At 65.0% G+C, this 55,632-nt stretch carries 56 protein-coding genes (2 of these 56 running past the window's edge); 24 read left to right on the forward strand and 32 right to left on the reverse strand.

All coding sequences use genetic code 11. The annotated features are described in order from the left end of the window. The 3 genes from QCE64_RS20505 to QCE64_RS20515 all read left to right on the forward strand — a co-directional run. A protein-coding gene (locus tag QCE64_RS20505) for an MFS transporter (RefSeq protein WP_310005925.1) crosses the window boundary here: on the forward strand, positions 1-914 show its 3' portion. 649 nt of this gene lie to the left of the window's left edge; the window shows 914 of its 1,563 coding nt (coding positions 650-1,563); the start codon falls outside the window, past its left edge; it ends in the stop codon at positions 912-914. 77 nt (positions 915-991) lie between these two features. Then, positions 992-1,369: a potassium channel family protein gene (locus QCE64_RS20510; RefSeq protein WP_309932917.1), complete on the forward strand. Its 378-nt coding sequence runs from the start codon at positions 992-994 to the stop codon at positions 1,367-1,369. Positions 1,370-1,401: 32 nt separating this feature from the next. Then, a complete protein-coding gene (locus QCE64_RS20515; RefSeq protein WP_310005927.1) occupies positions 1,402-2,103 on the forward strand; it encodes an SDR family NAD(P)-dependent oxidoreductase in 702 nt (233 codons plus the stop codon). Positions 2,104-2,115: 12 nt separating this feature from the next. Here QCE64_RS20515 and QCE64_RS20520 read toward each other — a convergent pair whose 3' ends face one another. The 10 genes from QCE64_RS20520 to QCE64_RS20565 form a co-directional block, all read right to left on the reverse strand. Beyond that, positions 2,116-3,159 carry a sensor domain-containing diguanylate cyclase gene (locus QCE64_RS20520; RefSeq protein WP_309923012.1) on the reverse strand — a complete coding sequence of 348 codons (1,044 nt, stop codon included), beginning with the start codon at positions 3,157-3,159 and terminating at the stop codon, positions 2,116-2,118. Positions 3,160-3,394: 235 nt separating this feature from the next. Beyond that, positions 3,395-4,606, reverse strand: a complete 1,212-nt coding sequence (locus QCE64_RS20525; RefSeq protein ID WP_309923014.1) for a cyclopropane-fatty-acyl-phospholipid synthase family protein — start codon at positions 4,604-4,606, stop codon at positions 3,395-3,397. Further along, complete coding sequence (locus tag QCE64_RS20530) at positions 4,603-5,391, reverse strand: DUF1365 domain-containing protein (RefSeq protein WP_310005929.1); 789 nt, start codon at positions 5,389-5,391, stop codon at positions 4,603-4,605. The genes QCE64_RS20525 and QCE64_RS20530 overlap by 4 nt, the downstream gene beginning before the upstream one ends. After that, entirely contained in the window at positions 5,388-6,689 is a 1,302-nt protein-coding gene (locus QCE64_RS20535; protein ID WP_310005931.1) for an FAD-dependent oxidoreductase, read from the reverse strand. The genes QCE64_RS20530 and QCE64_RS20535 overlap by 4 nt, the downstream gene beginning before the upstream one ends. 72 nt (positions 6,690-6,761) lie before the next feature. After that, on the reverse strand, positions 6,762-7,358 hold the full coding sequence (locus QCE64_RS20540; protein WP_309923021.1) for a lipocalin family protein: 597 nt from the start codon (positions 7,356-7,358) through the stop codon (positions 6,762-6,764). After that, complete coding sequence (locus QCE64_RS20545) at positions 7,355-8,476, reverse strand: cyclopropane-fatty-acyl-phospholipid synthase family protein (protein ID WP_310005933.1); 1,122 nt, start codon at positions 8,474-8,476, stop codon at positions 7,355-7,357. Before QCE64_RS20545 ends, QCE64_RS20540 begins: the two co-directional genes overlap by 4 nt. Before the next feature lie 28 nt (positions 8,477-8,504). Then, a complete protein-coding gene (locus tag QCE64_RS20550) occupies positions 8,505-9,284 on the reverse strand; it encodes a DUF1295 domain-containing protein (RefSeq protein ID WP_310005934.1) in 780 nt (259 codons plus the stop codon). A 174-nt stretch (positions 9,285-9,458) separates the two neighbouring features. Next, on the reverse strand, positions 9,459-10,199 hold the full coding sequence (locus QCE64_RS20555) for an anti-sigma factor domain-containing protein (RefSeq protein WP_309923026.1): 741 nt from the start codon (positions 10,197-10,199) through the stop codon (positions 9,459-9,461). Next, positions 10,196-10,786 (reverse strand): sigma-70 family RNA polymerase sigma factor, encoded by a 591-nt coding sequence (locus QCE64_RS20560; protein ID WP_310005936.1) that lies wholly within the window; start codon positions 10,784-10,786, stop codon positions 10,196-10,198. The genes QCE64_RS20555 and QCE64_RS20560 overlap by 4 nt, the downstream gene beginning before the upstream one ends. A gap of 171 nt (positions 10,787-10,957) precedes the next feature. Beyond that, the gene (locus tag QCE64_RS20565; protein ID WP_309923029.1) at positions 10,958-11,401 is read right to left on the reverse strand and encodes an SET domain-containing protein; all 444 of its coding nucleotides are present in this window, start codon (positions 11,399-11,401) and stop codon (positions 10,958-10,960) included. Between the two features lie 92 nt (positions 11,402-11,493). Here QCE64_RS20565 and QCE64_RS20570 point away from each other — a divergent pair, with 92 nt between their 5' ends. After that, positions 11,494-11,697 (forward strand): hypothetical protein, encoded by a 204-nt coding sequence (locus QCE64_RS20570; protein WP_309923031.1) that lies wholly within the window; start codon positions 11,494-11,496, stop codon positions 11,695-11,697. A gap of 11 nt (positions 11,698-11,708) precedes the next feature. Here the strand turns inward: QCE64_RS20570 and QCE64_RS20575 are convergent, their stop codons facing one another. Both QCE64_RS20575 and QCE64_RS20580 read right to left on the reverse strand, forming a co-directional pair. Beyond that, positions 11,709-11,987, reverse strand: a complete 279-nt coding sequence (locus tag QCE64_RS20575; protein ID WP_310005938.1) for a hypothetical protein — start codon at positions 11,985-11,987, stop codon at positions 11,709-11,711. A 32-nt stretch (positions 11,988-12,019) separates the two neighbouring features. After that, complete coding sequence (locus tag QCE64_RS20580; protein ID WP_310005940.1) at positions 12,020-13,075, reverse strand: DMT family transporter; 1,056 nt, start codon at positions 13,073-13,075, stop codon at positions 12,020-12,022. A 143-nt stretch (positions 13,076-13,218) separates the two neighbouring features. Between QCE64_RS20580 and QCE64_RS20585 the strand changes: the two genes are divergently transcribed. Together QCE64_RS20585 and QCE64_RS20590 are read left to right on the forward strand one after the other, a co-directional pair. Further along, a complete protein-coding gene (locus tag QCE64_RS20585; protein ID WP_309932941.1) occupies positions 13,219-13,533 on the forward strand; it encodes a hypothetical protein in 315 nt (104 codons plus the stop codon). A gap of 108 nt (positions 13,534-13,641) precedes the next feature. Next, entirely contained in the window at positions 13,642-13,980 is a 339-nt protein-coding gene (locus tag QCE64_RS20590) for a cupin domain-containing protein (protein ID WP_310005942.1), read from the forward strand. Here the strand turns inward: QCE64_RS20590 and QCE64_RS20595 are convergent. After that, complete coding sequence (locus QCE64_RS20595) at positions 13,977-14,879, reverse strand: LysR family transcriptional regulator (protein WP_309923041.1); 903 nt, start codon at positions 14,877-14,879, stop codon at positions 13,977-13,979. The two genes, QCE64_RS20590 and QCE64_RS20595, sit on opposite strands and share 4 nt — an antisense overlap. Before the next feature lie 144 nt (positions 14,880-15,023). Between QCE64_RS20595 and QCE64_RS20600 the strand changes: the two genes are divergently transcribed. The 5 genes from QCE64_RS20600 (at position 15,024) to QCE64_RS20620 (ending at position 19,747) form a co-directional block, all read left to right on the forward strand. Continuing rightward, entirely contained in the window at positions 15,024-15,965 is a 942-nt protein-coding gene (locus QCE64_RS20600; RefSeq protein ID WP_310005944.1) for a hydroxymethylglutaryl-CoA lyase, read from the forward strand. Between the two features lie 7 nt (positions 15,966-15,972). Further along, positions 15,973-17,130 (forward strand): CaiB/BaiF CoA-transferase family protein, encoded by a 1,158-nt coding sequence (locus QCE64_RS20605; protein WP_309932943.1) that lies wholly within the window; start codon positions 15,973-15,975, stop codon positions 17,128-17,130. A 112-nt stretch (positions 17,131-17,242) separates the two neighbouring features. After that, positions 17,243-18,682, forward strand: coding sequence for an MFS transporter (locus tag QCE64_RS20610; RefSeq protein ID WP_310005946.1), 1,440 nt, complete (start codon positions 17,243-17,245; stop codon positions 18,680-18,682). Between the two features lie 285 nt (positions 18,683-18,967). After that, positions 18,968-19,357 carry a hypothetical protein gene (locus tag QCE64_RS20615; protein WP_309932947.1) on the forward strand — a complete coding sequence of 130 codons (390 nt, stop codon included), beginning with the start codon at positions 18,968-18,970 and terminating at the stop codon, positions 19,355-19,357. Positions 19,358-19,516: 159 nt separating this feature from the next. Next, positions 19,517-19,747, forward strand: a complete 231-nt coding sequence (locus tag QCE64_RS20620) for a hypothetical protein (RefSeq protein ID WP_310005948.1) — start codon at positions 19,517-19,519, stop codon at positions 19,745-19,747. A gap of 37 nt (positions 19,748-19,784) precedes the next feature. Here the strand turns inward: QCE64_RS20620 and QCE64_RS20625 are convergent, their stop codons facing one another. Continuing rightward, a complete protein-coding gene (locus QCE64_RS20625) occupies positions 19,785-20,096 on the reverse strand; it encodes a hypothetical protein (protein ID WP_309923053.1) in 312 nt (103 codons plus the stop codon). A gap of 869 nt (positions 20,097-20,965) precedes the next feature. Between QCE64_RS20625 and QCE64_RS20630 the strand changes: the two genes are divergently transcribed. After that, complete coding sequence (locus tag QCE64_RS20630) at positions 20,966-22,123, forward strand: porin (RefSeq protein ID WP_309932949.1); 1,158 nt, start codon at positions 20,966-20,968, stop codon at positions 22,121-22,123. 81 nt (positions 22,124-22,204) lie between these two features. On the opposite strand, the gene QCE64_RS20635 is transcribed toward QCE64_RS20630, so the two are convergent. Further along, positions 22,205-24,598 carry an ATP-binding protein gene (locus tag QCE64_RS20635; RefSeq protein WP_309932951.1) on the reverse strand — a complete coding sequence of 798 codons (2,394 nt, stop codon included), beginning with the start codon at positions 24,596-24,598 and terminating at the stop codon, positions 22,205-22,207. 298 nt (positions 24,599-24,896) lie between these two features. Between QCE64_RS20635 and QCE64_RS20640 the strand changes: the two genes are divergently transcribed. Continuing rightward, positions 24,897-26,684: a ShlB/FhaC/HecB family hemolysin secretion/activation protein gene (locus QCE64_RS20640; RefSeq protein WP_310005950.1), complete on the forward strand. Its 1,788-nt coding sequence runs from the start codon at positions 24,897-24,899 to the stop codon at positions 26,682-26,684. A gap of 20 nt (positions 26,685-26,704) precedes the next feature. Here QCE64_RS20640 and QCE64_RS20645 read toward each other — a convergent pair whose 3' ends face one another. The 4 genes from QCE64_RS20645 to QCE64_RS20660 all read right to left on the reverse strand — a co-directional run bounded on the left by QCE64_RS20645 (position 26,705) and on the right by QCE64_RS20660 (position 30,557). Next, positions 26,705-29,053 (reverse strand): filamentous hemagglutinin N-terminal domain-containing protein, encoded by a 2,349-nt coding sequence (locus tag QCE64_RS20645; protein WP_310005952.1) that lies wholly within the window; start codon positions 29,051-29,053, stop codon positions 26,705-26,707. A 277-nt stretch (positions 29,054-29,330) separates the two neighbouring features. Then, positions 29,331-29,699: a hypothetical protein gene (locus QCE64_RS20650; RefSeq protein ID WP_309923063.1), complete on the reverse strand. Its 369-nt coding sequence runs from the start codon at positions 29,697-29,699 to the stop codon at positions 29,331-29,333. Between the two features lie 95 nt (positions 29,700-29,794). Further along, the gene (locus QCE64_RS20655) at positions 29,795-30,139 is read right to left on the reverse strand and encodes an STY0301 family protein (RefSeq protein ID WP_310005954.1); all 345 of its coding nucleotides are present in this window, start codon (positions 30,137-30,139) and stop codon (positions 29,795-29,797) included. Continuing rightward, complete coding sequence (locus tag QCE64_RS20660) at positions 30,126-30,557, reverse strand: BPSL0067 family protein (RefSeq protein ID WP_309923067.1); 432 nt, start codon at positions 30,555-30,557, stop codon at positions 30,126-30,128. The genes QCE64_RS20655 and QCE64_RS20660 overlap by 14 nt, the downstream gene beginning before the upstream one ends. Positions 30,558-30,756: 199 nt before the next feature. On the opposite strand from QCE64_RS20660, the gene QCE64_RS20665 reads away from it, so the two are divergent. After that, positions 30,757-31,512, forward strand: coding sequence for a phosphatase PAP2 family protein (locus tag QCE64_RS20665; RefSeq protein ID WP_310005956.1), 756 nt, complete (start codon positions 30,757-30,759; stop codon positions 31,510-31,512). 1 nt (position 31,513) lies between these two features. Here the strand turns inward: QCE64_RS20665 and QCE64_RS20670 are convergent, their stop codons facing one another. Continuing rightward, entirely contained in the window at positions 31,514-32,593 is a 1,080-nt protein-coding gene (locus QCE64_RS20670) for a hypothetical protein (RefSeq protein WP_310005958.1), read from the reverse strand. 184 nt (positions 32,594-32,777) lie between these two features. Between QCE64_RS20670 and QCE64_RS20675 the strand changes: the two genes are divergently transcribed. Genes QCE64_RS20675 through QCE64_RS20700 form a run of 6 tightly spaced genes read left to right on the forward strand, consistent with a single transcriptional unit; the run spans position 32,778 to position 39,257 of the window. Next, the gene (locus tag QCE64_RS20675; RefSeq protein WP_310005960.1) at positions 32,778-34,088 is read left to right on the forward strand and encodes an MFS transporter; all 1,311 of its coding nucleotides are present in this window, start codon (positions 32,778-32,780) and stop codon (positions 34,086-34,088) included. Next, the gene (locus QCE64_RS20680; protein WP_309923074.1) at positions 34,085-35,323 is read left to right on the forward strand and encodes an FAD-dependent oxidoreductase; all 1,239 of its coding nucleotides are present in this window, start codon (positions 34,085-34,087) and stop codon (positions 35,321-35,323) included. The genes QCE64_RS20675 and QCE64_RS20680 overlap by 4 nt, the downstream gene beginning before the upstream one ends. Positions 35,324-35,350: 27 nt before the next feature. Beyond that, positions 35,351-36,253, forward strand: a complete 903-nt coding sequence (locus QCE64_RS20685) for a dihydrodipicolinate synthase family protein (protein ID WP_309818210.1) — start codon at positions 35,351-35,353, stop codon at positions 36,251-36,253. Then, complete coding sequence (locus tag QCE64_RS20690; protein WP_310005962.1) at positions 36,250-37,248, forward strand: 4-hydroxyproline epimerase; 999 nt, start codon at positions 36,250-36,252, stop codon at positions 37,246-37,248. The genes QCE64_RS20685 and QCE64_RS20690 overlap by 4 nt, the downstream gene beginning before the upstream one ends. 12 nt (positions 37,249-37,260) lie before the next feature. Then, entirely contained in the window at positions 37,261-38,496 is a 1,236-nt protein-coding gene (locus QCE64_RS20695; RefSeq protein WP_309923078.1) for an amidohydrolase family protein, read from the forward strand. Positions 38,497-38,546: 50 nt separating this feature from the next. Then, positions 38,547-39,257 (forward strand): GntR family transcriptional regulator, encoded by a 711-nt coding sequence (locus QCE64_RS20700; RefSeq protein WP_309923080.1) that lies wholly within the window; start codon positions 38,547-38,549, stop codon positions 39,255-39,257. On the opposite strand, the gene QCE64_RS20705 is transcribed toward QCE64_RS20700, so the two are convergent. The 5 genes from QCE64_RS20705 to glcC form a co-directional block, all read right to left on the reverse strand. Further along, a complete protein-coding gene (locus QCE64_RS20705; RefSeq protein ID WP_309923081.1) occupies positions 39,244-39,684 on the reverse strand; it encodes an aconitase X swivel domain-containing protein in 441 nt (146 codons plus the stop codon). The two genes, QCE64_RS20700 and QCE64_RS20705, sit on opposite strands and share 14 nt — an antisense overlap. Then, positions 39,671-40,924: an aconitase X catalytic domain-containing protein gene (locus QCE64_RS20710; RefSeq protein WP_310005964.1), complete on the reverse strand. Its 1,254-nt coding sequence runs from the start codon at positions 40,922-40,924 to the stop codon at positions 39,671-39,673. Before QCE64_RS20710 ends, QCE64_RS20705 begins: the two co-directional genes overlap by 14 nt. Positions 40,925-41,000: 76 nt before the next feature. Then, complete coding sequence (gene dld / locus QCE64_RS20715; RefSeq protein ID WP_310005966.1) at positions 41,001-42,731, reverse strand: D-lactate dehydrogenase; 1,731 nt, start codon at positions 42,729-42,731, stop codon at positions 41,001-41,003. Between the two features lie 7 nt (positions 42,732-42,738). Further along, positions 42,739-44,052: an MFS transporter gene (locus QCE64_RS20720; protein WP_310005968.1), complete on the reverse strand. Its 1,314-nt coding sequence runs from the start codon at positions 44,050-44,052 to the stop codon at positions 42,739-42,741. 214 nt (positions 44,053-44,266) lie between these two features. Further along, positions 44,267-45,034 (reverse strand): transcriptional regulator GlcC, encoded by a 768-nt coding sequence (glcC, locus tag QCE64_RS20725; RefSeq protein WP_310005970.1) that lies wholly within the window; start codon positions 45,032-45,034, stop codon positions 44,267-44,269. 237 nt (positions 45,035-45,271) lie between these two features. Here glcC and fae point away from each other — a divergent pair, with 237 nt between their 5' ends. Further along, complete coding sequence (fae, locus tag QCE64_RS20730) at positions 45,272-45,805, forward strand: formaldehyde-activating enzyme (protein ID WP_310005972.1); 534 nt, start codon at positions 45,272-45,274, stop codon at positions 45,803-45,805. 36 nt (positions 45,806-45,841) lie between these two features. Here the strand turns inward: fae and QCE64_RS20735 are convergent, their stop codons facing one another. Next, positions 45,842-46,432, reverse strand: coding sequence for a transcriptional regulator (locus tag QCE64_RS20735; RefSeq protein WP_310005974.1), 591 nt, complete (start codon positions 46,430-46,432; stop codon positions 45,842-45,844). Then, positions 46,380-46,805 (reverse strand): DUF6516 family protein, encoded by a 426-nt coding sequence (locus tag QCE64_RS20740; RefSeq protein WP_310007316.1) that lies wholly within the window; start codon positions 46,803-46,805, stop codon positions 46,380-46,382. Before QCE64_RS20740 ends, QCE64_RS20735 begins: the two co-directional genes overlap by 53 nt. 246 nt (positions 46,806-47,051) lie before the next feature. Here QCE64_RS20740 and katG point away from each other — a divergent pair, with 246 nt between their 5' ends. Both katG and QCE64_RS20750 read left to right on the forward strand, forming a co-directional pair. Beyond that, positions 47,052-49,319, forward strand: a complete 2,268-nt coding sequence (gene katG, locus QCE64_RS20745; protein WP_310005976.1) for a catalase/peroxidase HPI — start codon at positions 47,052-47,054, stop codon at positions 49,317-49,319. A gap of 150 nt (positions 49,320-49,469) precedes the next feature. Next, the gene (locus QCE64_RS20750) at positions 49,470-50,285 is read left to right on the forward strand and encodes an isocitrate lyase/phosphoenolpyruvate mutase family protein (protein WP_309932966.1); all 816 of its coding nucleotides are present in this window, start codon (positions 49,470-49,472) and stop codon (positions 50,283-50,285) included. On the opposite strand, the gene QCE64_RS20755 is transcribed toward QCE64_RS20750, so the two are convergent. From QCE64_RS20755 to QCE64_RS20775, 5 genes are read right to left on the reverse strand one after another with little or no spacing between them, the layout of a single operon-like run. Further along, entirely contained in the window at positions 50,266-50,742 is a 477-nt protein-coding gene (locus tag QCE64_RS20755; RefSeq protein WP_310005978.1) for an NUDIX domain-containing protein, read from the reverse strand. The genes QCE64_RS20750 and QCE64_RS20755 overlap by 20 nt on opposite strands. After that, positions 50,739-52,037, reverse strand: coding sequence for an adenylosuccinate synthetase (locus QCE64_RS20760; protein WP_310005980.1), 1,299 nt, complete (start codon positions 52,035-52,037; stop codon positions 50,739-50,741). The genes QCE64_RS20755 and QCE64_RS20760 overlap by 4 nt, the downstream gene beginning before the upstream one ends. Before the next feature lie 10 nt (positions 52,038-52,047). Next, positions 52,048-52,719 (reverse strand): HAD hydrolase-like protein, encoded by a 672-nt coding sequence (locus tag QCE64_RS20765; RefSeq protein WP_309923102.1) that lies wholly within the window; start codon positions 52,717-52,719, stop codon positions 52,048-52,050. After that, the gene (locus QCE64_RS20770; RefSeq protein WP_310005982.1) at positions 52,716-53,882 is read right to left on the reverse strand and encodes a hypothetical protein; all 1,167 of its coding nucleotides are present in this window, start codon (positions 53,880-53,882) and stop codon (positions 52,716-52,718) included. Before QCE64_RS20770 ends, QCE64_RS20765 begins: the two co-directional genes overlap by 4 nt. After that, on the reverse strand, positions 53,879-54,634 hold the full coding sequence (locus tag QCE64_RS20775; RefSeq protein WP_309932975.1) for a HisA/HisF-related TIM barrel protein: 756 nt from the start codon (positions 54,632-54,634) through the stop codon (positions 53,879-53,881). The genes QCE64_RS20770 and QCE64_RS20775 overlap by 4 nt, the downstream gene beginning before the upstream one ends. A 247-nt stretch (positions 54,635-54,881) precedes the next feature. On the opposite strand from QCE64_RS20775, the gene QCE64_RS20780 reads away from it, so the two are divergent. After that, positions 54,882-55,632 carry the 5' portion of a pyridoxal-dependent decarboxylase gene (locus QCE64_RS20780; RefSeq protein ID WP_310005983.1) on the forward strand. 596 nt of this gene lie beyond the right edge of the window, so only the first 751 of its 1,347 coding nucleotides appear in the window; the start codon lies at positions 54,882-54,884; the stop codon falls past the right edge of the window.

Genomic DNA, 55,632 nt, shown 5'->3' on the forward strand with positions numbered 1-55,632 from the left:
TCGACGCGCAAGCGGACGGCTGGGCCGACTGGCGCACCGAATCCCGCCTCGCCGCCTGCGCGGTGCTGTTCGTCCTCTTCGTCCGCGTGCAGCGCACCCGCGCTCACGCGATGATCGACCTGACGCTGTTCCGCCAGCCGCGCTTCGTCGCCGCCGTGCTCGCGATGGCGGGTTACGCCGCCTGCGCGCAGGTGATGATGACCTTCCTGCCGCTCTATCTGCAAAACGCGTTCGGGCTGCCGGCGGTGCGCGCGGGCATCGGCATGCTGCCGTTTGCGATTGCCATGGTGATCGGGCCGCACATCGGCGCGGCGCTCAGCCGGCGTGTGCCCTCGATGACGCTGCTGTCGCTCGGCCTCGCGACCATCGGCGCAGGCAACCTGCTGACAGCGCTGTTCGCCGGCCTGTCGAGTTATGCGCTGATCGCGGTCGGCATGATCGTGACCGGCCTCGGCGCGGGCGTGCTCAACGGCGATACCCAGAAGGCGATCATGGCGTGCGTGCCGCCGAACCGGACCGGCATGGCGTCGGGCATCAGCACGACGACGCGCTTTACCGCCATCGTCACCTCGGTGGGCGTGCTGGGCGCCGTGCTGGCGACGCGCACGCACGCCGCGCTCGATGCCCACGCGTTCGCGCTCGCCGATGCCCGCACCGTTCTCGACGACACGTTCCTCTCGCGTCTGCTGGCGGGCGATCTTGCGCACGCGGGCGCGAGCCTGGGCGGCACGGCCGGGGCCATGGTCGTGCATATTGCGCGCGAGAGTTTCGCGAGCGGGTTCTCCGCTGCGCTCGGCGTGGCCGGCGCCTGCGCGCTGATTGTTGCGGCAGCGGTGTGGTTGCTTGCCGGCATCACGCGAAGCGACACGCAAGCGAAAGCTGCCGGAGAGACTCAATCAGCTATGTCTGAATAAGCAGGCACGGGTCTTACGGACACATGCGGTCCACGAGTAGGATGGGAGCCTCGCGCGCATATCGTGCAGGTCTCCCCATGAACGGCATAACGAAACTTCTGAAGTCAGAGACGATCAATTCGCATCGCGTGACGATCGAATTCATGCGCGCGCTCTGGCATCTGCGTTCGCTGTTCACGACCTTCCTGCTGATCTTCGTCGCGCTTTGCGTCGCGATGCATTACCTCGGCGCACCCATCGATACCCTCACGCACCTGAAAACGTCGTTCGGGGAGACGGTGTATTTCTGCGGCGTGACGGCGTTGACCATCGGCTATGGCGACGTGGTCGCGACCACCGGTCTCGGACGCGCGCTGGCCGTGCTGATCGGCATGTTCGGCGTGCTTGTCATGGGCGTGATCACGGCGGCCGCGGTATTCTCCGTCCAGCGGGCGACGCAGCAAGCCCGCTCGTGACGTTTCATCACGTGTAACGGAGCGAACTCGCCATGGACAGCCTCGCAGGAAAGACGGTCGCCATCACGGGCGGCTTCGGCAGCCTCGGTCTCGCGACGGCGCGCGTGCTCGCCGGGCGCGGCGCGCGCATCGCGCTGATAGGCAAGAGCGCGAGCGCGCAACCGTTGCCGGCTGAACTCGCCGACGCATGCAGCATCACCGGCATCGACCTGGCGGATGCGCAGTCGGCACGCGAGGCCATCGAGCGCATCGTGCAGCAGACCGGCGCGCTGCATGCGCTCGTGAACGTGGCCGGCGCGTTCCGCTGGGAAACCGTCGCGGACGGCAGCGTCGACACCTGGCAAACCCTGTTCGATGTCAACGTGAAGACGGCGCTGAACGCGTCGAAGGCCGCGCTCGATGCCCTGAGCGCGCAGGAGCACGGGCGCATCGTCAATATCGGCGCGCTCGCGGCGCTGAAGGCGGGGGCGGGGATGGGCGCGTATGCGGCGTCGAAGGCGGCGCTGATCCGCCTGACCGAAGCGCTTTCGGAAGAACTCAAGGATCGCGGCATCACGGTGAATGCTTTGCTGCCGTCGATCATCGATACCGTGCCCAATCGCCGCGACATGCCCGACGCCGACTTCACGCGCTGGGTGAAGCCCGACGAACTCGGCGCGGTGATTGCGTTCCTGTTGTCGCTCGATGCGCAATGCATCACGGGCGCGGCGATTCCGGTAGCCGGGCGCGTTTGAAACCCGGCTTAATCAGCGCGACTGCGCCTTGAAGCCCTCGCCCTGCATGCCGGCGCGATCCACCGCCGCGATGCGATTGCGACCATTGTCCTTCGCCTGATACAGCTGCGCGTCGGTCAGATTGATGAACGTGGGCACGTCGATGCGTTCGCCCGGCAGCACCGTGCCAACGCCAAAGCTCGCCGTCACCTGCTGGTTGTGCGGCGAGCGCACGTGCGGGATGGCTGCGTCGGCGATCATCGTGCGGCAGCGCTCGGCGATGCGCATCGCGGTTTCGGCGTCGGTGTCCGCGAGAATCAGCGCGAACTCCTCGCCGCCGAAGCGTCCAAGAAAATGCTGCGGACCCGCCGCCTCGCCGAGCACGCGCGCGATGCGTTGCAGACACGCGTCGCCTTGCAGGTGGCCGTAATAATCGTTGTATGACTTGAAGAAGTCGATGTCGATCATCACCAGCGACAGCGGCTTGCCCGACGCCCCGGCCGCTTGCCATTCGCGCGCCATCACGTCGTCGAAGCGGCGGCGGTTGCCGACGCCCGTGAGACTGTCGCTGAACGAGAGACGCTCCAGTTCCGCCTGCATCTGCGCAAGCTTTTCCTCGGTGCGCTTGCGTTCGCTGATGTCGAACATGAAGCCGATCAGCGCTTCCACCTCGCCATTCTCCTTGCGCACGACATGCACGACGTCGCGCAGCCAGACATAGCCGCCGTCGCGAGTGAGCGCGCGGTAGTCGGCTTCGTGATCCGTGCCCGCCTGAGACTGCGCAACGCAGAAGTTGACGACGGCTTCACGGTCGTCCGGATGCATGCGCTCGGCCCAGTCGGTGACCGTCTTCCACGTCGACGGCGCCCAGCCGAGCAGCGTCTCGATTTGCGGGCCGATATAGGTGAACGCCATGGTCGCCCAGTCGATCTTCCAGGGAATCGCCTTGGTCGATTCCAGCAGCGTGCGGTACACCGCGTGATCGTCCTCGCCGAGCGCGTGTCCGGATGGCGCAAGGGAATCTTCGTGACGCAGGAAAGCGGCCTGGAGCGGGCCTTGGGAGGAATCGGAAGTCATCGTGTCGGTCGGCGTCGAAGCCGGTTATTTTTGTTCTGTGTCTTATCGGCACGGGCGGCGGCGTTCTGAAGTTTCCGCCATCGGCAGCCTCGCTTTCGGAATTTGCCAATGTGCATTTGGCGCGGGTCTGCTTATGCTACTTCACGTAGCTCACGCTACACAAAGGTGGTCTCGAGTTTGGGCCCCTGCTCACGCGGGGCCCGTTTTTTCTCTCGAGCAGACTCGCTGCGGCGTGTCACGTGCCGTGCGAGACCACGAAGTGCATGACGTCCGTGCGGGCTTCGTCGAAGCCCGCTTCGCAATAGGCAAGATAGAGGCGCCAGGTGCGCATGAACGCCTCGTCGAAGCCCAGCGCGCGCACCGCGTCCGCGCGCGCTTCGAACGCGCGGCGCCAGTGGCGCAACGTGCGCGCGTAGTCCGGGCCGAAGGAGAGTGTGGCGTGTGCGTGGAGTTTCGCGCGTCGCGCGGCGCGAACGAAGCGTTCCGGGCTGGGCAGCATGCCGCCGGGAAAGATGCTCTCGCGGATGAAATCGCTGGAGGCGCGGTACGCGGGAAAGTGCGCATCGCCAATGGTGATGGACTGCACCAGCGCCTGCGCGCCCGGTTTCAGGCAGCGTCGCAGCATGCGGAAGTAGGCCGGCCAATACGCTTCGCCCACGGCCTCGAACATCTCGATGGAGACAATCGCGTCATAGCGGCCGTGCAGGTCGCGGTAGTCGCGCAGTTCGAACTCGACGAGACCGGTCAGACCCTCGCGCTGGGTCTGTTCGAGCGCCCAGGCATGTTGCGCGGGCGAAATCGTTACGCCATGCACGTGAATGCCCTGGCGCGCTGCGTGCCGCGCGAAACCGCCCCAGCCGCAACCGCTTTCGAGCACCTGCATCCCGGCGCGCAAGCCGAGTGTCTCGATAATGCGCTGGTACTTCCGCTCCTGCGCCGATGCGAGGGAACGATGCGCGTCGCCTTCGAAGCAGGCGCTCGAATAGGTCATCGTCGGGTCGAGCCAGAGCGCGTAGAAGTCGTTGCCGAGATCGTAATGCGCGTGGATGTTGCGGCGGCTGCCGGCGCGCGTGTTCAGCCGCAGGCGGTGTCGCAGCGTGTTCCACCCTTGCGCCAGCACGCCGCCCACCACTGTGCGTTGCAGCGCCGCCTCGTTGCGGAGCGCGAGGCGCAGCACGGCGCACGGGTCCGGCGTGTCGAGCCAGCCATCGCGATACGCCTGCGCAAAGCCGATGTCGCCCGCGCGCAGGATCGCCCGGCAGGCGCGCCAGTCATGAATGTAGAGTCGCGCGGCAGGCTGCATCAACGGGTCGCCGAAGACGCACCGGTCGCCGTCCGGCGTCACGAGCACCAGATGGCCGACGCGAATGCGCCGCAGCAGACCCATAAAGCACCGTGCGGCGAACGGCATGGCCGTTTGCGCGGAGAATGACCGCAGCAAATTCATGATCGGACCTTGTTGTTGGATTCGTTCGTATGGTTTGGATCGGCTTGACTCGGCGGATGCCGGCCATGGAAAGGCACGCGCTTGAGCCAGAGCCTGAGCGCCTGCCAATGAATCCGCACGATGACCCCGGCGGCGAGCAACGGCTGACGCAACAGCGTGCGCCATGCCAGCGCGGCGGTGAGCGGCCGCGCATCGAGACCCAGTGCGGTCCGGATCAGCAGGCCGTCCGGGTCGCGGTAGTCGATGGCCAGCGAAAGATGCGCGCCGCGCCGGCGCACCCGGAACGTGTAGTCGCCGGTGACGTCGCAGAAGGGCGAGACATGCAGGGTCTTGCGGCACGTCAGCTCGGTGCCCGCCGTGATGACGGCATGATCCGGCGCGCTCAGCAGATAACCGCGACGCTCGCCGAAGGTATTGCGCACGTCGGCGTAGAGCGCGCGCAACGCGCCCGCCCGATCATGGCAGAACCAGAAGCTCACCGGATTGAAGCCACGGCCCAACACGCGCGGAATGGTCAGCAGCCGGATGACGCCATCGGCGGGAATGCCGGCCTCGGCCAGACGCGCGCGCATCCAGTGTTCGAGATTGCTGCCGTCGCGCGGACCATGGTCGCGTGTGAACAGCGCAAAGAGCCGCGTCCGGTCGATGCCGAACCAGCTGCTTTGCAGCGCGTCGAGCCCGGCGACGTCGCATTCCACGTAACACACCGGATAGTCAAAACGATGGTGCGCGGGGCGCAGCCGTTCGTGCATCACGCGGCCTGTCAGCAGGCGAGCCGTCGTCATGGCTGCGCCCAGGCCGGCGTCACGCCGAAGTCGCGGGCCACGCGCAACGCCGACTTCAGCCCATCTTCGTGGAAGCCATAGCCGGTCCAGGCGCCCGCATACCACGTGCGGCGCGTGCCTTGCAGCGTCGGGAGATGCGCTTGCGCGTCGATGGCCGCGAGGTCGAGCAGCGGATGTTCGTAGTCGTAGCAGCCGAGCATCGTGCCGGGCGCGGGTTCATCGACGGGATTGAGCGTGACGACCAACGGCGTCTTGAAAGGCAGCGGCTGCAGCTGGTTGAGCAGATAGCTGACGCAGACCGGCGCGGCGTGTTCGTCGGCGTCTTGCGCGCGTGCGCCGCCAAGATAATTCCACGCCGACCACACCCGGCGGCGGCGCGGCAGCAGCGCCGGATCCGTATGCAGCATCGCCACATTGCGTCGGTAACGCACTGCCCCGAGCAGCGCGCGTTCGGCGGCAGAGGCGTCGTCGAGCAGGCGCAGGCTCGTCGGCGCGTGCGTGGCGAGCACGACGGCATCGAAACGCTCCGGACCGCCTTCATCCGTCATCACCGCGACGCCCTCGTCATCGCGCCGCACGCCGCGCACCGGCGTGTTCGTCCGCACGTCGTCGAGCGTGGCCGCGATGCGGCGCACATAGTCGCGCGCGCCGCCCGCCACGGTTTTCCATGGCGGCCGGTCGTTGACCTGCAACAGCGCGTGATTGAGGCAAAACCGCAAAAAGGTGGCGGCGGGAAAGCGCAGGACGTCGCCGGCGGCGCTCGACCAGATGGCAGCGGCCATCGGCAACAGATAGCGGCGCTGGAACGGCGCGCCGTAACCGTGCTCGGCGAGCAGTTCGCCGACCGAGCAGCGGTTGGCGCTGGCGTGCTCCAGATGCCGCGGCGCGGACGCGTTGAAGCGCAGGATGTCGCGCAACATGCCGATGAACGACGGCGAGAACAGATTGCGTCGCTGCGCGAAGACGGTGTTCAGGTTCGTGCCGGCCCATTCGAAGCGTCCGCCATCGAGCGACACGGAAAACGACATCTCGGTGCGGTGCGCGGCGACCCCCAATTCGTCGAACAGCGCGATGAGATTCGGATAGGTGCGGTCGTTGAACACCAGAAAGCCCGTATCGACGGGATGCCGCTCGCCGTCGAGCGTCACGTCCACGGTATGCGAATGGCCGCCGAGATAGTCGGCGGATTCAAAGAGCGTCACACGATGCGCACGCGCCAGCAGGTACGCGCTCGCGAGACCGGCGATCCCCGCGCCGATCACCGCGATGCGCTGTCCTGCTTCTGTCGATGGCTTCATGCTGCGGGTCTCCTCGCGCGCAATGCTCTTGCGGAAGATACGCAGCAGCTTCGTGTCCGGATGCATCCGGCGCTAGTCGCGCTGGCCGGGGCTCTGAAACCCTGGCTGCCCGATCTGCTCGGGCGATTGCGGCACGCGCCGGAAGCGCGCGGTGTCGTAGCCCATCGAGTCGAGGCGGGCGAGCAGCGAACGGTAGACGTCGTCGCTCATGGTCGGCTCGCGGGAGAAGATCCAGCCGAGCTTCTTGTTCGGATAGCCGAGAATCGTGTAGCGATAGTCCGGGTCCACGTACAGCGTCATCTGCGTCACGTGCACCGGCCAGAACGGCTGCACGCTCCATTCGCCGCCGTTGCTGCCGGGCTTCACCGTGTCGACGAAATGGTGCGTCGTTTCCTTTTCCTCGAAGCCATTCTTTCGACCATGAAAGACGTCGTCGATCTTGCCGTCCGGCCGCAGCGACCACTCCACATGCGTGCCCACGTAATCGCGCTCGGCGAAGTAGGGAATGTTCGCGATGACGTACCAGCGCCCCATGTAGCGCGGCAAGTCGACAGGCACGGTGCGGAGCGGCTGATCCGCGCGCGGATTCGGATTCGGGGGACTGGAGCACGCGGCCACGGCCGCGACGACGCCCACTCCGATCAACGCCACAATGAGCGCACGCTTCATGATCTGACCTCCGCGACAGGTTTTTCGAGCAGATAGTGCGCGACGCCCCATTCGCCGCCGCGCGCGTAGCCGAACAGTTCCGCGACCGCCATGTAGAACATGCGCCAGCGCTGGAACCAGACGGCGGCGGCGTCGCCATAGGCGTCGCGCAGGATCGGCATGATGCGGGAACGGGCGGCGTCGAGGGCGGCGAGCCACTGGTTGGCGGTGCGCTCATAGTGCGTGCCGTCCAGCCACCATTGCTGCGTGACGCGCAGATCCTCGTCGAAATGCCGCAGCAGGGACGCGGACGGCATCGTGCCGCCGGTGAAGAAGTAGCGCGACATCCAGTCGCTGCCGTCGCGCGACGTGAAGTGATAGGCAAGCGTCCGATGCGCGAACAGATGGACGAACAGCAGCCCGTCGGCGTTGAGCCAGCCTGCTATCTTGGCGAGCAGGCGCCCGTAGTTCTTCATGTGCTCGAACATCTCGATCGACAGGATGCGGTCGAACGGTGCGTCCGCGCCGCGTGTGAAGTCGAATTCGAAATCGACGATATTGCCCGTCACCACCCGCAGGTTGCCGACGCCGCGCTCGCGCGCCCGCGCTTCGATGAACGCGCGCTGGCCGTGCGAGTTCGAGAGCGCCACCACTTGCGCGCGCGGATAGCGTTCGGCGATCCACAGCGCAAGCGCGCCCCAGCCGCAGCCGAGATCGAGAATGCGCTGGCCATCGGCGAGACGGGCGCGCTCCGCGTAGAGCTCGAGCATCGCCTGTTCGGCCTGCAGCAGCGTTTCATCGCCGCACGGATAGTAGCTGCACGAGTACTTCAGGCGCGCGCCGAGATGCGCCTCGAAGAAGGCGTCCGGCAACTCGTAGTGCTGTGCGTTGGCCGCCTGCGTTTCGATGGCGATCGGACTTGCGCGCAGTTCGCCCACGAAGCGCTCGAAGGCCTGCTCGCGCAGGGCGGCATCGTCGGCGTGCTCGTCGGCGAGACGGCGGCGCATCAGCGCGCGCATGCCGGCGCGCATCAGCACATCGGGAACCCAGCCACGCTCGCAGGCGCGGAGGATCCAGTTTTCATCCAGCGCCGGCATGGCGTTGGCAAGCGTGCGCGATTCCGGGACGGTGGAGGTCATCGTGTCGGGGTCTCCTTGTCAGGCTCTGTCAGGCGCGTTTCGGCGGCCACGGCACCAGCACGCTCGTGGTGCGCATGTAGTCGCGATAGCCGTCGCGCGTCGCGGCCAGGCGTGCTTCGAGAATCGGAATACCCGAAACCTTCAGCAGCAGCCACGCCATCAGCACAGGCGGAGCAAGCGTGACCCACGCCCACGGCAGCCCGATGGAAAGCGCCGTGTACGCCAGCCAGTGCACGCATTCGAAGAAGTAGTTCGGATGACGCGAGTAACGCCACAAGCCTTCCTGGCACACCTTGCCGCGATGGGCCGGATCGGCGGCGAAACGCTTTAGCTGCCTGTCGGCAACTGCTTCGCCCGTGACCGCGACGATCCAGATCGCGATGGCCGCGACGATGTTCCCCGCGCTCGCCGGCTCGACGGCATAGGCGGGCACGAAGAACGCGGCCGCGAGCAGCATCGAGATGACGGCCTGCAACTGGAAGAACCAGAACATGTTGCGTGCGGCGCGCTTGCCCCAGCGTTCGCGGAATGCGTGGTAGCGCGGGTCTTCAGGCTTGCCGTGATTGCGGCGCCACAGGTGCAGCGCGAGGCGGCCGCCCCACAGCAGGCCGCCCAAGGCGACGCACGCGCGATTGAGTGGCGCACCTGTTGCGCTCGCGGCGATGAACAGCGCGACGATGCCGAGCGTGGCGGCCCACACCGGATCGACCATGCCGGCGTTTTCGGTGCGGAGTTGCTGGAGCCATGCGGCCGCGAAGACCAGCACGAGTCCGGCGACCACGATGACGAGTGTGACGATGAAGGGCATGGGCGAATCCATATCGATGCTCTCATTGAGCAATACGGATGCCGCGCGTGTCTGGATGCGGTTCGCCGCCGGCGAACGAAAAGTCGACGTCTCCCGTGCAAGGGACTTTCGCAGTGACGCCGTGACGCGCGGCGGAGCGCGGCTGCGCTCACGCCCGCCCTGCAATAAAGCGCGTCAGGTTGTATGCATGGCGCCAGTGCCGAGCACCGGACCGGTCGGCGCGCCCGTGGGCGAACCGCCCGACGGTTCGTCGGACACGGCGAGCACGGCCTGCGCATTCAGCTGCGCCATGATCTCGGGCGGCAAGGACATGGTCGCGGGCTGGTCGGACGGAAACACGCCGAGCGGGATCGGCTTGGCGTTCGGCGGGATCAGCCACAGTTCCGTCGTGCGCCCCGCCGGCAGGGAGACGCGCGCAGCGGGTATCACGACCATGCGTGCGCGCCGCACGTCGACGGTTGCCGTCCAGTGCGGGACGCCGTCCTTGGGCGCGATCGACGCGACCATGTACTCGCTCGACGCGGCCGTGGTGGCTGGCGCCTGCGTCGTCTGGCGCGTCCAGTTGAAGTTCACGCCGAGCAGCACGAGCGCGGCGACGCTCGCGCCGATGGTCAGCCAGCGCCACAGGCTCAGGCTGTCCCACCAGCGTTGGCCGGGCGCCTGGGCAACGTCCGCTTGCGGCGACAGGAAGCCCAGGTCGCGGCGGATGCGCGTCCAGACGCGCGCGGGCGGCTCAATCGGGCCGATATCCTGCGCGAGCGGCGCGAGCCGTTGCTGCCATGCGTCGAGCAGGCGTTGCAGGGCGGCGTCGCGCGTCACGTCGGCTTCGAACGCCGCGCGCTCGTTCGCGTCCAGCACGCCGAGTGCGTACTCGGCGCAGCGCAGATCGTCGTCGTCGCGAAGGGGCGTGTTCATTGTTCGAGGCAGGTCTTGAGCTGCATCAGGCTGCGGCGGATCCAGCTCTTCATCGTGCCGAGCGGCACGGCGAGACGCTGCGCGAGTTCGCTATAGGTTGCGCCGGTGAAAAAGGCTTCACGGATCGCGCTTTTCTGTTGCGCTTCCAGCCGGTCCAGACAGAGTTCGAGGCGACGCCGTTCTTCGTTCCATTCCGCGGCGGCAGCGGGCGTGGGCGCTTCGTCGGCGAGTTCAGGGGTTTCATCGTCGCCGAGCAGTTCTTCGCGATGCTGACGCAGCCGGTCGATCGTGCGATTGCGTCCGAGCGTGATGAGCCACGTGATGGCGCTGCCGCGCGCGGGATCGAACGTGTCCGCGCGGCGCCAGGCGCTGGCATAGACGTCCTGCAGGATGTCTTCCGCTTCGGCGCGATCATGCACCATGCGCACGATGACGCCGAACACACGCGCCGACGTGTCCCGGTAGAGCGCGGCGAAAGCCTGCTCGTCGCCGCTGGCAACGCTCACGAGCAACCGGTTCGCGCGTTCGCGGCGCTCGCGGTCGGCATCGGCGGAAGGTTCGGTGCTGCCTGCAAAGGGGTCCGTCATGGGCAGAAAGGGCCGCGCTGCGCTCCAGGCTGGGTATGTCGCGCAATATAGCATTGCTGCCCGCCGTTCAGTCCCTGTCTCCATTTCGCTTTGCGCTCCGCCGCTCGCCTTCACTCCATACGGATGACGCGGCAAGCAGGATGCGCCGGAGCTTTCGCCGACGGCCGGAGACTAGCGTGGGCGCGACAGCATCGTGCCGCGGCAAGCGCTCGCGAGACAGCGGCACGCATAGAGTTGCTTGACGGCTGCGGTGCGGCGGCCATCGACGGTCAGACGATAGTCGATGAACAATTCCTGACCACGCTCGATTGGCGAGATGGCGCGGATGAACACGCGTTCGCCGTCCTGCTCCGCCTCGCAGTTCGGCGCGCAGCTGTGATTGAGCCAGCGCGCCGAGTTGCCGCCGCGTGCACCGTCGATCACGCTGCCGTCGTCGAGACCGAACAGGAATGTGTGGCCGTCCTCGGGGCTCGAGCGTGCATGCACGCGTTGCGCTTCCTTCCATGAAACACGCAGGCCTTTGTATTCGAGCAGCAGAGTGCCTGGCGACAGATCGGCGAGGGCGAAGACGCCCCGGCCATGAACGGGCGAAGTCCGGACAGTGATTCGGCGCATGGTGTGGCGGTTCGCGTTTGGGGACGATGAGTAATTGAGGGATGACGTTCGCGTCGTTATGATGTGGCCGTCATAAATCGCTGTCATCTGCCATGCCCGCAGTTTCCCTCCGCAAGAGCACAAAGCGCAAGCCGTCACGCGGCATGCTTGCGCGTTATCGGAACAGGATCGTCGAAGTGCTCGGGGAGGCACGCGGCCAGCGCGTGATGATACGGTCGATTCATGACGACGGCGTGGAGCGGCGCACGGCCGTCAAGTGGATCAACTTGATGCCGCTCGAAATGGAACTGTTCTGAAGCGTTCACCGCTAGCCGCGCAACAGGCCGCGCGCCTGTTCGAGCAATGCAGCCGCCGCGAGAAACTCCTTGCGGCCCGCGAGGGTGAGCGCGGCGGTCGCGGTGTCCTTGAAGAGCTCGTCGTTCGACACGGCGGGCGCCTTGGTGTCATTCACGCGCGCTTTCAGCAAGCGAAAATACGCCAGCGTTTCGAACGCTTCCGCGCGTTGCTCCGCGGGCGCGTCTGCCGCGATCAATTCCGCCGCGCCAGTCAATTGCGCGATGGCCTGTGCGTAGTCCGGGCGTTCCATCTGCGTCTCCTTGCTTCGTGGTGAATGGTGCGCTAGCCGTGTGCATGCCGGTGATGCACGTCCGGAAAATGTGCGTGCGTATGGGTGATCGGAAGATGCGCGTGCGGATGCGTATGCGGCTCGTCACCGTCGTAGGGAAAGTCGTGCTCGTGCCGATGATGCGCGTCGTGTGTGTGACGATGCGTGTGCGCGAGCGGCTCGTGCGTGTGTTCGTGCTCGTGACGTTCGCGCACGTGCAGCCAGACGCCGAACGCCATCAGCACGGCGGCGATCCAGAACAACGCGCCCGGCGCATGCGGCCAGATGGCCAGTGAGATCGCGACGCCGAACACCGGCGCAACGGAGAAGTACGCGCCCGTGCGCGCCGTGCCCAGGTGCCGCAGCGCGATCACGAACATCACGAGGCTCACGCCATAGCCGGCGAAACCGGTCGCCATGGCGGCGAACAGCGGCGCCGGCGCGGGCAGACGTGCGCCCAGCGCGAACGCGATGCAGAGATTCGTCACGCCCGCGACGAGCCCTTTCGCGCACGCGATGAGCGTGGCGTCCGCAGCCGAGATCTTGCGCGTCAGATTGTTGTCGATGGCCCAGCACGCGCACGCCAGCACGATCAGCAACGCGCCGCCCGGCAGGCCGCTGCCGCTCGTTGCATCCGGTTGCCAGGCGAGCACGACGCCGCCCGCGACGATCGCCGCCATGCCGAGGAACACTTGCCGGTCGACGTTCTCGCGGAACACGAGCCACGCGATGGCGGCGGTCAGCACGCCTTCGAGATTGAGCAACAGCGCGCTCGTCGAGGCGGGCGTGCTGGTGAGCCCGAGCATCAGCAGCGCGGGACCCGCGACGCCGCCCGCGACGATCGCTCCCGCGAGCCAGGGAAGCTCGCCGGCGCGCAATCCGTTCGAATGATTGGCCCCTGAACGCAACAGGATGACGCCGCTCAGGCCGATGCCGCTGCCCAGATAGAACAATCCCGCGACCATGAACGGCGGCACGCCGCCGAGCAGGATCTTGGCGACGGGCGTGGCGGCGCCGAAAAGCGCGGCGGCGCCGAGGGCGATCACGATGGCGGTGAAGCGGCTGGACATGGCGAGGCGGCCGGGGATTCGACAAAGGTTCAGTGTAGAACGCATCGTCGCGAGCGCGACTCCCTGCGCACGCTCATTTTTCTCTCATTCTCGCGGAGCAGACTCCCTTCATCGACAAACAAACAAGCAGTGAGGAGAGGACCATGAAAACGATCGGCGCAGAAAAAATGAAAATGCTCAAGAAAGTCATCCTCGCGGCCAAGCTGACCTTCGGCATCGCGACGGTGGCTTACGCGCATCCGTTCATCGGCGTGGGCATTCTCGGCGGGCCGGTGTTTCCGGTCGCGTCCAGCGCCCAGAGCGCGCCGCCGCTGCCCGTCTATCCCCGTGCGACGGATTCCGGCCCCGCGCCGCTGCCGCTCGATGCGCCTCCCGTCACGTATGCATCGCCGGTCATCGGCAACTTCGCGGCCATCATGGGCCATGCGAACAATGCCAACGTTCAGGGCGGTATCTGAAGCCGGCATGCGTGAATGAAGCTCACATACGCGTCAGAAACATTCGTTTGTGCCGCGTTGCGTGCGGCGTTAGGCTGAAGCGTTCCAGCTGATCGATTGCGTCCGCACATGACCGATTCCATCGACTACGCCGCCCTCGCCGATGCTGCCCGCGACGGCTACCTGAACCGCGTGATCGCGAACGTCAACGATCACGCCGTCCACCTGAGCGTGATGGACGCGCCTTACCGCTGGCATCTCCATCCGGATTCTGACGAGACGTTCATCGGCGTGGAGGGCACGCTGGTCATCGATTTCGAGGAAGGCGCGGTCGAGTTGCACGCCGGCGAGTTGCTGACGGTGCCGGCCGGCAAGATCCATTGCACGCGTCCCGGCGGCGCGCGCTCCGTCAATCTGACGGTCGAAAAGAAAGACGCCCAAACCGTGTTCTGCGAAGCGCCCGGCTAGCGCCGCGCCCGGGTTTCCAGATGTTCGACGAGACGTTGCGCCGCAGGCTGCAACGTGTCGAAATCCCTGAAGCAGATCACAAAGCGGCGCGCGGCGAAGTCGTCGGACAGCGGGACCGCCGCGATGCCGAGCGCCTCCCGGTAGGTGCCGGCCACTTCCATCGGCACGACGCTGATGCCCAGCCCGGCCGCGACGACGCGAAACGCCGCGTCGAAGCTCGACACGATCACGCGATACGACATCGACTTGCCCGCCTGCGCTGCTGCGCGCTGGAGCATCGTGTGAACGGCGGTGGCGGGCGGCAGGCCGACATGCTCGAACGCGAGCGATTCCTCGAAGCTGACCGAGCGCCGCCGCGCCAGCGGATGATCCGGCGGCACCGCGAGCGCCAGCCGGTCGTGCCGGTAGGTGCGGTGTTGCAGCCCGCGCAGATCGACGCTGTCCCAGCACACGCCCACCGACGCCACGCCTTCGCGCAACTGCCGCACGAGTTCGTGCGACAGCCGCTCTTCCACGTCCACCTTGATGTTCTGGTTGGCCGGCTCGCGCATGAACGACGCGATATCGTCGAGCAGCGCTTCCGCGATCGCCGATGCCGACGCGCAAATGCTCACGCGTCCGACCAGACCGCTGCCGAACGCGGCGACGTCGTTGGCGATGCGCTCCATGGTGAACAGCACGCTGCGCGCGTGTTCCAGCAGCGCGCCGCCGGCCGGCGTGGGTTCGACGCCGCGTCGCGAGCGCGTCAGCAGCGGCACGCCGAGCGCCGTCTCCAGCTGCGCGATGCGCTTGCTGATCGCCGACGGCTCGATATGCGCCTCCTGCGCCGCGCGCGCGATGTTCTGGTGTTCGCAGACCGTCACGAACAGGCGGAGGGTCTTCAGATCGATGTCGCGCATGGCGGGCGGAGGCTCCATTGAGGTTCCGGGCGTTCCGGAGACATTCCGAACCGGAAGCGTGGAGCTTCCAAATTACCGCTTTCTGGGCAATCGCGGAATGTCTAGAGTGGAACACATACAAAGAACACCTGGAGACGAAAGCTCATGTCCGCGTTCCCCCCACGCGCCGTGATCCGCGAAGTCGGTCTGCGCGACGGTCTGCAAAGCATCCCCACGATTCTGCCGACGGCGCACAAGATCGAATGGATCGCCGCCGCTCACGCGGCCGGCCAGCGCGAAATCGAAGTCGGCTCGTTCGTGCCGGCGCGCCTCCTGCCGCAACTCGCCGACACGGCCGAACTCGTCGCCTTCGCGAAGCGTCTGCCCGGACTGTTCGTGTCCGTGCTGGTGCCGAACCTGAAGGGCGCGGAACGCGCGCTCGACACACAGGCCGATCTCATGCTCGTGCCGCTTTCCGCCACCCACGCGCACAGCCTCGCGAACCTGCGCAGGACGCCGCACGAAGTGATCGACGAAGTGGCGCGGATGCGGGCGGCACGCGACGCGTCGGGAGCCAAGACGCTGATCGAGGGCGGTATCGGCACGGCGTTCGGCTGCACGCTTCAGGGCCGCGTCGATCCCGCCGAGGTGCTGCGCCTCATGCAGGCGCTGCTCGATGCGGGCGCGGATCGCGTGAGCATCGCCGATACCGTGGGTTATGCAGGTCCTGCCGCCGTAAGCCGGCTGTTCGAACAGGCGCGGCGCATCGCGGGCGAGCGCTTCTGGTGCGGCCATTTCCACGACACCCGCGGCCTCGCGCTCGCCAACGTCCATGCCGCGCTCGACACCGGCGTCGCGCGCTTCGACGCGACGCTCGCCGGCATCGGCGGCTGTCCGCATGCGCCGGGCGCGAGCGGCAACGCGGCGAGCGAGGACCTCGCGTTCATGCTCGCCGAAATGGGCATCGAGACCGGCATCGATCTTCCCGCCCTGCTGTCGCTGCGTGCGCAACTCGCGCACTGGCTCGAAGGCGAAACGCTGCACGGCGCGCTCGCACGCGCGGGCCTGCCTGTCACATTCGCACAACCCTCCGCAATCGAAGCCTGAGGACCTCATGACTCATTCAGCCCTGCCGCTCGACGGCATTCGCGTGATCGAATTCACGCACATGGTGATGGGACCGACCTGCGGCATGATCCTCGCGGATCTCGGCGCCGAGGTCATCAAGATCGAACCGCCCGGCGGCGACAAGACGCGCAACCTGCCGGGCCTCGGCGTGGGATTCTTTCGCTCGTTCAATCGCAACAAGAAGAGCGTCGTGCTCGACCTGCACACGGACGAGGGGCGCGAAGCCGCGCTGGAACTGATCGGCGGCTGCGACGTGCTGCTCGAAAACTTCCGTCCCGGACTGATGACGAAGCTCGGGCTCGACTACGACACGCTGTCGAAGTCGTACCCGAAGCTGATCTACGTGTCGCACAAAGGCTTTCTGCCAGGCCCGTACGAGAAGCGTCTCGCGCTCGACGAAGTCGTCCAGATGATGGGCGGACTCGCCTTCATGACCGGTCCGGCGGGCCGTCCGCTGCGCGCGGGAACGTCGGTGAACGACATCATGGGCGGCATGTTCGGCGCTATCGGCGTGCTGGCCGCGTTGCGCGAACGCGAACGCGACGGCCGCGGTCAGGAAGTGCAGAGCGCGCTGTTCGAGAACTGCGTGTTCCTGTCGGCGCAACACATGCAGCAATACGCGATGACCGGCGAAGCGCCGCCGCCGATGCCGTCGCGCGTGTCGGCCTGGAGTGTGTACGACGTGTTCACGCTCGCCGACAACGAGCAGTTGTTCATCGGCGCGGTGAGCGACAAGCAGTTCGTCACGCTGTGCGACGTGCTCGAACGGCCCGACCTCGCGCGCGACCCGGCGTTTGCCACCAACGCGATGCGCGTCGCGGTGCGCCCGGCGTTGCTCGCGCGGCTCGGCGAGATTCTCGCGTTGCATCGCGTGGACGAACTCGCGCCGAAGCTCGAAGCCGCCGGCATTCCGTATGCGCCCATCGTGCGTCCCGAGCAGCTGCTCGACGATCCGCATCTGAAAGCGAGCGGCGGCCTCGTGCCGATGCAGACCGACGACGGCGGCTCGACCGATGTCGTCCTGCTGCCGCTCACGATGGGCGGACGCCGGCCCGGCGTGCGGCAACCGCTTGCGGCGGTGGGCGAGCATACCGAAGAAGTGCTGGGACAGCTGACCAAAATGACGAAAACCGTTACGGCGTGATGCATCGCGACAGGCGCATATAACAAACCGCGCCGTCGCTTACAGAGTGGCATGGGTCCGTTGCCGGCCGCAACAACGAGGCAGTCACGGACGCACCAAGGAGACAAAGACAATGCAGCCCACCTTCAGCGCGGTCGCAGAGCCGCTCGCTTCTCCCGACATCCGCGTCGACATGACGCCCGGCGCGCAGATCTCCGCGCGCATGGACCGCCTGCCGATCACGCGGCATTTGTGGATGCTCGTGTTCCTCATCTCGCTCGGCGGCTTCTTCGAAATCTACGATCTCATCTTCACAGGCTATATCGCGCCGGGCATGGCGCGCAGCGGTCTGTTGCAGACCACCACGCATGCGTTCTTCGGCTTCACCGGCATCGCCGGATTCATCGCGGCGACCTTTGCGGGACTGTTCATCGGCACCTTCTGTTTCGGCTGGCTGCCCGACCGCTATGGACGCCGCAGCGTGTTCACGGTTTCGCTGCTGTGGTACTCGATCGGCTCCGCCATCATGGCGTTCCAGACCACGCCCGAAGGCGTGATCTTCTGGCGCTTCGTGACGGGCATCGGCGTAGGTGTGGAGATCATCACCATCGACAGTTACGTCACCGAACTCGTGCCGCAACACATGCGCGGCCGCGCGATGGCGTTCAACCAGACCGTGATGTTCGCCGCCGCGCCCGTCGCCGCGCTGCTCTCGTACTGGCTCGTGCCCGAGACCGTGTTCGGCCTCGATGGCTGGCGCATCGTGGTGCTGGCGGGATCGGTGGGCGCGGTCATCGTCTGGTTCATCCGGCGCGCGGTGCCGGAAAGCCCGCGCTGGCTCGCAATGCACGGGCGTACGGAAGCATGCGAACGCGTGGTCGGCAACATCGAGCGCGTCGTCGCGCGGCAATCAGGCGAGCCGTTGCCGCCGCCCGCGGCCTTCGTCGAACAGCCGTCGCATCGGCGTGCGGCGCTCGGCGAGCTGTTCAAGGCGCCGTATCGGGCGCGCCTCATCATGCTGATTGCCTTCAACTTCTGCCAGGCGATCGGCTATTACGGTTTCGCCAACTGGGTGCCGACGCTGCTCATCGGACAGGGCGTGACCGTCACGAAGAGTCTGCTGTATTCGTTCGTCATCGCCTTCGCATTGCCGCTCGGCCCGCTGCTCGCGATGTTTTATGCCGACCGCATTCAGCGCAAGTGGTTGATCGTCGGCGGGGCGCTCGTCGTGATCGCGAGCGGTCTGGCGTTCGGACAGATGAAGTCGCCGGTCGCGCTGATCGCACTCGGCGTGCTGATCTCGCTTGCGGGCCAGACCATCTCCGTGTGCTATCACGCCTACCAGACCGAGCTCTTTCCCACTGCCGTGCGCTGCCGGGCAAGCGGCATCGTGTATTCGGCGAGCCGCGCCGGCGCGATGATGTCGGGCTTCATCATCGCGTTCCTGTTGAAGGAGTCCGGCGTGCCGGGCGTGTTCGCCGGCATCACGGTGTGCATGCTGCTGGTGGCGCTGGCGATCGGCGTGTTCGGTCCGCGAACCAACGGCTTGCGGCTCGAAGAGCTGAATCACTGAACGCGCGTGCACACGCACTTTCAATATCTTTTCGATGCGCAGTGAGTTGAAAAGCTTTCCGCAACCCTGCGCAAGATTTCATTCGAACGCCGATGCAATCGGCTGGACACCAACGCTCACATCGAGGCGTCAAAGCGGGAACAACTTCTGCATCGTCTGCTCTAAGCGATGCGATGCGGTCAACCGACGCTCGCGCACTTCCTTCTTCTTCGCTTCCACGGCAAGGCCCATGCTGGTGCATCGATGCCTGAGGCCCGCCCAGTGGAGCATGCAAGTTCGAGCGCCATGAATACGCAACTCAGTGAGCAATGCAAGTCCCGCCTGTTCCGCATGAAGTTCGAACGTCCGGTCAAAAGCGTTGCGTTTGTCCTCGCGGACAGTCGTGAGGCGGCATGGCGTATCGGCAAGACGGTCATGGCGGTGGTGCATGGTGTCGGCATCCAGAATGTCGAACTGCACGGCATCCAGTCTTTCAGGGAGCTGGTGCGCACCGGAGTGAGTGAAGATCAGGATCTTCGCATCTTCGAACTCGCCACTTCAGGCGATCAGGTCGAACAGTGGTCGCACACGCCTTACTTCTTTACCGACGATGCTTCACTGCTCGGGAAATGGGCCGAACTGCGCGCCGACCTTGCGTCGGATGTCGCGCAAATGGTGCTTCGCCGCGCACGTTAGCTCTCGTTAGGCTTAAACCTCCACAGGCACACGCGATGCTTGCTGCAAGGGCAGGCGTCATGCACAGCGCAATTCGCTGCCGATCACGACGCTTCCTTGGGCGTGGTCCACAAGCGGCGGGGTGGCGCAATGATACGGTCATACAACCACAAGGGCTTCGTGCTCGAAGTCGCGGTGCAAGCGAACGGCCGGATCGTGCCTGTTCCGGTAACCGCGCATTATCTTGCCATTGTGACGATCAGTCGTTCGGGACGGCCCGTCACGGCGTTCTCGCCGCTGCGCGTCGAGAGCGAGCGCTTTCAGACCTTTGCTTCCGCGGAAGACGCACTGATGAGCGGGCACACCGCGGCGCGCGCCATGATCGACGAGTGGACTGAAGCTGCGGGCTAGGCGATTACGCAATCGCCCGAGCGGATGCTGATTGGCGTCAGGCGGCCACGCGCCGGTTCTGCTGACCTTCCTGGACGTCCGCGGCGGAGTCGAGCGCCGAATCGAGCAATGCCAGCTTGCGTTGCAGCGAGGCGACGCGCTGACTTTGCGACGGGACGAGATCGTACTCGGAATCGAGCTGTGCGACGCGCATGTCCCAGTAGCGGGAGGGAAGCCGGTCGGTCGAGGTATTGCGTTCGACGAAGTTCGCCAGGACCATCTCGAGATGCTGTAGCTCGCGCTCGGCGAACTGTGCCGGTCGACGCTGTCGGAATGCGGGGACGGAGACTGCGTTGATGCCTGTTTTCATGTAGAAGTTCCAGCCTGGTGCTCAGAGGCTACAATTTGAGCAAGGGATGTACCCCATTGACGTTTTGCGCGGCTTCGAGATGTTTCCAAATGAAAATGTCGGGTGAGCGATCTCGGGCATGCCGCCGTGGCAAGGGGCTGTCGGGCAGTTACAAATTGTCCGAGCAATTGCTCTAATCTTGGCCTTCAGTTAAGTTGCGGCGCTTGCACCTCCCGATACGGCTCCGCGCCATGCGGAAATTCTTCAATCGGAACGAGCGGAATTGAAATGCCTACCTGCGCCCGGCAATGTCGAGGCAGGAGGGTGTCCTGGACGGGCAAACTTGTGCTAATGCGACCGCCTGGGATTTTCACTGTTGCGATTATTTTTATAATGAGCCAGCATTATTTCTTCACCCGGAATGCGTCGGTCATTCAGGAAATCAAGAAATCGAAATCGAATGAATTGAATGAGAAAGGATATTGAAAATAAAAAAAGGAGCAGCCCCCTCTCGCGAAGCCGCTCCTTGCTGCAGTAAATGATCTCTCGGAGTTCTGCAGGCATGCGCCAGCTTATCAACGCTTGATGCCGGCTGGAAGTTCACCTGCCGCAATTAACTTCTCCTGGATGCGCAGCAATGGCGTCGTCCATGCGCAACAAGGGTGACGGGACGATTCAGGATCTGAAACGCGCGATGCCTTTTCTTGAAGAGCTTTGAAACTGATTCGCTGTCCATTATTAAAATCTGCAAAATATTATTGCGTCCACACTCTTGCCACATTCCGGCAACCGTCGAATAAAGTGAGTCCCAGTTTCACAAGGTCGAGTGGCCAGTAATTCAGCCGGCCAACCCCCGGAAAGCTTCCGCTTTAAAAGGACTTCGCACAATCATGAAAAGAACTCTCATCATCGCGGGTGTGCTGGGCGCATTCGCAGCGTCGGCGCAGGCGCAAAGCAGCGTCACCCTGTATGGCACGCTGGACGCGGGCCTCGTCTACGCGAACAACGAGCACGGACACAGCAACTGGGGAGAAGGCAGCGGCTCGCTTTCGGACACCTACTTCGGCCTCAAGGGCGTTGAGGATCTCGGCGGCGGCCTGCATGCGCTCTTCAAGTTGGAGAGCGGCTTCAACATCAACAACGGCCGCTACACCGAAAGCAACACGATGTTCAATCGCCAGGCCTATGTCGGCCTGCAACATGACCAGTTCGGTACGTTGACCTTGGGCCGCCAGTACGATTCAGTGGTCGATTACCTTGGGCCGTTTTCGGAGGCCGGCGCCGGCTTCGGCAACAACTTGAGCGCCCATCCGTTCGACAACGACAATCTCGACCATTCGTTCTCGATCAAGAACTCGGTGAAGTATCAAAGCGTCAACTACGCGGGCTTCAAGTTCGGCGGCCTGTATGGCTTCTCGAATGACGCGGGCCAGTTCTCGAACAACCGCGCGTGGAGTGCGGGCGCATCTTACGGCAACGGTCCGCTGAACGCCGCCGCCGCGTACCTGCAAGTGAACAACTCGCCCAACAATCTGAACGCGGCCGGCGCGGTGTCGGCAGGTCAGGGCAACAACGCCAACCTGACGGCGGAACTGCAGCGCACCTTCGGCGCCGCAGTGAACTACACCTACGGCCCAGCCACCGTCGGCTTCGTGTGGACCAACACGCACTTCGACAACCTGATCGCCGGGGCGCAGGGCGGCACGTCAGTCGCCATACCTGACGACGCGAACCTTCACCTGAACAACTTCGAGCTGAACGGCCGCTACATGCTGACGCCGGCGCTGAGCCTCAATGCCGCCTACACCTACACCGACGGCAAGGTGTCGGGCGCGCACGGCTCGGGCGATCCGAAGTGGCAAACCGTCTCGCTGCAAGCCGACTACATGCTGTCGAAGCGCACCGACGTCTATCTCGAAGGTGTGTACCAGCATGCTTCGGGTCAGCTCGGCGATGCCGGCGCGAACGTGGCGATGATCAACACGCTGTCGCCGTCGTCGACCGGCAACCAGGTTGCTGCAACGGTCGGCCTGCGCCACCGCTTCTAAGCGGAAACCTGGCGGTATCAAGCAAAAGCGGCCGCGCTCGAAAGATCGCGGCCGCTTTGTCATGCTGCGCTTGAAGGAAACCTATTCCTTCTTCGGCTCCGGGCCCCCGATGATCTGGCCGACGTCATACGCCGTACCGCCCGTGCCCGCCACGAGCCGCGCCAGCGCTGTAGCAGCCGTGTCGCGCCGCACGCCGCTCTCCGGCCGATACTGCTTCGGCAGCGCCAGATAGAAGGTGGCGCCGGCGTCGGGCGCGCCTTCCGCCCAGACCTTGCCGCCATGCCGCTCGATGATGCGCCGGACATTCGCGAGTCCGATGCCGGTGCCGTCGAAGGCATCGTTGACGTGCAGGCGCTGGAACACGCCGAACAGCTTGTCCACGTAGCGCATGTCGAAGCCGATGCCGTTGTCGCGCACGAAATACACGACATACCCGGCCAGTTCACCGCTGCCATCCTGTGCGCCGACATGAATCTCCGGCTGCGGACGCTGCGCGCTGAACTTCACCGCGTTGGACAGGACGTTCGTCAACGCCACATGCAGGAAGACATGGTCCGCTTCGATGGACGGCAACGCGTCCACCATCCAGCGCACGCGCGCGGACCATTGTTCGTCGATGTCGTTCTGGATCACGGTGTGGACGAGCGCGCGCACATCAACGGGATGCGGCCTCAATGCCGCGCGGCCCAGTTGCGCGAACGAGAGCAGGTCGTCGACCAGACGGCCGCCGAAACGCGCCGACGTCACCACGCGCTCCAGATAGCCGCGTCCGCGCTCGGAGAGCTTGTCGCCGTCGATCTGCTTGAGCAGGTCGGCGAAACTCACGATATGCCGCAGCGGCGCGCGCAGATCGTGCGAGACCGTGTAGGAGAACCCTTCCAGCTCGTGATTGGCGCGGCCGAGTTCGGTCGCGAGCTGGGCGATTTCCTCCGCGCGCCGCAACACGATGCCGAGCACCGCCGCGCGAAACTCGAGCGCGATCTCACGTTCAGCGGACCGCCACGGCAGCGAGCGGTTGCGCACCACGTCGGTCCATGTTTCGAAGCTCAGGCGCGGCGAGAGCGATTCGGCCAGCCCGGTGAGCTTGGCGCGCGGATCGCCGGCCCATTCGATGGTCTGTACCACTTCCTGGCGGAACCAGACGACGTAATTGCGATAGATCTTCGAGATCGACACCGCCAGGAAACCCGCGACGTCCGGCGAGCCGGCCAGCGCCGGACAGTCCTGCGATGCGTGGTCCGACATCACCACGTCCTCGCTCTGGTCATCGAGCCAGTCGACCAGCGCGGTCACCGCATGCTCGCCGGGCGTCACGCCGACCAGCGACGTGCGTCCTTCGAAGATCACCGCGGCCCCCGACGAGCGCGTGAAGCCGAGCAGGTCCGAAGGGTCGTTGACGAGCGCCTCGACGAAGCTGTCGGTATTCGCCATCGACGAAAGCAGCTTGGACAACATGCGCCGCAGTTCGAGCCGGTAGTGCGCCTCGTCCTGCGTCTCGCGCGCCTCGATCTGCAGCGATACGATCTGCGCGACGTGCTCGCACGCGGTGCGCACTTCGAAGGGCGGCAGACGCGGTGTCGCGTGGTGACAGGAGATCAGGCCCCAGAGCGTGTCGTTGACGAGGATCGACATCGACATCGAAGCCAGCGTGCCCATGTTGCGCATGTACTGCAGGTGAACCGGCGACACGCTGCGCAGCGATGCATACGTGAGATCGGTGGGCCGCTTTGTCTGCGGATGCAGCACGGGAACGAGCGGCGCGGCCTCGTAATTGGCGTTCGAGATCAGGCGGATGCGGTTCCTGCGATACAGCTCGCGCGCCTGCGCCGGAATGTCGGAGGCCGGGAAATGCTGGCGCAGATAGGACGGATAGCCGGGATCGACGGCTTCGGCCAGCACATTGCCGTGGCCTTCTTCGTCGAACTTGTAGACCAGCGTGCGACCGAAGCCGGTGATGCGCGAGATTTCCGTCGCGGCGAACTGGCACAGCTGTTCAACGGTGCGCATCGTCTGGACTTCGGTGACGAACGAGCGCACGAGCGGATAGATGGTCGAGAAGACATCGGCGGTGTCCTGTGCCGGCTCGGCTTCGACGAACAGCAGCCCGTCATGCCGATGCACGATGATCGCCATCGGACCGTGCGACGTCCAGCCATCGATCATCACGTTGCCTACGTGCAGGGCCATGCCGTCGCGCGACAGGTGTTTCAGGCTCGCGACCGCGCGCTCGCTGGCGGCCGGGCCGAGCACGTCGGACAGCGCGCGTCCCAGGCAGGCCTCGGGCGCGAGGTGCGCGAACGCGGCGACATTGCCGCTCACCTGCAGGATGTGGCCGTGCGCGTCCACGCTGAAGAACACGCCATGCGGCTGGATTCCACCAGGAATGTGGATCGGCTCGCGTGCGCAGTCGTCGACGGCGAGAGCGTCACGCGGGTCGGGGCGGGCCGTGCCGGCGGTGGAGGTTTTGTCCATCATCGTCCTGAATGCGGTCGGGCTTGTTGATCGCGCCGGTTGCGAAAAGCGGGATTCGGTTGGTCGGGCGGCATGCCGCGCACGGCATTTCGGCGTTTTCTACAGACGCTGCGATAATGCCGCGCGTCATTTCTACTCAATGGCCAACGAGTCTTCGAGCCATGACGCGGCAAGCGCAGGAATTGTTCCGCGAAGGGTGCGTTATGACCGCGTCATCGTACGATCGGACACATCTGCGGCGCAGACGCGGCTGATACCATGCGAAGCCCAATGACGATCGCCGGAGCGCGGCGCCGCATGCATGGCTCAGCTTGCCGGAAACCGCATCATACGGGGTTCGCGCCTTCTTGCCGCGACGTTGTCCACGACATTGCTGTGTATCGCGCCGATTCACGACGCCTGCGCGCAGTCCTGGCGCGACGTCGCGCCGCTTGCGCCGCCGTCTTCCGAGCGTCCGCGCGAGGCGCCCCGGCCGCCCCAGCCCGGCGACGACTCGCAGCGCGTCGCCATTCAGGATCTGCGTGGTCTGGCTTTCACGAGTGCGGACCCGGCGATGGCATCTGCTCCGCAGGCGGGCGCCGGCGGCGCGATCACGGCGGCGAATCTGCCGCTGCTGACGCCTGACTTTCTCGACCGCTTCTCCGACGACCTGCACCGGCCGCTCACCTTCGCGCGCCTCGCCGAGATTCGCCGCGCGGTGGTGGCGCGTTATCGCGAGGCGGGCCAGCCGCTCGTCGATGTGTACGTGCCCGAACAGGATGTGAGCGGCGGCGTCGTGAAGATCGTCGTGGCCGAATACCGGACGGGCCGCGTCGTGCCGAAGGGCAACCGCTGGTTTTCCGACGCGTTGCTCGAACGCGAGATGCCTCTGACGAGCGGCGCGCCGATTCGCGAGGCGGATGTCGCGTCCGGCCTTGCACTGCTCAATGCAAATCCTTACCGCCGTGTCGATGTGGTCTACGCGCCGGGCGCGGCGCTCAACACGACCGACGTCATCCTGCAAACCGAAGATCGCTTCCCGTTTCGGGTCTACGGCGGCTACAACAACGACGGCGTCCGCGCGCTGGGCCGCGACCGGCTTCTCGCGGGCTTCGACTACGGCAACCTGTTCGGCATCGACGCGCGCTTCAGCTATCAGATGACCGCGAGCAATGATCTTGTGAGCGGCAATCCCGATATCGAAGGGCGGCCGGATCGTGCGCGCTTCATCGCGCATGCGTTCAACTTCGTCGCGCCGCTGCATGACGGCGACCGCATCGAGTTGTTCGGCGTGTTTGCACAGAGCACGCCGCGCTTGCCGGACAGCTACGGGCAAACCGGCCTCAGCGCCCAGCTCAGCCTGCGCTACGACTGGCGCCTGCCGCCGCTCGATCACGCGGGCGCGTGGCAACAGCAGGTGCAGATCGGCTACGACTTCAAGCGCTCGAACAATGACCTGGAGTTCGGCGGCTTCCAGGTGTTCAACGCCAACACGCACATTCACCAGTTCGTGCTGGCCTACGATCTGTCGAACAGCGACGCGAGCGGCGACACGCATCTGAACGCCGCGCTGTACGCCAGCCCCGGTTACTTCGACGGCAGCAGCAACGACGTGGCCTACGACACCGCGCGCCTCGGCGCGAAGCCGCGCTACCAGTATGTGCAGTTGGCGGCATCGCGGGATCTGGCCATTGCGGCCACAGGGTTTTCGGTATCGGCGCGCGGACTGGCGCAGTGGACCGGGAGCACGCTGTTGCCGAGCGAAGAACTCGGCCTTGGAGGCGATGCCACCGTGCGCGGTTACGAACCCTACGCGGCGCAGGGCGACCGCGGCTGGAACGTGCAGACGGAACTGCGCGCGCCGGCGCTCACGGCGGGCATTGCGGCGGTGCAGCCCTTCGTGTTCTTCGATGCCGGGCACGTATGGAACCGCATCCCGGAGTTCGGCGAGGTCAACAATGCGTCGCTGGCGAGCGTCGGCGCCGGCATTCGCGTGCAGATGGGACGCTTCGTCAGCGTGCGCGGCACCTATGGTTTTCCGCTGCGCGCCGTGGTGCCCAACGGATCGAAGGCGCCCCTGGGCGAGATCTTCCTTGTGATCGGAAGCTAGGGACGCCTTCGTTCAACGCCTCAATGCGCCTGCTGCCACTGGAGTATCGGATGCGTGGCGCCGGCGGGCAACGCCCATACGCCGCCTGCCGGAATGTTCCAGTCCAGATAGTTCGACGCGTTGCTCATCTGCGCGGTGCTGAGCCCGTTGGAGTCGGGCGGCGCGGTGCCCGAGTTCGACGCGGCGGCGGTGGTGCGGATGGTGGTGTCGCGATTCCAGTAGACGTTGTTGTGGATGGCGCCCGTGTTGTAGCCCGCGATGCCGCCTTCCGGATCGCCCGGAGGCCCGCCGCCGCCCACCTGGCCGGTGGCGAAGGATTCGTTGATGACGCCGGTCGTGCCGTTGCTGTACACGAGTCCGCCGCCGCCGAAGCCGCCGACGCCGCCCGTCGCATACGACTGCGTGATGAGCCCCGAGTTGAACGCGACAAGTCCGCCGGTGTTGCCGTGCGTGCCGCCGCGCGTGAAGCCGGTCGCGTACGACTGCGCGATGGTGCCGTTGTTCACCCCGACGAGCCCGCCCGCCGCCGTCTGGTAGCCGACGTCCGCCGTGCTCGACGAGCGCGCGATGGTGCCGTTGTTGACGCCCGCGACGCCGCCCGCGCCGAAGCCGCCGAAGCCGTTCTGCGAGACGCTGCCGGTGGTGTTGACGTAGGTGACATAGCCGTTGTTCTGCCCGACCAGCAGGCCCAGCCCGCCTGACGTATTGCCGCCCGTGTTGCCGTTCGTGAGGTTCAGGTCGCGCACGACGCCCTTCGTGCCGATGACGCCGAACATGCCGAAGTAGTCGTTGTCGAGGTCGGCGGTGGTGGCGAGCTGGTCGATCGTGTGGCCGAAGCCATCGAACTGGCCGGTGAAGGGCGCGGTAGTGGTCTGGCCGATCGGCGTGAAGTAGTTGGGATACGCGGTTGCGCTCGCGTCGATGTCCTTGCCGAGCGCGTAGTTGCCCGCCAGGTCCTGCGAGACGTTCTTCAGGTCGGCGAGCGTGTTGACGAGCTTGTAGCCGGTCGCCTGCGTGACGAGGCCGCTGTATTGCGCCGCCGTCCAGCCGCTGTTCGTGAGCACGGTGCCCGGCGCGTAGCTGCCGTTCATGTCGTAGAGCGCGCTCACGATACCGCCGCTCTTCGACCAGTCGATGGTGCCGCCGTTCGTCACGCTGCCGCCGTTGTCGGCGCCGGCCGAATCGGCGCGCAGGGTGAGATTGCCGTTGCCGCTGTTGGCCAGCGTCGAACCGGCGCCGATCGACACGCTGTGCGCCGCGTTGAGCGTCAGCGAGCCGTTGCCGGTCCACTGGACCGAGCCGTTCACCGCGAGATCGCCGCTGCTGCTCTGGGCCACGACCGACGTGCCGTTGGCGAGACTGCGCGCGAGCGCGGTGCCGGTCGGCTGATCGACGGTGAGCGCGGGCGCGCCGAGCGTCCAGTTGCCCGCATGCACGTCCGCGCCCGCGACATCGAGCGCGTTGGCGTGCGTCTCCACGGAGCCGCCGCTGCCGTCCGCATTGGCTGCCGCGATCGAGCCGTTGGCGTGGACCGCGCCCTGATCGGCGACGAGCCAGACGTGGCCGTCGCGCGTCGCGGTGCCGGTCGCGCGGATCGCCGCGCTGTTGCCGGCGAGCGCGTAAACGTTGCCGTCGGCGGCTTGCAGGCTGGCTTGCGCCGCCTGGATCGCGCCGGCGTTCATCACGGAGCCGCCGCTGCCGGCCTGCACGAAGACCTGCTGGCCGCCCGACGCATCCTGCAGCAACACCTGGCTGCCGCTCGCGAGTTCGGCGGTGCCTTGCGGCGCGCTGATGGTCCCGGCGTTGATGACGGCCGTGCGCGACACGAGGAACACATCGCCGCCGCTCGAACCGATCTTGCCCAGGTTGATGACCATGCCGTTGCCGCCGCCCGCGAGCGTCAGCGGGCCGCCCTGCATGAACGCGGCGTCGCCGACATCCAGCGCGGAGGCGACGAAGCGCCCGCCCGTCGCGACCACGCCGCCGGGGCCGACAAGCACGCCTTGTGGATTGACGAGATAGACGCTGCCGCTCGCGCTCAGCTGGCCGAGCAGCACCGACGCGTCGCCGCCCGTCACGCGATTGAGCGTCGCGCCGCTGCCGTTGTTGAACGTGACCTGCCGGCCGCTGCCGATCGAAAAGCTGTTCCAGTCGATCACGCCGCGCGACGTCGTCTGATTGATGGTGAGCGACTGACCGCCGCCGCCGATCGAACCGCTGCCCGCGACGAACTGGCCGCCGCTTGGCAATGGCGGCGCGGCGTGCGCAACGGTGGCGTAAGCGAGGCTTGCGATCAGAGGCACGAGCGCGGCGAGCGGTCGCAGGCGCGTCGAGGATGGTGAAACAGGCGAATGAATGCAGCGGGGCATGGCGACCTCCGTTCAGTGTCCATTTGTTTTCGGTTGTTTTCGATCGGGTGGCCGCTGACGGTGGTGCCAATTCGCTTCGGGATCAATGAGGATCGCGAGGCGCGAACATCGACGTGCGAGCAGGCGCGCCGATGGTAGCAATGCGCTGCATGCCGCCAATGTGGGGTGCCGCACATTCTTCAGAGCGAAAAAAAAGTCGCTGCCGCAACCTTTGGCGCATCAAGACGCGCGCCCGACGCGGCATGAAATTTGATCGCCGTGCGCGGTCGCAAACGATTCAATGCGGCGGTTTGCCCTTGCTGGCCAGCGTGGCCCGGCACTCGTGATAGACGCGTTGAACCAGCGCGTTCTCGTAGTCGAGCTCCTCGCTGTCCAGAATGCGTTCGACGTCGCCGCGTGCGGTGTCGTTGTCCAGCAGGTTCGACAGACGGGAAGCGAGCGCCTGCGCCGTGACGGAGAGCCGTGCGGTTTCGATCCAGTCGGCGGCGCGATGATGCCGGTCGAGCCAGCGATGCGCCGCGCGCACCTGGAAGGAGGGATCGGGCCAGTCGCCGTCGAGATAGAACGCGCCGAGGAATCCACACGTGAGCCAGCACAGCAGATGCACCCGGTCATCGGGTCCGAGAGGATAGCGGACGTGGCTCATGAGGGCGGCGCGCGGCAGGCGATACGGGGTGCAATGACGATAGCACGCTGGCCGTGTATCGGGCGGACCGTCTCGCGCATGGGTGCGCGGGTGCGTCACTCGCAGTCGAGCTTCGTCAGGCCGGCGCCGTTAGTCTGGTAGCGGCACACGTCGACGCGCTCGGGAATGGCGATGTCGCGCGTGGCCTGATTGGCGTAGACGCATTGCAGGGTGAGCGCGCGGCCCTGGTCGTACACGTAGCCGATTTTCCAGCTGCCGCGACGAGCGTCGCCCTGGTCGGCGATGAGGGAAACCTGCTCGCTGGGCGCGCCGTCGAACAACTGGACGTAGCGTTCCTGGGTAGCGGGCAGCACCGGACAACTCAGCTGCGCCGCGCTGGCCGGACTCACGGCGGCGGCGCAGGCGCACATTGCCCAAAGCGCAGGCTTACTCGACGACATGAAACCTGTCCCCGTTGTTCACGTCCGATGCATGGCCCCAGCGCAAAACCCGTGGGCCAATTGGCTTGCGCGGATGCGCGTACTGGTCATACACGGTGACGCCCGCCGGCCCCTGGCTCGCATAAATGGCTGCATGCCCGTGAAAGTGACCGTGATGGTCGAAGGTGGCGATGACCGTTCCTTCGACGATATGTCCGTTCCCCTTCACCGGCGCTCCCTTTCGCCAGACGGACGTCTCCGGAAGCGAAGGGCAGACTTGCCTGACGTACGACACGCATCCGCCGCAGTAATGCGGCGGGCCTTCGAGTGCGGCGGGAAACGGATCCTGATACGGGCCGTTCGTGGAACCCGGCGCGCACACCCACATGCCTGAGGGCGCGTGGGCGGCGTTCTTGTAGTTTCGGCTGACGTAGCTCATGGGTCCGGACGGGATAGCGAAGGTTGAACGAGCCATGCTGCGGCAATGGCCTGTCGATTCGATCCAAGGCTATCAATGCCGGGCGCTTTTCAGAACGCGATTTGTCCGATTTAGTTACTCGACGCGCGAGGCTGGATGTCGCGTCGGCTAACATGACTCCGCTCAAGCAAACCTTCATCGTGCGAGGAACCGACACCCCATGGATTACCTGGCGCTCGCCCAACGCCACGCCCTGACGATCATCGTGTCGCTGCTGCTCGTCGTGCCAGCCGCGGCCTGGCTCGCATGGACGCATGCCGCGCGCCGGCCGCGCATGTCCGCGCCGGGCGTCGCCATCGCCGCGTTCTTGCCGGCGGCCTGCGGCGCGGCGGTCTTCATCGCCATCGCGACGCGTATCGCGCACGGCAGCGCGTTTGCATCGGCGGATCAGCGGGTGCTCGATGCCGTGCGGGACGGCGTGCCGGCGGCTGCCGCGCGCTGGTTCGGGCGCGTCACGCATCTCGGCGATCCCTGGCTTCTCACGCTGTTGTGCGCGTGCGCCTGTGTCGCGCTTCTGTCGGCGCGCCGCGCCGGGCTCGCGGTCTATCTCGCGGCCGCCACCGGCGTGGGCGCGCTGATCAATCACGCGCTCAAGTCGCTCATGGGCCGCGCCCGCCCGTCCGGCGCGCTCGTGCCTTTGCCCGAGAGCTTCGCGTTTCCGAGCGGGCATACGTTCGGCTCCATCGTTTGTTACGGCATGTGCGCGTACATGCTGATGCGCATCGCGCCGACCCGCTGGGACGCGCTCATCGTCGCGCTGGCGTGCCTGTTCGTGCTGATCATCGGGGTGAGCCGCATCGTGATCGGCGTGCATTTTCCGGGCGATGTGATCGGCGGCTTCGCGGCGGGCGGCGCGTGGCTGGCGTTGTGCATCGGCGTCGCGGAACTGGCGCGGCGTCGCATGCCGATTCCGTGATTCAGACGCGCAACGGGTGGCGCAACGCGACATCGAGATTCATGCGCGCCTGTCCGACCACGCGCGCCAACCCGGACCAGTAGTCGTCGATGAAGTGTCGCAGGAACGGGCTGGCGCTCGTCGCGGGCAGGTCGAAGCGCGTGCCGACGTCCTTCGGAAGACCGGCTTGCTTGTCCTGCATGCGGATCAGCGCGTCGCCATCGACGCGATATGAATAGATCTGTCTCGGCTGGGGCGCTCCGCCGTAGCGCGTCACCGTAGCCGGATGAAGGCCCGCGGAGCCGAACGTGAAGGCGGTCGCGCCGCTGGCTGTCGCCGCCGCCGCCGCGAGGCCGCCGCCCAGCGAATGGCCGGCCAGATAGAGATCGCCGGCGGCGCCATGCTGGCGGATCTCGTTGCCGATCTGCACCGCCCGCTCATATTGAGCCGATTTCATCGGCAGGTTGAATGCCTGCGCGAGGTTGGTGCTCCAGTCCCTGACGCTGGGGAGATCGGTGCGTTCGAACGCCAGCGTGGGCTTCAGGTCGTGACCGAAGATCGCCGGATCGGGTTCGAAGAGACGGGCGCCGAGTCCCGAGCCCGGCAGCTCGAGATCGTCCGGCGTCAGGCCGAAACGCGCGAGCTTCGTGGCATCGTCGGAAATGTCCTGCCAGCCGATGGGCGGCATCGAGCGGCGCGTGTGGTCATGCACTGCCTCAACCAGAAACGCCTCTTGCTGGGCAACCGTGTCGCGCGCGAGGTCCGCGGCGGACTGGCGAACTTCCGGCCTTTCGTCCGCTTCACCGCGATGAACCAGGTCCATCGTGTCGCTCCACTGCCGCGCCGCTTCCTGAGCCTGAGGTCCGGTCCAGCTTGTGATTCGCGCGCCTCCGCGCGGCAGCGTGTCCGAACTCGTCAACAGCGCGTCAGGCGGCGTCGAGTAGTCGGTGAAGCTGGTCTGGTCGAGATAGCCGCTGTATTCCCGGGCCATGTCCTGATCGACATTCGCAGGAAGCGCGGCGAGCGTTTCGTCGGCGGGCGACGCGGCGGGTAATTCATCTGCCGGTGAAAGCAGGCTGGCGGAAGATTCCGGGATCTGCATGACGACTCCATAAAGGCATACCAAGGCACTCTACGGAGCATCGGAACGGGTCATGCGGTAATCCCGCATTCGATCTCATCCGCTCATTTTGGATCCAAAATCCTTGATTCAGGAAAAAGATCGGCGCACAATCGCCCGGAACCGAATCGCCTTGTCCAGATGCTGCATCCTCTCCGGAGCTGTCATGACCGATCAAGCCCAAGCCGTTGCAAGCCCTTACGCCGCAAGCGAAAGTCCACGCATGTCCACGCAGACCAGCCGCGCAGTGACGGCGGCGGTGGTCGGCAATATCCTCGAATGGTTCGACTTCGGAACCTACGCGTTTCTCGCTACCGTGATCGCGAAAGTGATGTTCCCCACCGGCGACGACTTCGCCGCCATGCTCGGCACCTTCGGCGCGTTCGGCCTGGGCTTTGCCGCGCGGCCGCTCGGCGCGATCATCTTCGGCTGGCTCGGCGACAAAAAGGGCCGCAAGTGGACGCTGACCTTCGTCATGCCGCTGATGGCCGCCGCCACGCTGTTCATGGCCTTGCTGCCCACCTACGCGTCCATCGGCATCATGGCGCCGGTCCTGCTCGTGGCGGCGCGCATGCTGCAGGGCATTTCCGTCGGCGGCGAACTGGGCAATGCGGTGGCGTTCCTGGTGGAATGGGCGCCGCCGAAGAAGCGCGGTCTCTACGGCAGCTTCCAGCAATGCAGCACGCTCGGCGGCATGCTGCTCGGCTCCGGCGCGGCCGCGCTGGTGACCACGCTGCTCTCGCCGCAGGCCCTGCTCGACTGGGGCTGGCGCGTGCCGTTCATCATCGGGGCGATCGTGATCGGGCCGATCGGCTGGATCATCCGCAAGCGCAGCGAGGAGACGCCTGTCTATCAAAGCGCCAGCGACGACGCGCCCAAGGCCCCGGCCCGCGCCCCCGCGCTGCTCGGCTTGCAGGCGTGCGGCCTCGTGATCGTCTGGACGGTTTCGCTGTACGTGCTGCTCAACTATCTGCCGTCGTTCACGACGAAGTACGTCGGCATGAATGCTTCGACGGCGCTCTGGCTGAACACGGCGGGTCTGATCGTCATGACGGCGTCGATCCCGTTCTGGGGCGCGGCGTCCGACCGCTTCGGACGCAAGCCCATCTACGCGATCGGCTGCGTGGCGTTCCTCGTGCTGCCCTATCCGATCTTCCATCTGATGCTCGCCTACAAGTCGGCGGCTGTCGTCGGCGCGGTGCAGGTGGTGGGCGGCGTGATCATCGGCATCTTCTCGGGTGTCGGGCCGGCCGTGCTCTCCGAACTGTTCCCGACGAAGATCCGCACGACCTGGATGTCGATCGGCTACGGCATCGCCAACGCGGTATTCGGCGGCTTTGCCCCGATGATCTCGATTGCGCTCATCAAGGCCACCGGTTCGCCGCTGTCGCCCGCGTACTTCGTGATGCTGGCCGCGCTCCTTTCCACGCTCACCGTCATGACCATCCGCGAAACGGCGCACGCTCCCTTGCAATGAACGAAGAAACAAATGATGTCGTGGTAGTCGGCGCCGGTGTGATTGGCCTTGCGTGCGCGTGGGCGGCCCTGCGCGACGGCGCCCGCGTGACGCTCGTGGAGCGCGATTTCGAAGGCGACCGCGCGTCGCACGGCAACGCGGGCGGCATCGCGGTGAGCGAGAGCACGCCGATCGCCGTTCATGGCATGGTCTCGAAGGCGCTGAAGTGGCTGATGGACCCGCTCGGGCCGCTGGCCGTGGACTGGAAGCATCTGCCGAAGGCGCTGCCGTGGTTCATGGCGTTCCGGCGCGTCGCCGAGCCGGAGCGGTATCAGGCCGTGTCGCATGCGCTCGCGCTGCTGAACAACCGCGTCTACGACGACATCCTGCCGCTGTTCGACGACATCGGCGCCACGGGCATGCACTATCGCCGTGGCGCGCTGACCGTCTATGAAACCGATGAAGCCTTCAATGCCGATCAGGACGAATGGGCCTTCAAACGTGAACTGGGCGTGCGCTGGCATGCGCTGAACGCGCAGCAGGTACGCGAATGCGAGCCGGCGCTCGCGCCGGTCTTCAGACACGGCGTGTTCCTCGACGACTGGTCGCACATCGGCGATCCGCGCCGCATCGTCACGCTGCTGCGCGAACGCGTGCGGGCGCTCGGCGCGCGGTTCGTGACCGGCGTGGCGCGTGCTATCGAGGCGCCTGGCAGCGTCGCGCTCGATGATGGCACCCGCGTGAGCGGACGCCGCATCGTCGTGGCGGCGGGCGCGTGGTCGGCGGCGCTGGCGCGCTCCATCGGCGACCGGGTGCTGCTGGAAAGCGAGCGCGGCTACAACGCTACGCTGCCCCGGCACGGCATTGCGCTGAATCGCGAGGTGATCTTCGCGGAACGCAAGTTCGTCGCGACGCCGCTCGACGTCGGCATGCGCATCGGCGGCGCGGCGGAGTTCGCGGGCCTCGACGCGCCGCCGAACTACCGTCGCAGCGACGCGCTGCTCACGCTCGGCAAGCGTTTCCTGCCGGGCATCGACGATACCGGCGCGGCGCGATGGATGGGTCATCGTCCCGCGACGCCCGATTCGCTGCCGGTGATCGGCACGTCGCCGCGCGTGCCTTCGGTCGTCTACGCATTTGGCCACGGCCATCTCGGGCTGACGCAGTCGGCGACCACCGCCGCGCTCGTCGCCGACGTCCTGGCGGGCCGCACGCCGCGCGTGCCGCTCGCGCCTTATTCGATTGCCCGCTTCTGAGCATTCACATCCACTGGAGGAGCAAACATGCAAGTGAACTGGAAAGGTGTCTTCCCCGCTGTCACGACCAAGCTGAAGCAGGACGGCTCGCTGGATCAGGAGGCTATCGTCAGCGGGCTGAACCGGCTGATCGAGAGCGGTGTCGGCGGGGTGGTGATGATGGGCATGGTCGGCGAGAACGCCCAGCTCACGCCGGACGAAAAGCGCACGGTGCTGAAGATCGCGGTCGAAACGGTGAAAGGGCGCGTGCCGGTCATCTCGGGCCTCGCGGAACTGAACACGGCGAACGCCATGCAGTTCGCGAAGGATGCGGAAGCGATCGGCGTGCAGGGCCTCATGGTGTTTCCCGGCCTGACGTATCGCTCGGACGATCGCGAGACCGTGGAGTATTACCGCTCGATCGCGCGTTCGACGCGCCTCGGCCTGATGATCTACAACAATCCGCGCGGCTATGGCGTCGACATGCGTCCGGACCTGCTCGCCCAGCTCGCCGACGAAGCGAACGTCGTCGCGATCAAGGAAGAGACCTACGACACGACCCGCGTGACCGATCTCTATGCGCGCTTCGGTGATCGGTTCGTCGTGTTCTGCGGCGTGGATGACCTGATCGTGGAATCGGTCGCGCTCGGCGTCACCGGCTGGGTGTCGGGCATGGCGAACGCGATGCCGAAGGAATCCGTCGCGCTGCTGAATCACGCCGTCAACGGCGAGTACGACAAGGCGCGCGCGCTGTACCGCGCGCTGATCGACCTGTTCCATCTCGATACGCACGTCAAGCTCGTGCAGTACATCAAGCTCGCGGAGAACATTACAGCCGGCTATCCGGAATACGTGAAGGCGCCACGCCTGATGCTGGAAGGCGAGGAACGCCAGCGGACCATCGAGATCGTGGAGAAGGCGATCGCCAGCGTGCGGGCGCTCGAGCAATGAAGTCCACGTTCTTCTGCATCGACGGACACACTTGCGGCAATCCGGTGCGCGTGGTCGCGGGCGGCGCGCCGCCGCTCGAAGGCGCGAGCATGATCGAACGGCGCGCGCATTTCCTGCGTGAGTTCGACTGGATCCGCACCGCGCTGATGTTCGAGCCGCGCGGCCACGAAGTGATGTCCGGCAGCATTCTCTATCCGCCGACGCGCCCCGATTGCGATCTCGCGATTCTCTTTATCGAGGTGAGCGGCTGCCTGCCGATGTGCGGACACGGCACCATCGGCACGGTCACGACGGCAATCGAGAACGGACTCGTGCGGCCGCGCGAACCGGGCGTGCTGCGGCTCGACACGCCCGCCGGCGTGGTCATCGCGCGTTATCGGATGAACGGCGAGCATGTGGATTCGGTGCAGCTCGTCAATGTGCCGTCCTTCCTGCATTCGCAGGATCTTTCGGTGGACGTGGACGGTCTCGGCGAGATTCGCTTCGACGTTGCCTACGGCGGCAACTTCTACGCAATCGTCGAACCGCAGCGTCACTACGAAGGCTTGCACACGCTGAAGCCTTCGGATATCCAGCGTTTGAGCCCGGTGCTGCGGCAGCGCGCCAACGAGAAGTACCGCTTCGTGCATCCTGAAAACGAAGCAATCAACGGCCTCAGTCACGTGATGTGGACCGGCGAGCCCACCGTGACCGGCGCCAGCGCGCGCAACGCGGTGTTCTACGGCGACAAGGCCATCGACCGTTCGCCGTGCGGCACCGGCACGTCGGCGCGCATGGCGCAGCGGGTCGCGAAGGGCCAGTTGAAGATCGGCGAACGCTTCGTGCACGAGAGCATCATCGGCACGCTGTTCGAAGGCGTGCCGATGCAAGCGGCGCGCGTCGGCGAATACGACGCCATCGTGCCGGCCATCGAAGGCTGGGCGCGCGTGACGGGCCACAACACGATTTTCGTCGACGATCGCGATCCGCTCGCGCACGGCTTCCTGCTCAAGTAACCGGAGAGATTCATGCTGATCCTGAAGAATGCCCGCGTGCTCGACGCCGATCACGAGCGCGACGACGGCCGCTATTCCATCGTCATCGACGGCGGCACGATTCGTGAAGTCACGCGCGAGCCGGTGGACGCGGGCGGCGCGGAAGTGATCGATGTCGGCGGCAAGACGGTGATGCCCGGCATGATCGATTGCCATGTGCATGTGATCGCGTCGGTCGCGCATCTCGGCAACAACAGCCGTCTGCCGAACACCTTCGCCGTGCTGCGCGCGGTACCGATTCTCGCCGGCATGCTGAACCGCGGCTTTACCACCGTGCGCGATGCGGGCGGCGCGGACTATGCACTGTCGCGCGCCGTGGAGGAAGGCGTGATCGCGGGGCCGCGCCTGTTCGTCGCGGGCAAGGCGCTCTCGCAGACCGGCGGACACGGCGACTTCCGCGAACGCTTCGACAACTCGGACCCCGATCCGTGCGGCTGCAATCGCAACATGGGGGCGATCGGGCGCGTGGTGGACGGCGTCGATGAAATGCGCAAGGCCGTGCGCGAAGAAATGCGCGCGGGCGCGAATCACATCAAGATCATGGCGTCGGGCGGCGTGGCGTCGCCCACCGATCCGATCGGCAACCTGCAATTCTCCGTCGATGAAGTGAAGGCCGCCGTCGAGGAAGCGGAGTCGCATCAGACCTATGTGATGGCGCATGCCTATACGCCCAAGGCGATTGCGCGGGTCGTGCGGCTCGGTGTGCGGACCATCGAGCACGGCAATCTGATCGACGAGGAAGCCGCCGACGCCATGCTCGAACACGGCGCCTATGCCGTGCCCACGCTCGTCACGTATGACGCGATGGCCCGCGTCGGCGCGCAAATGGGTCTCGGCGAGGATACGCTCGCGAAGAACGAGTCGGTGCGCAAGCGTGGTCTCGAAGCCGTCGCGATGCTGCACAAGCGTGGCGTGAAGATGGGCCTCGGCTCGGACCTGCTCGGCGACATGCATCAGTTCCAGAGCGATGAGCTGTCGATTCGCGCGGAGATCGTTGGCGCGTTCGAGGCGATTCGCCAGGCGACGGCCATCGGCGCGGAGATCGTCAACATGAAGGGCAAGCTGGGCGTCGTGGCGGCGGGTGCGTTCGCGGACTTGCTGGTCGTGGACGGCGATCCGTTGAAGGACATTCGCGTGCTGACGGGGCAGGGCGAGCGCATCGCGGGCGTGATGAAGCAGGGCGTGTGGGTGCGGGAGACCTTGCGCTGAGGCCGCGTGCCAAAATGCCACCTTTAATCGACATCGCATAGCGGAAACACATGTCTTCAGCCGTGACTCCACTCCGCCGCCGCGCCGAAGTGCCCGATTCCGGCGACACCACGCGCAGGATCGTGCGCACGACGACGGTCGAACTCGTCACCACGGCGCTGCGGCAGCGCATCCTGTCCGGCGATCTCGCGCCCGGCGAAGTGCTGCGTCAGGAAGCGCTCGCCGACGAACTCGGCGTGAGCCGCGTGCCGGTGCGCGAGGCCATCACGCGGCTGGTCGGCGAAGGCTTGCTGACCAAGGTTCCGCACAAGGGCGCGTATGTGGCGGAGTTGTCGATCGGGGAAGTGCAGGAGACGTTCGAGATCCGGCTGAGGCTGGAGCCGTGGCTGTTTTCTCAGGCCATTCCGCATATCAGCGACGCCGAGATCGCGCGGGCCGAAAAGCTCGTGAACGAGATGGATCAGGCCGAATCGGGCATGTGGGGCCAGTTGAACTGGCGTCTGCACGAGACGCTCTATCTGCCCGCCGGGCGCGACATCACCTTGCAGATGCTGCGCGGGCTGCACGACCGCAGCGACCGCTATTTTCGTTTTCAGGTCGTGCAGGTGCCGATCCGCGAGCAGTCGCACGACGAACACATGAATCTCGTCGAAGCATGCCGGAAGCGCGATGCCAAGCTCGGCGCGAAGCTGCTCGAACAGCACGTGAAGACGGCCGCGCAGCAGATCATCGCGGTGGTCGAAACCATCATGGCGCGATGAGGCGGACGCGCGCGGGCAGTGCGGCGTCGCGGGCGTCGATGTCGATCTCCATGTGATCGGGCGCTGCCGCGATCTGCGCGAACGCGGCTTCATCGACCATCACGACGGGGACGTGCTTCGCATAGAGCTCGTTCGCGACGATGGCGCCGATCGACAGGATCAGGTCGCGCTCGGTCAGCACGATGCCGACCGGTCCGGTGCCGTTGCGCACGGCTTCCGCCAGCACGCTGCTGCTCGAACTCGACCCGCGTGCACGCGGCATCACGAGGATGCGCGCCGCGAGGCTCGTGCCGTGACCTGCGTGCGTGGCATCGACGATCACGCCGCGCGCCGCGTCATAGCCGCCCCAGAAACTCAGCGGCGGCAACGCAATGCTTGCCGCGCGCGCGTGGCCCGGAACCAGCGCGATTGCTTCAAATGCTTTCATCGAACCACACCTGTCCTTCGAAGGCCGAGCGCACGCATTCGCTCATGCTGCCGAACGCCACCGTCACGCCGATGTTCGCGGGCGCGTAGTGCGCCCATTTGCCGGAATTGGTCATCACGAGCCCCGTCACCTGCTTCATGACCGGCGTGATGTACGTGCAGGTATCCACGACGATCTGCACGCCGCGCTCGCCGAGCGTCTGCGCGATGCCGTCCTGCTCGAGTTGCCACAGCACGAAACGGCTCGTATTGACGTAGAAATCGCTGCGCGGCTTGCCTTCGTGACGGTCGAACAATGCGGCGAGCGTACGGAATTCTTCGACGGAAAAGTGCGGCGTACCGAGACTCACGGCGGCCAGCGCATCGCCGGGCCGTGCGCGGCTCCAGCGTGCGCGCACCGCCGCGAGATCCGCCGCGCTCACACGCAGCGTGCGCTCGGGCGCGCGGCCTTGCAGTGCGGCGTCGAGCGTCGCGGCTTCCGGCGTGATGCCGACCGCATGGAACAGCGCCACCGAACCGCTCGATGCCGCCGCCGCGCCGAGCGCCTTCAGTTCGTCTTCGGTGGTGTCGGCGGGAAGGCCGGTGATCGCGGCGACCGTCGCACCCACTTCGCCGCCGAGCACGAAGCCGAGCGCGGCGAAGTGCGCGTCGCGATGCGGCGATGCGCTCACGTCCGGCGCCTCGATCACGACGCGCGCCGCGCGATTCTCCGTCACATGCAGTCCCGCATGCGGCACGCGGCCGGTGATGGCGGCGGCGAGATCGAGGAAGTCGCCATAGCGGCTCGTGCGCGCGCCGAGCACCGAATTGGCGAAGACGATGGCATTGGATTCGGCCCAGGCAATCTGATCGCCGAGTTTCGGCCGATGCCGCAGTTGATACGGCGCGCACGTGAAGCTCGCCTCGCAGCCGAGTTCGACATGCGCCTGCATCAGCCGCGTGCCCGCGCTGGCGAGTTCGGCGTCGCCGCGAAACAGTTCGGGATGAATCAGATCGAGCGAGCCGACGTTGAGCGTAGTCGGCACGGACACTTTCGCGCCGCTCGCGACGAAGCGTTCCACGAAGTCGAGACTGGCCGCGCCGTGATAGAGACAGCCGTCGATGTGCGCCGACGTGATGTCGATCAACGCGCGGGCGTCCATGACGCGAGCCGTCGCGGCGACGATGCGCATTGCGAGCGCCACGCCTGCGCCGAAATCGCCGTTGAGCATCGCGCGGTCGCGCGGACTGAGAGTGAGCATCGAGCGGAACGAGGTGAAGAGGGTCCGCGTCAGGATAGCGGATTTGCGCCCCGTTCTCAAAGCAAGTCCGCGACCTTTACTCCCGATATGCCGCGAACTTCGAAGTCTTGCCGATGCCCGGATTCAGGCAGTTGCACGGATCGAGCTTGCGATAAAACTCGGCGAGCTGCGGCTTCGCTTCGTACAGATGCCCGACATTGTGCTCGGCCGGATATTCGGCGCCGCGTTCATCGAGCAAGGCGAGCATCTCGTGTTCGAGCGCCATGCAGTCGTGGCCCTTCGCGACGATATAGTCCTGATGGAACACGTGACACAGGAAATGTCCGTAATACAGCTTCCGCAGGATCGGCTGCTCGATCGGCCGCGGCAACTGCTCGAACCACGCGCGATCGTCGCGGCGCAGGGCGATGTCGAGCGCAACGATATCCTCCACCTCCCGATGATGCACCGCGCGATAGCGCACCGCCGCACTCGCCGCCGCGAAGCGATGCAGGAAGGCGCGGCGGCCTTCGTCGTCGGTACATTCGAAGTACGCGCCGGTACGCTCGTCGCTCGCGAAGTGCTGCTCCAGATACGCGCGCGCCTCCGCGACGCCGGCCGCCGGAACCTTCAGCATCAGGTGATGCGCATAACGCTCGCGAAAGTCCAGCAGACGCGCGGGCAGATGCTCCGGCAGACGCTCGCTGAACCATTGGAGCAGACGGTCCGTCAGGTGCTTCGGCATGAAGCCGAAGCGCTCGAACCAGGCATCCGCGCGCGTCTTGAGATTGAAGAACAGCGGCAGACGGCCCGTGCCGAACCGGTCGATGATGACGAACAGATCCTTGCCGTAGCGGCGCGCGACATCGAACGCATCGCGGTGCAGATATTCGCCTGCCACCGGCAGATGTTTGAAATTCGCCAGCACGTGCCGCCGCAGACGGGTCAGCACGGCGGTGTCGTCGGTGCCGATGTAGAAGACCTGCGCGCCGCGTTCGGCCGCGAAGGTGTCAAGCCGCACCGCGAAGGTCATCACCTTGCCCGCCGAACCCGACGCTTCGAACAGCCGTCGCGGGTCAGCGTTGAAGCGCGCGGGCGTGGGCGCATCGACGTCGCGGACGTGCGTCGCATAGTCGTGATCCGAGGCCGCGGCGCCTGCGTGGACATCGGCGTCGCTGAACGCACCGCTCTCGATACGCGCCAGGATCTCTTCCGGCGCGCCGCCGAGTTCGATGCCGAGGTGATTGACGAGGCGCGGCAGGCCCGAGGCATCGACGACGGCGAACAGCGCCATTTCCGTGTAGGCCGGTCCGCGATGCACGAGCGAGCCGCCCGAGTTATTGCTGATGCCGCCCAGCACCGACGCCCCGATGCACGATGAGCCGATTACCGAATGCGGTTCGCGTCCGAGCGGCTTGAGCGTGGTTTCGAGCTGATCGAGCGTCGTGCCGCCGATGCACACCACCTGGCTGCCGCCCTGGAGCAGATGCACGCGCCGGATGCGCGTCGTGCTGACGATCACGATGTCGCGGTCATAGCCGTCGCCGTCGGGCGTCGAGCCGCCGGTCAGCCCGGTATTCGACGCCTGCGTGATGACGATGGCGCGCGCCGCGCAGCATGCGGCGAGCGTGCGCCATTGTTCCAGCAGCGTGCCGGGGCGCACCACGGCCAGCACGCGACCGGCGCCGAAGCGATAGCCGGTGCGGTAGCGGCGGGTTTGCGCATCGCCGGTGAGCACGTTGCGCGCGCCGACGATCTCGCCGAGCGAAGCCAGCAAACTCTTGCCGGCGTGCGCGAACGGGACGGAGGTCTGGGCCGTATCGGACATGGCGGTCTCAAGCCTCTTTCGGGCCGGGGGCGGCGGCAGGGGAACCGGCCGTTGCACGCTGCGTGAGCGTCAACAGCGCGCCCAGCAACAGCGCCGCGGCAACCACGGCAAGGCCGGCGTTCGTGCTGTGCGTGACGTCCTTCATCCAGCCGATGATCGACGGGCTGACGAAACCGGCCAGATTGCCGATGGAATTGATCATCGCGATACCGGCTGCGGCAGCGGTGCCCGTCAGCACGCTGCTCGGATAGGTCCAGAAGACCGGCATCATCGAGAGCACACCGGCCGTGCCGAGCGAGAGCGTGAGCATCGCGAGCATCAGGTTGCCGGTGTGCAGCGTGCTCGCATAGAAGCCCACGGCGGCGGCGAGTGCAGCGACGGCAAGATGCCGGCGCCGTTCGTTGCGACGGTCTGAACTGCGGGCCACGAGCGTCATCGCGACGATCGCGACCGCGTAGGGAATGGCGGTGAGCAGGCCGACATCGAAGGCATCCTTGACGCCGGCGGCCTTGATGAGCGTCGGCAGGTAGAAGCTCACGCCGTACAGGCCCATCATGCAGCAGAAGTAGATCGCCGCCAGATGCCACACGCGGCCGTTGGTCAGCACGCTTTTCAGCGAGTGATCGGCGTGTTCGGGGGTGTCGCGCGAGATGTTGTCTTCGAGAAGCAGCTTTTGATGCTCGTCGAGCCACGAGGCCGCGCGGATCCCGTTGGGCAGCATGAACAGGGTCAGCACGCCGAGCAGCAACGAAGGAATGGCTTCGAGCAGGAAGAGCCATTGCCAGTTGGCGAGCCCGTGGACGCCGTCGAACGCCGCCATGATCCAGCCGGACAGCGGGCCGCCGAGCACGCCGGCGACCGGAATGCCCATCATGAAGAGCGCGTTCATGCGGCCGCGTCGCGTGGAGGGATACCAGTACGTCAGATACAAGACGATGCCGGGAAAGAAGCCGGCCTCGGCGACGCCCAGCAGGAAGCGCAGCGTGTAGAACATGGTTGGCGTCCTGACGAACAGCGAGGCCGCCGACACCAGCGCCCAGGTGATCATGATGCGGCTGATCCACACGCGCGCGCCGACGCGATGCAGAAGCACATTGCTCGGCACCTCGAACACGAAATAGCCGATGAAGAAAATGCCCGCGCCGAGTCCATAGACCGATTCGCTGAACTTCAGGTCGTTGAGCATCTGCAGCTTCGCGAAGCCGACATTGACGCGATCCAGATAGGCGGCGACATAGCAGATGAAGAGGAACGGCAGCAGACGCCAGGTCACTCTGGCGTACGTGGCGTTTTCGAAGGCGGGGGTGGATTGTGGCGTCATCGCGTGTCTCCTGGTGCGTGTGCGACGTGTGCGGACTTGCGCCGCAACTGAGTGGCTGACGCGCATTGTTCCGCGACCGCACGAGGCTGTCGAGACACCGGACCAGTGGTCCGACCAGTTATTGTTGGCGTGCCAGATGGACTTGATCGCCGTGTTCAATCAGGACGCGGCTGAGCGAATTTCCGCACGGCAATGCGGCGCGCGTGCTGCCGGGCTACTGCCAGCCTTTCAGCCGCAGCGTCGCCCGCACGAGGCGCTGTTCCTCCGCCTCGATCTCGCGCAGGCAGGCCGTGGTGGTATCGATATGCGTGCTGGCGGCCTTGCGCGCGAGTTCGGGCTGCTTGCCGAGCACGGTCTTGTAGAGGCGGGCGTGCTGCTTGTCGATGACCCGCTTCTCGGCCGCGCGGTGATAGAGGTTGTTGACCGACGCGAAGACCGAGCTCAACAGCAGGTCGGTCAGGGAGCTGAGCGTGTGAACCAGCACGGGGTTGTGCGAAGCCTCGCAAATGGCGAGGTGAAAGTTGTAGTCGAGCTGGGCGCGCTTCGACTCGCCGATCTCGCTCTCGCTGGCGGCAAGCATCTCTTCGTAACGGCGCGTGATGAGCGCGAAATCCGCCTGGGTGCCGCGCAATGCGGCGAGTCGGGCCGATTCGGCTTCGAGCATCGCGCGCACCTCGAAGATGTCGTAGAGCGTGCGGGGCTGCGAGCCGAGCAGATGCATCATCGGCGTGAGCGCGGGCTGCGTCGTGAGCGCGGCGACGAACGAGCCGCGTCCGTGCGAGGTCTCGATGATGCCCCGCGTGCGCAGCACTTTCAGCCCTTCGCGCACCGCTGAGCGCGACGCGCCAAGCTTCACCGTCAGCCGCCGTTCGGACGGCAGCGCCTGACCCGGCTTCAGGACGCCATCGACGATCAGGCTTTCGATACGTTCCGCCACGACGTCCGCGATCTGCGACGCGTCTTCCGGATGGGATGGATGCATGGCATGTCTCACTGGTCCGACCACTTGAAGCACTCTAGCATGGGTCATGCGGGACGAGCATCGATCAGCGCGATCAGCTGAATCTCAGTCAATCTGTCACGCCGCGCGGACAGTGTGTCCCTGCGGACAGACCGAACACAGCGCCGCGCCTTGTCCGGGCGCAATGGCACCGTACTTGCATGAGGGTGGCCCCTTGATCGACCGAATCTTTACTCCGTCCTGAAAGGAGAAGTCTTCATGAATCCGGATCTGACCTTCCGCGCCGGCGAGGCCACCGTGCTTGCCGCTCCCGGACAAACCACCGATGCGATGCCGGAAATATTGATTGGCCGGGTGGACGGTCCCGTAGGTCACGCCTTTGCGAACATGATGGCGCAGTCGAAGGGACACACGGCCATGTTCGCCATTCGCGCGTGCAATCAGATGGTCCGCCCCGCGACCATGATCGTGCCGAAAGTGACGCTGAAGGACATGGCGAACATCGACCTGTTCGGCGGTGTGGTGCAGTCCGCGACGGCGGATGCCGTGGTCGATTGCCTGATCGAAGGCATCTTGCCTAAGGACCAGGCCAACGACCTGTGCATCATCAGTCTGGTGTGGATCGACCCGCGTTGCGCCACCGACGCGAACCTCGACAAGAAGGACATGTACCGCACGAACTACGAAGCCACCAAACTGGCTATCCAGCGGGCGATGACCAACGAGCCGAGCGTCGACGAGCTCATTGCGAACCGCCACAGCATCAAGCACGACATGGACGACTGGAGTTAGTCCGGAGCCATCGCGCGGCGCTCGTCATGCAGCGGCTCAGCGGCCTCCTGCCGCGCGTGTTTCCTTCTTGCGCGGAGCGGCTTCCTTGCGCGGACCGGGCGACGCGTTCACGGCCTCCGCCGGCAGCGCCGCAGCGAGTGTCTGAGCCGCGGAAGCGGCGGGCTGGGTGAGATCCGCTGTTTTCAAGGTGAAATTGACGTGCACCGTGTCATAGGGAAACACGATGCCGCCGCTCTCGTCATGTTCAAGCAAGCCGGTTTCGAGCAGCGCCTTGACGTCGCCGTGAACGCCTTTCACGTCGCGTTCGATACGCCGCGACAGTTCGCGGATGGACATGGCGCCCGCGCCGGTCATGGCGCGGATGATCTGCCAGCGCGACGTGGTGAACGTGCGGAACAGCAGTTCAGGGGTGGCATAGGAGAAGTGCGCGCCCTGAGCCTTGCCGGCGGCTGCGGCCTGTGCGCGTTTCATGACGTCGTCGAGGGACGACACGCTTATCGTGACGGTCTTCATGGTCTTGACCTCCATCTCTGCAAGATTTCCATATCCATCCTGAAGTCGGCCAGCAGCTGATTCAGTGAGGAAAATCAAAAGGTGACCCGGTGTTCGTGAAATGACGGTGGTCACCCTTGCGACGCTCGTTGTCGTAGCGCAGCACGCACACGTTCCGCGCGACGAACGCAAGCCTGTACTTCCACGAATGCGAGCATCCCGGAACCGGCACAGGAACTTGCCAGATCTTCATTTCAACGAGCGAGTCTGGCGAGAGCTCATGGCGCTCGCCAAGGATCAGAATGGCTTTGCCTTTGCTGTTGGACATTGTGACAACACATTGTGGTGTTGTCGAAACTTCCAACGTCTGCCGGCACCATTTGCCGGACGGCGGACTTGACGAAGCATGAGGATCGAGGCTCGCACAGTTCGTCATGCCGGGGCCGTCATACGCTGCTAGACTGAAAAGCTCATTGCGGAGGCGCTCACGCATCCCGCAGCGCAGCATCAGCAAGCCGTGAACGGGTGGCGAGCCTATAGCCGGCCCCTATCGGCCGCATTGCGAAAATCGCATTCTATTGATGGTGGCTGTCACGTATTTTCTGAAATACGGCAGGACCGGCGGTCATGCGAACTCCGCATTGCCGCACGCATCGATTTCATTCACGGGTGCGGGGCGGATTCCCCGGACCCGACGTCAAGGCAGGAGCACAGCAGAACAATTAGTGGGACCGTCCTCGCAAGGAGATAGCGCATGTCAAACGAATCGAAGTGTCCGTTTACTCATGCCGCCGGTACCGGCACGACGAACCGTGACTGGTGGCCCAGGCAGCTACGCGTAGATCTGTTGAATCAGCACTCCGGCAATTCCAATCCACTCGATACCGGCTTCAACTATGCCGAAGCCTTCAAGAGTCTCGATCTCGCCGCGGTCAAGAAAGACCTTGCCGCATTGATGACCGACTCGCAGGAATGGTGGCCCGCCGACTTCGGCCACTACGGTCCGCTCTTCATTCGCATGGCGTGGCATAGCGCGGGTACCTACCGCATCGGCGATGGCCGGGGAGGCGGTGGCCGCGGCCAGCAACGTTTCGCGCCGCTCAACAGCTGGCCCGACAACGTCAGTCTCGACAAGGCCCGTCGCCTGCTCTGGCCGATCAAGCAGAAATACGGACAGAAGCTTTCCTGGGCCGACCTCATCATCCTGACCGGCAATGTCGCGCTGGAAACCATGGGCTTCAAGACCTTCGGCTTCGCCGGCGGTCGCGAGGACACGTGGGAGCCGGATCAGGACGTCTATTGGGGCAATGAAAAGACCTGGCTCGGCGGCGATGTGCGCTACGGCAAGGGAGCAGCCGGCAATGACGACGACCAGGGCGTCATCACCGCCGACGTACAGAAGCACGGCGAGGAAGAAAGCCGGACCGACGGCGGCCGCAATCTCGAAAATCCGCTCGGCGCGGTGCAGATGGGCCTGATCTACGTCAATCCGGAAGGCCCGGACGGCAATCCGGATCCGCTCGCCGCCGCGCACGACATCCGCGAGACCTTCGCGCGCATGGCGATGAACGATGAGGAAACCGTCGCGCTGATCGCGGGCGGACATACCTTTGGCAAGACGCACGGCGCGGGTCCGGCCGACAACGTCGGTCCCGAGCCGGAGTCCGCCGATCTCGAAAACATGGGCCTCGGCTGGAAGAACAGCTTCGGCAGCGGCAAGGGCGCGGACACCATCACGAGCGGTCTGGAAGTGACCTGGACCACGACCCCGACGAAATGGGGCAGCGGTTTCTGGGAAAACCTCTTCGGCTACGAATGGGAGCTGACCAAGAGCCCGGCCGGCGCGAATCAATGGGTGGCGAAGGACGCGGGCGAAACCGTTCCGCATGCGTACGACGCGTCGAAAAAGCTGAAGCCGACGATGCTGACCACCGACCTGTCACTGCGCTTCGATCCGGAATACGCGAAGATTTCAAAGCGTTTCTGGGAGAACCCCGACCAGTTCGCCGATGCCTTCGCGCGCGCATGGTTCAAGCTGACGCATCGCGACATGGGACCGAAGGCCCGCTATCTCGGACCGGAAGTGCCGCAGGAAGAACTGCTGTGGCAAGACCCGATTCCGGCCGTCGATCATCCGCTCGTGACCGATCAGGAAGTCGCGGCGCTCAAGCAGAAGGTGCTGGCGTCGGGGCTGTCGGTGGCGGAACTGGTGTCGACGGCATGGGCGTCGGCGTCCACGTTCCGGGGCTCGGACAAGCGCGGCGGCGCGAACGGCGCGCGCATCCGGCTTGCGCCGCAGAAGGACTGGCAGGTCAACGAGCCCGAGCAGCTGGCGAAGGTGCTGAAGTCGCTCGAAGGCATTCAGGGCGAATTCAACGGCGCGCAATCCGATGGCAAGCGCATCTCGATGGCCGACCTGATCGTGCTGGCGGGCGGCGCAGCCATCGAGAAAGCGGCGGAGCAGGCCGGGCACCAGGTGACCGTGCCGTTCACGCCGGGCCGCATGGATGCGTCGCAGGAGCAGACCGACGTCCTCTCGATGTCGGCGATGGAACCGGTCGCCGACGGCTTCCGCAACTACGTCAAGGACGGCATCCGGGTGCCGGTCGAGGCGCTGCTGATCGACAAGGCGCAACTGCTGACGCTGAGCGCGCCGGAGATGACCGCGCTCGTGGGCGGACTGCGGGCGTTGAAGGTGTCATCGGGGAACGGCGCGCACGGCGTCTTCACCGACAAGCCCGAAGCGCTGACCAACGACTTCTTCGTCAACCTGCTCGACATGAACACGGAGTGGCAACAGATGTCGTCCCGCCGCGATGTGTTCGAAGGCCGCGATCGCAAGTCGGGGCAGCGCAAGTGGACCGGCAGCCGCGTCGATCTGATCTTCGGCGCGCATTCGGTGCTGCGGGCGTTGTCGGAGGTGTATGCCAGCGCGGACGGCCAGGCGAAGTTCGTCAATGACTTCGTTGCCGCGTGGAGCAAGGTGATGGATCTCGACCGCTACGATCTGAAGAAGAGTTGAAGACGAGTTGAGGAAGTAAGCGCAGGCCGGCATCCGGCGTGACGAACGGCGACCTTCCCCGGTCGCCGTTTTTCATGGCGGGCGCGTTGATGCCGGAGAGGGTATTGTCTACGCTCACGCTCACGCTCGCACATCGACAGGAGACACGTCATGCCCCGCACCACCGCCGAGAAGCGCGCGGCCTTTCGCGCGCTGCACGAATCGGGCTGCTTCATGCTGCCCAATCCCTGGGATACAGGTTCCGCGCGCTATCTCGAAACGCTTGGTTTCAAGGCGCTCGCGACGACGAGTTCCGGCTTCGCTTGGTCGTGCGGGTACGCGGACAATCACGTCTCGCGCGATGACGTGCTGGCGCACCTGCGCGAGATCGTCGCCGCGACGGACCTGCCCGTGAACGCCGACTTCGAAAGCGGTTTCGGCGCGACCTCGGCCGAGGTCGCGGAAAGCGTCAGGCTGGCGGTGGCGACGGGCGTCGCGGGTTTGTCGATCGAGGATTCGACTGGCGATGAAGCCGCGCCGTTGTTTGCCATCGAAGTCGCGGTGGAACGCATGCAGGCGGCGCGGCGCGCGATCGATGAAACGGGCGGCGATACGCTGCTCGTCGGGCGCGCGGAGAATTTCTTCGCCGGCAAGCCCGATATCGACGACGCCATCGCGCGTCTCAAGGCTTATTCCGCAGCGGGCGCCGATTGTCTCTACGCGCCCGGCATCAAGACGCGCGAGCAGATCGAGGCCGTGGTGCGGGCCGTCGCGCCGAAGCCGGTGAATCTCCTGATCGGCGGCGTGTCCGACTTCACGCTGGATCAGGTCGCGGCGCTCGGCGTGCGGCGCGTCAGCGTGGGCGGCGGACTGGCGCGCGCCGCGTGGGGCGGTTTCATGCGCGCGGCGCAAGGTCTCGTCGACGGCCGTTTCGACGGATTCAAGGACGCCGCCGCGGGCAACGATCTCAACGCGATCTTTCGCTGAGCGCCGACAGGACGCGGTGCGCGTGCAAAGGGTGCGCCGCTTCGACGATGTCGAGCGGCGCATCGAAGCGAAGGCCGGGTTCCAGCGCGAGCGGGATCAGCCAGCGCAGGTTGGGAATGACGCTGTCCGGCAGCGCGTCGACCGGGAAGATGCCGATCTCCTCGGATTCGCCGCGCCGCGCGGAAAACGCCTCGGCGCTGCTCGTGAAGAAGAAGTCGATCCTGTATGAACCGGGCCTGACAAGTCGCACGTAGTTGATCCAGTCGTCAGGCGTCGAGGCGACCATTGCTTCTTCCATGAACTCGCGCGCCATGGCGTCGGCGGCGGTTTCGCCCGGCTCGACCTTGCCGCCCACGCCATTCACCTTGCCGCGCTGCCATTCGGGCTTCAGCTTGGACACCAGCACGACGTGGCGCTTGCACTCGGAGAACATGAATCCGGTGACGTACTCGATCATGCGCTCAGCTCGGCAATTGCCAATGGATGATGGCTGCCGATCCTGATGGTTTCGCTGCGGTCGGCGCCGTAGGAAACGAAGCGGATCTTCGCGGACAGGTGCGACTGGATGAAACCAAGGTAATGCCTGAGTTCGGCGGGAAAGTCATCGACTGAATCATATCGGCCGGTCAATGGCGGCCAGCCAGGCAAACGCTCATAGACCGGTTCGACGTCCTCGAATTGCACCAGCGCCTCATTCGCCGACACCGCGCGTCCATTCAGGCTATAGCCGGTGCAAACCGTTATCTCCTTCATGCCGGCCAGCACGTCCACATTGGTGATGGCGATTTCCGTCACGCCTGCCAGCCTGACCGCATGATCGACCAGCGGCAGATCCAGCCAGCCGCATCGTCTGGGCCGCTTCGACACCGTGCCGTATTCGTGGCCTCGCTCGCGAATGTAATCCGCGCGCTCATCGTCGAGTTCCGTGGGAAACGGCCCGTTGCCCACCCGGATCATATAAGCCTTCATGACGCCTAGCACATGCATCTTGTGCGCAGGGATGCCCATCATGCCGAAGCAGTTCTGCGGCAGCGTTTGATAAGCGACCGTGTACGGATACGTGCCGAATGCGCAGTCCAGAAAGGCCGCCTGCGATGTTTCGAGCAACACGCCTTCGTTAGCCGCCAGTGCTGCGCTGATTTTTTCGTCGGTGAAACACTCGTAGTGTCTGACGGACTTGCCGAGTTCGAGAAGCTTTTCGAACTCGCAATCGAATTCGAGGTCCAGCGTGCCCCCGAATACCTGTTCGATCTGTTTCTTCCGGATATCCCACAGCAATGAAAGCCGCTGCCGCAGCGTGTCGGGATTCCGCGTGTCGATCAGCCGGATGCCGTGCCGGTTCGACTTGTCCTCGAAACACGCGCCCACGCCGACGCCGACCGAACCAATCTTCTTCGCGCCCTTGAAGTTCTCAGACGCCCGGTTCAGCCGGGCGTGAATCGGCAACACGATATGACAGCGGGGGTCGATATGAATCTTGTTGTCGGGGTGGACGGACTCGATATAGGCGATTTCGCGTTCCAGGGTTTCGAGACTGAGCAGCGAACCCTGGCATACATAAAGTTCCTTCGCGCCTTCGAGCGTGGCGGGAATCTGCGAGAACGCGGCCTTGGTTTCACCGACATTCACCGTGTGTCCGGCATTCGCGCCGCCGTTGAAACGGGCGATATGCTTGTAGCGCCGCGAAAGATAATCGACGAACTTGCCCTTGCCTTCATCCCCGAATTGCAGGCCCATTACAGCATGAAACATGAATGACTTCCTAAAGAGATTGATCCAGCGCGATCGCGTCGGCGAACGTCGCGGCTTGCATCAGGGAATGAGAGACAGGTACGCCAACTTGTGAAAGGCGTTCATGGCTATGGGTCCCCGATGAATACAGAACAGCGTGAACACCGGCAGCGCGCGCGGCCAGTGCGTCATCGATCGAGTCGCCGATCACGACAATTGCACCGGCCTCGACGCCATGCGTTTCTTTCAGCAAATCGATGTGCGCGACCAGGTGATCGAGCTTGCCATTGCGCGTAAGCGGAAGATCTCGTCCGTGAACGTAGCAAAAGTACGCATCGATTTCGAAACGGCGGATCATGCCGGCAAGCACGGGGTGTTTGAGCAGCGAGCAGATGGATTGACTCGTCCGGCTCGCGATAACTTCGCGTGCATCGTGAGCCAATGGCGCGAGATGAATCGCATCCCGATAGTAATCGTTGAAGATCACGCCGATGGCATCGAGTTCGGCATCCAGAATTTCTCTTCCGAGAATGCTGCTGTAGAAATCATGTACCGGGACGCAGTAGAGAGCGCGGTAGTCTTCGAGCGATAACTCGCCAAGCTTGAAGTGTCGCAGTGCGCGATTGGTGGCTTCCAGGGCAATGCTCACATCGTTCAATAACGTACCGTTCCAGTCCCAGACAATATGTGCTTCGTTATTCATTGCATCTTGCTATGTGTGCAGGAACACGACTGGACGAGTGCGAAGAACCCGGCCGGCGCGCGCGGGCGGTTTTTCAACGTCGCCATATCGTGTCTCGACTGTTCCATGGAGACCGGCATCGCACCGATATCGTCGACGAGCGACAGCAGCGATGTCGAGAAATCGGCCCATTGGTCGAGCGTCGTGTGGTAGAGATTCGAATCCTCAGCGACAGGAAATTTCCTGAGCAGGCGGTGATGTCTGAAACTCCAGGGAGAGAGCGTATCGAGCCGCTGCGCATCGAAAATGGCTTCGTCATGCTGATAGCCCGTGACGCGAAGCATCTTTTCCCAGTGCAGTTCCGCAGCCCAGGGCCCGACTACCGCGTCAGGCGCCGCATTCAGGATCTCTTCGGCCCGGTTCAATGTATTGCCCGTGCCGCAGTTATCGTCGATGAGACGAATTCTCTTGCAATGGGCAGTACTGCTTCCCCAGATCATGTCCGAATTGTTTTCGGAGTCGTCGTAAGCAGAGAGTTTCAGGAAGTTCAGTTGCGCGTCATGAATGGCCGCAAGCAACGCAGCCGGCGCACCGCCGCCCAGCAAAATGCCGATGCAGCAATCCCACTCCGCCTCCCGTGAAAGCATGCCGGCCGAGATCGACAGTGCGTGATTGTCGCCTTCGAGAAACACCCGAGGCACCGAATCCAGTACTTCGCGCGGCATGGCATCTCTGGAAAAGCGCGCGGTGGGCGGCACATGCGACGAACCGAGAAGCAGCGCCACCAGTTGTCCGGCGTATTCCTTGATTGCATCGATGAGTGGAATGATCGCGTCATTGCTGATCTGCTTTGTCAGACACGCATCAAGCATTCTCAGCAACTTGTTCAGAAGGTGATCGGCGAGAATGTAGCGGGCGGGGCGGGAGCACAGGTTGTTATCGCATTCGAGGTTCTCGTTGATTGCAGAAAGGACGAGGATTTCTTCCAGCAGGTCGCGGCCGCTCGCCGTTCGATAATAGTTTTTCGAGCGCGATGCCATGCCGCTGTCGTGCGTGCCGATCAGCGCTGGAAAATCTCGCACATCGCGGTGAATCAGATCGAGCTCGTGCAAGCCTCCTCTCATGTCACCGAGGAGGCCGAACGTGGACAGGCTCGGGAAACGGCTCAGCCATGAACGGGTCATACGGTCGCAATCTGCCCTAGCTGTGCTTCGATCTCGCCGTACGACAGACTGCCGCAATGCAGCGCCTGCCCCAGCACCGTTCCTTCCACGCCAATAGCCTCGAGCGCGACGATATCCTCGATGCTCGACACGCCTCCGCCGGAAACGACGGGCTTGCAGGTTCTTTTCTTCATGGCTTCGAGCAGGCGAAGATTGGGGTGATTCATGGTTCCGCCCCGGTTCACGTCAGTCACCACGTAGCGCGGGCATCCGAGTTCATCCAGTGTCGCCAGTTTCGGCCACAAGTCTCCCGATTCGTCATTCCAGCCGCGGCTGGTCAGCGTATAACCGGAATCCGACTCGCGGACGTCCAATGCAATGGCAATCTTTTCGCCATATCGCCTGAAAAGACTTTCGCACCAATGCGGATTTTCGAGCGCCGCCGTGCCGATATTGATCCGGGCGCATCCCGCGTCGATTAATTGGGCAACGTCAGTTTCAGTCCTGATTCCGCCGCAGACCTGCACGTTGGCTTTAACCCGCTTCAATAGTTCGATGATCAGATGCCGGTTGTTTCCCTTGCCTGCGGCGGCATCCAGGTCGACCACGTGAATCCAGCGCGCGCCCGCGTCCTGAAAGGCAAGCGCCAGATCGACGGGACTGCCCAGCTGCTCTGCTTTCATGTCCTGACCGAGCGTGGCGGCAATCGCGGTTCGGGAAGTCAATGCATTCGAATCAACGATATCGACCGACGGATATAAAGTGAAATTCATGCTCCTCCTCGAAGTGTGCTTTTTCGAGAGATTCAATGAGATGACTGGCATCAAAAGGAATGAATCGAATCAAGGGTAAATATGAATTGAAAATATAGGCCGGAGTTATTTTGAGAGTAATCCAGAAGTAATCTGTTCATAGACAACCATCAACTATTAGCTGACTTCAGGCTGCAATCTGGCGATGCGCGCACGATCGGCGCGCGCAGGTGACAATGAGCTTCTTTCCGACATAGCCAGGATTCGCATGGACGAACTCACGCTGCTCGCCGACGCCAACGACCGCGCCCGCCGCTATCTCGAATCCGCCGCCACGCGCCGCGTGTTTCCCGATGCCGCGGCACTCGCCGGCCTCGAAGCCTTCGACGAGCCCTTGCCCGATCACGGCCACCCGCCGTCCGATGGCCTTCGGCTGCTCGACGAAAAAGGCTCTCCCGCCACGGCGGTATCCAACGGCCCGCGATACTTCGGCTTTGTCGTCGGCGCGACGCTGCCTGCCGCTGCTGCGGCCGAACGGCTGATGCTGGCGTGGGACCAATGCGCGTCGTCGTTCGACAACTCGCCGGTCTCGGCGACCATCGAACGCATTGCCGCGCGCTGGGTCGTGGATGTACTCAGGTTGCCGGAGGGCAGCGCGGTCGGCTTCGGCACCAGCGCGACCGCCTGCACGATGGCGGCCATCGCCGCGGCGCGCCGGGCGTTGCTGGCGCGCAAAGGCTGGGACTTCGACGCGGACGGGCTGATCGGCGCGCCCGAAGTGAAAGTGGTGATCTCAGAGATGGCGCACATCACCGTCAGGAAGGCGCTGCGCATCCTGGGCTTCGGCATGAAGCGCGTGATCGTCGCGCCGGCGGACGAATACGGGCGCATCGATCCCGAACGCGTGCCGCCGCTCGACGACATGACCATCTTCTGCATGCAGGCCGGCGAAGTGAACACCGGCGAGTTCGATCCGTTCGCCATGCTCGTGCCGCACGCAAAAGCGGCGGGCGCGTGGG

It is taken from the genome of Caballeronia sp. LZ043, from assembly GCF_031451075.1.
In the GTDB taxonomy this organism is placed as follows: Bacteria; Pseudomonadota; Gammaproteobacteria; order Burkholderiales; family Burkholderiaceae; genus Caballeronia.

Coding starts and splice junctions, on each gene's coding strand:
- QCE64_RS20775 (WP_309932975.1), bottom strand. CDS start 54,634: ATGAATTTCACTTTATATCCGTCGGTCGATATCGTTGATTCGAATGCA.
- QCE64_RS20595 (WP_309923041.1), bottom strand. CDS start 14,879: ATGCGCGACATCGATCTGAAGACCCTCCGCCTGTTCGTGACGGTCTGC.
- QCE64_RS20750 (WP_309932966.1), top strand. CDS start 49,470: ATGCCCCGCACCACCGCCGAGAAGCGCGCGGCCTTTCGCGCGCTGCAC.
- katG (WP_310005976.1), top strand. CDS start 47,052: ATGTCAAACGAATCGAAGTGTCCGTTTACTCATGCCGCCGGTACCGGC.
- QCE64_RS20645 (WP_310005952.1), bottom strand. CDS start 29,053: ATGCCCCGCTGCATTCATTCGCCTGTTTCACCATCCTCGACGCGCCTG.
- QCE64_RS20685 (WP_309818210.1), top strand. CDS start 35,351: ATGCAAGTGAACTGGAAAGGTGTCTTCCCCGCTGTCACGACCAAGCTG.
- QCE64_RS20560 (WP_310005936.1), bottom strand. CDS start 10,786: ATGACGGACCCCTTTGCAGGCAGCACCGAACCTTCCGCCGATGCCGAC.
- QCE64_RS20760 (WP_310005980.1), bottom strand. CDS start 52,037: ATGTTTCATGCTGTAATGGGCCTGCAATTCGGGGATGAAGGCAAGGGC.
- QCE64_RS20605 (WP_309932943.1), top strand. CDS start 15,973: ATGACTCATTCAGCCCTGCCGCTCGACGGCATTCGCGTGATCGAATTC.
- QCE64_RS20515 (WP_310005927.1), top strand. CDS start 1,402: ATGGACAGCCTCGCAGGAAAGACGGTCGCCATCACGGGCGGCTTCGGC.
- QCE64_RS20565 (WP_309923029.1), bottom strand. CDS start 11,401: ATGCGCCGAATCACTGTCCGGACTTCGCCCGTTCATGGCCGGGGCGTC.
- QCE64_RS20530 (WP_310005929.1), bottom strand. CDS start 5,391: ATGACGACGGCTCGCCTGCTGACAGGCCGCGTGATGCACGAACGGCTG.
- QCE64_RS20525 (WP_309923014.1), bottom strand. CDS start 4,606: ATGAATTTGCTGCGGTCATTCTCCGCGCAAACGGCCATGCCGTTCGCC.
- QCE64_RS20665 (WP_310005956.1), top strand. CDS start 30,757: ATGGATTACCTGGCGCTCGCCCAACGCCACGCCCTGACGATCATCGTG.
- fae (WP_310005972.1), top strand. CDS start 45,272: ATGAATCCGGATCTGACCTTCCGCGCCGGCGAGGCCACCGTGCTTGCC.
- QCE64_RS20650 (WP_309923063.1), bottom strand. CDS start 29,699: ATGAGCCACGTCCGCTATCCTCTCGGACCCGATGACCGGGTGCATCTG.
- QCE64_RS20630 (WP_309932949.1), top strand. CDS start 20,966: ATGAAAAGAACTCTCATCATCGCGGGTGTGCTGGGCGCATTCGCAGCG.
- QCE64_RS20510 (WP_309932917.1), top strand. CDS start 992: ATGAACGGCATAACGAAACTTCTGAAGTCAGAGACGATCAATTCGCAT.
- QCE64_RS20575 (WP_310005938.1), bottom strand. CDS start 11,987: ATGGAACGCCCGGACTACGCACAGGCCATCGCGCAATTGACTGGCGCG.
- QCE64_RS20570 (WP_309923031.1), top strand. CDS start 11,494: ATGCCCGCAGTTTCCCTCCGCAAGAGCACAAAGCGCAAGCCGTCACGC.
- QCE64_RS20765 (WP_309923102.1), bottom strand. CDS start 52,719: ATGAATAACGAAGCACATATTGTCTGGGACTGGAACGGTACGTTATTG.
- QCE64_RS20550 (WP_310005934.1), bottom strand. CDS start 9,284: ATGCCCTTCATCGTCACACTCGTCATCGTGGTCGCCGGACTCGTGCTG.
- QCE64_RS20740 (WP_310007316.1), bottom strand. CDS start 46,805: ATGCTGCGCTGCGGGATGCGTGAGCGCCTCCGCAATGAGCTTTTCAGT.
- QCE64_RS20545 (WP_310005933.1), bottom strand. CDS start 8,476: ATGACCTCCACCGTCCCGGAATCGCGCACGCTTGCCAACGCCATGCCG.
- QCE64_RS20585 (WP_309932941.1), top strand. CDS start 13,219: ATGAAAACGATCGGCGCAGAAAAAATGAAAATGCTCAAGAAAGTCATC.
- QCE64_RS20555 (WP_309923026.1), bottom strand. CDS start 10,199: ATGAACACGCCCCTTCGCGACGACGACGATCTGCGCTGCGCCGAGTAC.
- QCE64_RS20520 (WP_309923012.1), bottom strand. CDS start 3,159: ATGACTTCCGATTCCTCCCAAGGCCCGCTCCAGGCCGCTTTCCTGCGT.
- QCE64_RS20770 (WP_310005982.1), bottom strand. CDS start 53,882: ATGACCCGTTCATGGCTGAGCCGTTTCCCGAGCCTGTCCACGTTCGGC.
- QCE64_RS20610 (WP_310005946.1), top strand. CDS start 17,243: ATGCAGCCCACCTTCAGCGCGGTCGCAGAGCCGCTCGCTTCTCCCGAC.
- QCE64_RS20615 (WP_309932947.1), top strand. CDS start 18,968: ATGAATACGCAACTCAGTGAGCAATGCAAGTCCCGCCTGTTCCGCATG.
- QCE64_RS20655 (WP_310005954.1), bottom strand. CDS start 30,139: ATGTCGTCGAGTAAGCCTGCGCTTTGGGCAATGTGCGCCTGCGCCGCC.
- QCE64_RS20590 (WP_310005942.1), top strand. CDS start 13,642: ATGACCGATTCCATCGACTACGCCGCCCTCGCCGATGCTGCCCGCGAC.
- QCE64_RS20580 (WP_310005940.1), bottom strand. CDS start 13,075: ATGTCCAGCCGCTTCACCGCCATCGTGATCGCCCTCGGCGCCGCCGCG.
- glcC (WP_310005970.1), bottom strand. CDS start 45,034: ATGCATCCATCCCATCCGGAAGACGCGTCGCAGATCGCGGACGTCGTG.
- QCE64_RS20705 (WP_309923081.1), bottom strand. CDS start 39,684: ATGAAAGCATTTGAAGCAATCGCGCTGGTTCCGGGCCACGCGCGCGCG.
- QCE64_RS20695 (WP_309923078.1), top strand. CDS start 37,261: ATGCTGATCCTGAAGAATGCCCGCGTGCTCGACGCCGATCACGAGCGC.
- QCE64_RS20690 (WP_310005962.1), top strand. CDS start 36,250: ATGAAGTCCACGTTCTTCTGCATCGACGGACACACTTGCGGCAATCCG.
- QCE64_RS20540 (WP_309923021.1), bottom strand. CDS start 7,358: ATGAAGCGTGCGCTCATTGTGGCGTTGATCGGAGTGGGCGTCGTCGCG.
- QCE64_RS20675 (WP_310005960.1), top strand. CDS start 32,778: ATGACCGATCAAGCCCAAGCCGTTGCAAGCCCTTACGCCGCAAGCGAA.
- QCE64_RS20625 (WP_309923053.1), bottom strand. CDS start 20,096: ATGAAAACAGGCATCAACGCAGTCTCCGTCCCCGCATTCCGACAGCGT.
- QCE64_RS20640 (WP_310005950.1), top strand. CDS start 24,897: ATGGCTCAGCTTGCCGGAAACCGCATCATACGGGGTTCGCGCCTTCTT.
- QCE64_RS20535 (WP_310005931.1), bottom strand. CDS start 6,689: ATGAAGCCATCGACAGAAGCAGGACAGCGCATCGCGGTGATCGGCGCG.
- QCE64_RS20660 (WP_309923067.1), bottom strand. CDS start 30,557: ATGAGCTACGTCAGCCGAAACTACAAGAACGCCGCCCACGCGCCCTCA.
- QCE64_RS20700 (WP_309923080.1), top strand. CDS start 38,547: ATGTCTTCAGCCGTGACTCCACTCCGCCGCCGCGCCGAAGTGCCCGAT.
- QCE64_RS20600 (WP_310005944.1), top strand. CDS start 15,024: ATGTCCGCGTTCCCCCCACGCGCCGTGATCCGCGAAGTCGGTCTGCGC.
- QCE64_RS20755 (WP_310005978.1), bottom strand. CDS start 50,742: ATGATCGAGTACGTCACCGGATTCATGTTCTCCGAGTGCAAGCGCCAC.
- dld (WP_310005966.1), bottom strand. CDS start 42,731: ATGTCCGATACGGCCCAGACCTCCGTCCCGTTCGCGCACGCCGGCAAG.
- QCE64_RS20710 (WP_310005964.1), bottom strand. CDS start 40,924: ATGCTCACTCTCAGTCCGCGCGACCGCGCGATGCTCAACGGCGATTTC.
- QCE64_RS20720 (WP_310005968.1), bottom strand. CDS start 44,052: ATGACGCCACAATCCACCCCCGCCTTCGAAAACGCCACGTACGCCAGA.
- QCE64_RS20635 (WP_309932951.1), bottom strand. CDS start 24,598: ATGATGGACAAAACCTCCACCGCCGGCACGGCCCGCCCCGACCCGCGT.
- QCE64_RS20680 (WP_309923074.1), top strand. CDS start 34,085: ATGAACGAAGAAACAAATGATGTCGTGGTAGTCGGCGCCGGTGTGATT.
- QCE64_RS20670 (WP_310005958.1), bottom strand. CDS start 32,593: ATGCAGATCCCGGAATCTTCCGCCAGCCTGCTTTCACCGGCAGATGAA.